Origin of the sequence: Zoogloea sp. (assembly GCF_041908905.1) — a bacterium.
In the GTDB taxonomy this organism is placed as follows: domain Bacteria; phylum Pseudomonadota; class Gammaproteobacteria; order Burkholderiales; family Rhodocyclaceae; genus Zoogloea.
The window spans coordinates 1-57,131 of sequence record NZ_JAYREK010000021.1; the positions used below are offsets into that span (position 1 = coordinate 1).

General features: G+C 66.9%; 49 protein-coding genes and 1 pseudogene (1 of these 50 running past the window's edge). 26 read left to right on the forward strand and 24 right to left on the reverse strand.

Annotation, left to right across the window (positions count from 1 at the left end; translation table 11 throughout):
• On the forward strand, positions 1–184 hold a 184-nt coding region (locus ACE3OU_RS12150), incomplete at its 5' end, for a hypothetical protein (RefSeq protein WP_374241819.1).
• Between the two features lie 178 nt (positions 185–362).
• On the opposite strand, the gene ACE3OU_RS12155 is transcribed toward ACE3OU_RS12150, so the two are convergent.
• Positions 363–2,186 (reverse strand): sigma 54-interacting transcriptional regulator, encoded by a 1,824-nt coding sequence (locus tag ACE3OU_RS12155; RefSeq protein WP_374241820.1) that lies wholly within the window; start codon positions 2,184–2,186, stop codon positions 363–365.
• A gap of 747 nt (positions 2,187–2,933) precedes the next feature.
• On the opposite strand from ACE3OU_RS12155, the gene benA reads away from it, so the two are divergent.
• The 16 genes from benA (at position 2,934) to ACE3OU_RS12235 (ending at position 22,259) form a co-directional block, all read left to right on the forward strand.
• Entirely contained in the window at positions 2,934–4,262 is a 1,329-nt protein-coding gene (gene benA / locus ACE3OU_RS12160) for a benzoate 1,2-dioxygenase large subunit (RefSeq protein WP_374241869.1), read from the forward strand.
• Positions 4,262–4,747: a benzoate 1,2-dioxygenase small subunit gene (gene benB, locus ACE3OU_RS12165; protein WP_374241821.1), complete on the forward strand. Its 486-nt coding sequence runs from the start codon at positions 4,262–4,264 to the stop codon at positions 4,745–4,747. The genes benA and benB overlap by 1 nt, the downstream gene beginning before the upstream one ends.
• A gap of 72 nt (positions 4,748–4,819) precedes the next feature.
• Positions 4,820–5,836 (forward strand): benzoate 1,2-dioxygenase electron transfer component BenC, encoded by a 1,017-nt coding sequence (gene benC / locus ACE3OU_RS12170; RefSeq protein ID WP_374241822.1) that lies wholly within the window; start codon positions 4,820–4,822, stop codon positions 5,834–5,836.
• Positions 5,833–6,624, forward strand: a complete 792-nt coding sequence (benD, locus tag ACE3OU_RS12175) for a benzoate diol dehydrogenase BenD (protein ID WP_374241823.1) — start codon at positions 5,833–5,835, stop codon at positions 6,622–6,624. Before benC ends, benD begins: the two co-directional genes overlap by 4 nt.
• Positions 6,625–6,707: 83 nt before the next feature.
• Positions 6,708–8,021: an MFS transporter gene (locus ACE3OU_RS12180; RefSeq protein WP_374241824.1), complete on the forward strand. Its 1,314-nt coding sequence runs from the start codon at positions 6,708–6,710 to the stop codon at positions 8,019–8,021.
• A gap of 262 nt (positions 8,022–8,283) precedes the next feature.
• Positions 8,284–8,655 carry a 2Fe-2S iron-sulfur cluster-binding protein gene (locus tag ACE3OU_RS12185; protein ID WP_374241825.1) on the forward strand — a complete coding sequence of 124 codons (372 nt, stop codon included), beginning with the start codon at positions 8,284–8,286 and terminating at the stop codon, positions 8,653–8,655.
• A complete protein-coding gene (locus tag ACE3OU_RS12190) occupies positions 8,656–9,603 on the forward strand; it encodes a catechol 2,3-dioxygenase (RefSeq protein WP_374241826.1) in 948 nt (315 codons plus the stop codon).
• 239 nt (positions 9,604–9,842) lie between these two features.
• Positions 9,843–11,303: a 2-hydroxymuconic semialdehyde dehydrogenase gene (locus ACE3OU_RS12195; RefSeq protein WP_374241827.1), complete on the forward strand. Its 1,461-nt coding sequence runs from the start codon at positions 9,843–9,845 to the stop codon at positions 11,301–11,303.
• Positions 11,304–11,314: 11 nt separating this feature from the next.
• Positions 11,315–12,157, forward strand: a complete 843-nt coding sequence (locus ACE3OU_RS12200) for an alpha/beta fold hydrolase (protein WP_374241828.1) — start codon at positions 11,315–11,317, stop codon at positions 12,155–12,157.
• Between the two features lie 20 nt (positions 12,158–12,177).
• Positions 12,178–12,960 carry a 2-oxopent-4-enoate hydratase gene (gene dmpE, locus ACE3OU_RS12205; protein ID WP_374241870.1) on the forward strand — a complete coding sequence of 261 codons (783 nt, stop codon included), beginning with the start codon at positions 12,178–12,180 and terminating at the stop codon, positions 12,958–12,960.
• A gap of 20 nt (positions 12,961–12,980) precedes the next feature.
• Positions 12,981–13,769, forward strand: coding sequence for a 2-oxo-3-hexenedioate decarboxylase (gene dmpH, locus ACE3OU_RS12210; protein ID WP_374241829.1), 789 nt, complete (start codon positions 12,981–12,983; stop codon positions 13,767–13,769).
• A 247-nt stretch (positions 13,770–14,016) separates the two neighbouring features.
• The gene (locus ACE3OU_RS12215) at positions 14,017–17,559 is read left to right on the forward strand and encodes an indolepyruvate ferredoxin oxidoreductase family protein (protein WP_374241830.1); all 3,543 of its coding nucleotides are present in this window, start codon (positions 14,017–14,019) and stop codon (positions 17,557–17,559) included.
• A 601-nt stretch (positions 17,560–18,160) separates the two neighbouring features.
• Positions 18,161–18,496: a hypothetical protein gene (locus tag ACE3OU_RS12220; RefSeq protein ID WP_374241831.1), complete on the forward strand. Its 336-nt coding sequence runs from the start codon at positions 18,161–18,163 to the stop codon at positions 18,494–18,496.
• A 16-nt stretch (positions 18,497–18,512) separates the two neighbouring features.
• Positions 18,513–19,613, forward strand: a complete 1,101-nt coding sequence (locus ACE3OU_RS12225; protein WP_374241832.1) for a hypothetical protein — start codon at positions 18,513–18,515, stop codon at positions 19,611–19,613.
• A 12-nt stretch (positions 19,614–19,625) separates the two neighbouring features.
• The gene (locus ACE3OU_RS12230; RefSeq protein WP_374241833.1) at positions 19,626–21,446 is read left to right on the forward strand and encodes a hypothetical protein; all 1,821 of its coding nucleotides are present in this window, start codon (positions 19,626–19,628) and stop codon (positions 21,444–21,446) included.
• Positions 21,447–21,524: 78 nt separating this feature from the next.
• The gene (locus tag ACE3OU_RS12235) at positions 21,525–22,259 is read left to right on the forward strand and encodes a PEP-CTERM sorting domain-containing protein (RefSeq protein WP_374241834.1); all 735 of its coding nucleotides are present in this window, start codon (positions 21,525–21,527) and stop codon (positions 22,257–22,259) included.
• 48 nt (positions 22,260–22,307) lie between these two features.
• Here ACE3OU_RS12235 and ACE3OU_RS12240 read toward each other — a convergent pair whose 3' ends face one another.
• The 8 genes from ACE3OU_RS12240 to ACE3OU_RS12275 form a co-directional block, all read right to left on the reverse strand.
• Positions 22,308–22,538 carry a DUF3079 domain-containing protein gene (locus tag ACE3OU_RS12240; RefSeq protein ID WP_374241835.1) on the reverse strand — a complete coding sequence of 77 codons (231 nt, stop codon included), beginning with the start codon at positions 22,536–22,538 and terminating at the stop codon, positions 22,308–22,310.
• A 90-nt stretch (positions 22,539–22,628) separates the two neighbouring features.
• Entirely contained in the window at positions 22,629–23,048 is a 420-nt protein-coding gene (locus ACE3OU_RS12245) for an acyl-CoA thioesterase (RefSeq protein WP_374241836.1), read from the reverse strand.
• Between the two features lie 88 nt (positions 23,049–23,136).
• Positions 23,137–24,699: an acyl CoA:acetate/3-ketoacid CoA transferase gene (locus tag ACE3OU_RS12250; protein ID WP_374241837.1), complete on the reverse strand. Its 1,563-nt coding sequence runs from the start codon at positions 24,697–24,699 to the stop codon at positions 23,137–23,139.
• Between the two features lie 17 nt (positions 24,700–24,716).
• Positions 24,717–25,484, reverse strand: coding sequence for an SDR family NAD(P)-dependent oxidoreductase (locus tag ACE3OU_RS12255; protein ID WP_374241838.1), 768 nt, complete (start codon positions 25,482–25,484; stop codon positions 24,717–24,719).
• Between the two features lie 72 nt (positions 25,485–25,556).
• Complete coding sequence (locus ACE3OU_RS12260; protein WP_374241839.1) at positions 25,557–26,807, reverse strand: thiolase family protein; 1,251 nt, start codon at positions 26,805–26,807, stop codon at positions 25,557–25,559.
• Positions 26,808–26,810: 3 nt separating this feature from the next.
• Positions 26,811–27,569 (reverse strand): crotonase/enoyl-CoA hydratase family protein, encoded by a 759-nt coding sequence (locus ACE3OU_RS12265; RefSeq protein ID WP_374241840.1) that lies wholly within the window; start codon positions 27,567–27,569, stop codon positions 26,811–26,813.
• A gap of 55 nt (positions 27,570–27,624) precedes the next feature.
• Positions 27,625–29,490, reverse strand: a complete 1,866-nt coding sequence (locus tag ACE3OU_RS12270) for a feruloyl-CoA synthase (RefSeq protein WP_374241841.1) — start codon at positions 29,488–29,490, stop codon at positions 27,625–27,627.
• 11 nt (positions 29,491–29,501) lie between these two features.
• Entirely contained in the window at positions 29,502–30,650 is a 1,149-nt protein-coding gene (locus ACE3OU_RS12275) for an ABC transporter substrate-binding protein (RefSeq protein ID WP_374241842.1), read from the reverse strand.
• A gap of 140 nt (positions 30,651–30,790) precedes the next feature.
• Here ACE3OU_RS12275 and ACE3OU_RS12280 point away from each other — a divergent pair, with 140 nt between their 5' ends.
• From ACE3OU_RS12280 to ACE3OU_RS12290, 3 genes are all read left to right on the forward strand, one after another.
• A complete protein-coding gene (locus tag ACE3OU_RS12280; protein WP_374241843.1) occupies positions 30,791–32,599 on the forward strand; it encodes an acyl-CoA dehydrogenase in 1,809 nt (602 codons plus the stop codon).
• A gap of 163 nt (positions 32,600–32,762) precedes the next feature.
• Entirely contained in the window at positions 32,763–33,155 is a 393-nt protein-coding gene (locus ACE3OU_RS12285; protein ID WP_374241844.1) for an antitoxin Xre/MbcA/ParS toxin-binding domain-containing protein, read from the forward strand.
• Positions 33,155–33,610, forward strand: a complete 456-nt coding sequence (locus tag ACE3OU_RS12290; protein WP_374241845.1) for an RES family NAD+ phosphorylase — start codon at positions 33,155–33,157, stop codon at positions 33,608–33,610. Before ACE3OU_RS12285 ends, ACE3OU_RS12290 begins: the two co-directional genes overlap by 1 nt.
• 101 nt (positions 33,611–33,711) lie before the next feature.
• Here the strand turns inward: ACE3OU_RS12290 and ACE3OU_RS12295 are convergent, their stop codons facing one another.
• From ACE3OU_RS12295 to ACE3OU_RS12315, 5 genes are all read right to left on the reverse strand, one after another.
• The gene (locus ACE3OU_RS12295; protein ID WP_374241846.1) at positions 33,712–33,942 is read right to left on the reverse strand and encodes a hypothetical protein; all 231 of its coding nucleotides are present in this window, start codon (positions 33,940–33,942) and stop codon (positions 33,712–33,714) included.
• Between the two features lie 194 nt (positions 33,943–34,136).
• On the reverse strand, positions 34,137–35,093 hold the full coding sequence (locus ACE3OU_RS12300) for a helix-turn-helix transcriptional regulator (protein WP_374241847.1): 957 nt from the start codon (positions 35,091–35,093) through the stop codon (positions 34,137–34,139).
• 83 nt (positions 35,094–35,176) lie between these two features.
• Positions 35,177–35,923: an ABC transporter ATP-binding protein gene (locus tag ACE3OU_RS12305; RefSeq protein WP_374241848.1), complete on the reverse strand. Its 747-nt coding sequence runs from the start codon at positions 35,921–35,923 to the stop codon at positions 35,177–35,179.
• Complete coding sequence (locus ACE3OU_RS12310; protein ID WP_374241849.1) at positions 35,920–37,710, reverse strand: ATP-binding cassette domain-containing protein; 1,791 nt, start codon at positions 37,708–37,710, stop codon at positions 35,920–35,922. Before ACE3OU_RS12310 ends, ACE3OU_RS12305 begins: the two co-directional genes overlap by 4 nt.
• The gene (locus ACE3OU_RS12315) at positions 37,707–38,744 is read right to left on the reverse strand and encodes a branched-chain amino acid ABC transporter permease (protein ID WP_374241850.1); all 1,038 of its coding nucleotides are present in this window, start codon (positions 38,742–38,744) and stop codon (positions 37,707–37,709) included. The genes ACE3OU_RS12310 and ACE3OU_RS12315 overlap by 4 nt, the downstream gene beginning before the upstream one ends.
• A gap of 346 nt (positions 38,745–39,090) precedes the next feature.
• Between ACE3OU_RS12315 and ACE3OU_RS12320 the strand changes: the two genes are divergently transcribed.
• A complete protein-coding gene (locus ACE3OU_RS12320) occupies positions 39,091–41,415 on the forward strand; it encodes an acetate/propionate family kinase (protein ID WP_374241851.1) in 2,325 nt (774 codons plus the stop codon).
• A gap of 94 nt (positions 41,416–41,509) precedes the next feature.
• Here ACE3OU_RS12320 and ACE3OU_RS12325 read toward each other — a convergent pair whose 3' ends face one another.
• The 4 genes from ACE3OU_RS12325 to ACE3OU_RS12340 are packed head-to-tail and all read right to left on the reverse strand — an operon-like array spanning position 41,510 to position 45,436.
• Positions 41,510–42,238 (reverse strand): fumarate reductase iron-sulfur subunit, encoded by a 729-nt coding sequence (locus tag ACE3OU_RS12325; protein WP_374241852.1) that lies wholly within the window; start codon positions 42,236–42,238, stop codon positions 41,510–41,512.
• Positions 42,238–42,567, reverse strand: a complete 330-nt coding sequence (locus tag ACE3OU_RS12330) for a 2Fe-2S iron-sulfur cluster-binding protein (protein WP_374241853.1) — start codon at positions 42,565–42,567, stop codon at positions 42,238–42,240. The genes ACE3OU_RS12325 and ACE3OU_RS12330 overlap by 1 nt, the downstream gene beginning before the upstream one ends.
• On the reverse strand, positions 42,564–44,543 hold the full coding sequence (locus ACE3OU_RS12335; RefSeq protein WP_374241854.1) for a fumarate reductase flavoprotein subunit: 1,980 nt from the start codon (positions 44,541–44,543) through the stop codon (positions 42,564–42,566). The genes ACE3OU_RS12330 and ACE3OU_RS12335 overlap by 4 nt, the downstream gene beginning before the upstream one ends.
• Positions 44,544–44,545: 2 nt before the next feature.
• On the reverse strand, positions 44,546–45,436 hold the full coding sequence (locus tag ACE3OU_RS12340) for a fumarate reductase cytochrome b subunit (RefSeq protein ID WP_374241855.1): 891 nt from the start codon (positions 45,434–45,436) through the stop codon (positions 44,546–44,548).
• Between the two features lie 260 nt (positions 45,437–45,696).
• On the opposite strand from ACE3OU_RS12340, the pseudogene ACE3OU_RS12345 reads away from it, so the two are divergent.
• A pseudogene (locus ACE3OU_RS12345) lies at positions 45,697–46,145 on the forward strand (YaiI/YqxD family protein).
• Here ACE3OU_RS12345 and ACE3OU_RS12350 read toward each other — a convergent pair.
• The 3 genes from ACE3OU_RS12350 to ACE3OU_RS12360 are packed head-to-tail and all read right to left on the reverse strand — an operon-like array spanning position 46,137 to position 49,071.
• A complete protein-coding gene (locus ACE3OU_RS12350; RefSeq protein WP_374241856.1) occupies positions 46,137–47,096 on the reverse strand; it encodes a cation diffusion facilitator family transporter in 960 nt (319 codons plus the stop codon). The pseudogene ACE3OU_RS12345 and the gene ACE3OU_RS12350 sit on opposite strands and share 9 nt — an antisense overlap.
• Entirely contained in the window at positions 47,093–48,172 is a 1,080-nt protein-coding gene (locus ACE3OU_RS12355) for a nitroreductase family protein (protein WP_374241857.1), read from the reverse strand. The genes ACE3OU_RS12350 and ACE3OU_RS12355 overlap by 4 nt, the downstream gene beginning before the upstream one ends.
• A gap of 20 nt (positions 48,173–48,192) precedes the next feature.
• Entirely contained in the window at positions 48,193–49,071 is an 879-nt protein-coding gene (locus ACE3OU_RS12360; protein WP_374241858.1) for a ThiF family adenylyltransferase, read from the reverse strand.
• Between the two features lie 157 nt (positions 49,072–49,228).
• Between ACE3OU_RS12360 and ACE3OU_RS12365 the strand changes: the two genes are divergently transcribed.
• The 3 genes from ACE3OU_RS12365 (at position 49,229) to ACE3OU_RS12375 (ending at position 52,208) form a co-directional block, all read left to right on the forward strand.
• On the forward strand, positions 49,229–50,512 hold the full coding sequence (locus ACE3OU_RS12365; protein WP_374241859.1) for an ABC transporter permease: 1,284 nt from the start codon (positions 49,229–49,231) through the stop codon (positions 50,510–50,512).
• Positions 50,513–50,538: 26 nt separating this feature from the next.
• A complete protein-coding gene (locus tag ACE3OU_RS12370; protein ID WP_374241860.1) occupies positions 50,539–51,312 on the forward strand; it encodes a PEP-CTERM/exosortase system-associated acyltransferase in 774 nt (257 codons plus the stop codon).
• Positions 51,313–51,386: 74 nt separating this feature from the next.
• On the forward strand, positions 51,387–52,208 hold the full coding sequence (locus ACE3OU_RS12375) for an NADPH-dependent oxidoreductase (RefSeq protein WP_374241861.1): 822 nt from the start codon (positions 51,387–51,389) through the stop codon (positions 52,206–52,208).
• Between the two features lie 369 nt (positions 52,209–52,577).
• Here the strand turns inward: ACE3OU_RS12375 and sucD are convergent, their stop codons facing one another.
• The 3 genes from sucD to ACE3OU_RS12390 all read right to left on the reverse strand — a co-directional run bounded on the left by sucD (position 52,578) and on the right by ACE3OU_RS12390 (position 55,489).
• Positions 52,578–53,471, reverse strand: coding sequence for a succinate--CoA ligase subunit alpha (sucD, locus tag ACE3OU_RS12380; protein WP_153162753.1), 894 nt, complete (start codon positions 53,469–53,471; stop codon positions 52,578–52,580).
• Between the two features lie 11 nt (positions 53,472–53,482).
• A complete protein-coding gene (sucC, locus tag ACE3OU_RS12385) occupies positions 53,483–54,643 on the reverse strand; it encodes an ADP-forming succinate--CoA ligase subunit beta (RefSeq protein WP_299907238.1) in 1,161 nt (386 codons plus the stop codon).
• Positions 54,644–54,937: 294 nt separating this feature from the next.
• A complete protein-coding gene (locus tag ACE3OU_RS12390) occupies positions 54,938–55,489 on the reverse strand; it encodes a DUF2889 domain-containing protein (protein ID WP_374241862.1) in 552 nt (183 codons plus the stop codon).
• Positions 55,490–55,880: 391 nt separating this feature from the next.
• Here ACE3OU_RS12390 and ACE3OU_RS12395 point away from each other — a divergent pair, with 391 nt between their 5' ends.
• A protein-coding gene (locus ACE3OU_RS12395; protein ID WP_374241863.1) for a FimV family protein crosses the window boundary here: on the forward strand, positions 55,881–57,131 show its 5' portion. Its footprint extends 315 nt past the window's final position; the window shows 1,251 of its 1,566 coding nt (coding positions 1–1,251); it begins with the start codon at positions 55,881–55,883; the stop codon falls past the right edge of the window.

Below are 57,131 nucleotides of genomic sequence, written 5' to 3' on the forward strand. Positions count from 1 at the left end.
ACTTCAATTTCTTTGTGGCAGCGACCGAAGCCACTACCCCTCGAAACCGAGTACCCACACCTATCGGTTGTTCATCTTTTTAAAGAACCGCCGCATCAGCAGCGAAGAGGTGCGCATTATACAGAGACCAAAAACCCTGTCAAGCATCGCGAGAAAATTTATTTCAGCATCTCGCAAAACCTGAGGCCAGAACGCTACAACCAACCGGCCCTGCTGCTACCTCCCCGCTACCGCGCCCCAGACATCAGTGCGCTGCAGCAAGAGAGCGCGCATTATAAAGAACTATCGGAACCCGTCAACACGTTTGGGAAAATAAATTTCAGGTGCGCTTTTGAAGCGCACCGCACCGCGCCCTTCGAGGCTCAGTCTCCGTCCTCGACGATCCCGCGGCTCTTGAGGCGATAAACCATCTGCGGCCTGGTGATGCCAAGCAGGCGCGCCGCGGCGGCGACGTTCCCGTTGGCGCGGGCGAGCGCACGCTTGAGCAGCAGGGTCTCTACCTCGTCGAGCGAGACGTTGTCACAGCCATCGCCTTCGCCGAGCAACAGGTTGCTCACGCTGCGACTGACCCGATCCAGTTCGCGATCAGGCTCGGCATCGGCAACCAGAGCCGCGGGATCGCTCGCGACAAGCTGGCCGCCACGCCCCACTTCGAAACGCTTCTCGTCGAACCGCTCGCCACTTGTAAACAGATGGGAGCTATCCACAGGACCGTTGTCGCTACCCAGGATCACGCCCCGCTCGATGACGTTTTCCATTTCGCGCACGTTGCCCGGCCACTCGTAAGACAGCATGGCATCGACGGCGCGCTGGGTGAAGCCCGTCAGGGAACGGCCGTGCATCTGGTTGTACTTGGAGAGGAAGTAGGACATCAACAAGGGGATGTCCTCGCGGCGCTCCCGCAGCGGCGCGATGAACACCGGAAAGACGTTGAGCCGGAAGAACAGATCCTCGCGAAAACGGCCGGCCCTGACCTCCTCCCGCAGATCGGCATTCGTCGCCGCGATGAGGCGGACATCCACCTTCCTGGTGTGCATGTCCCCCAGGCGCTCGAGCTCCCCCTCCTGCAGGACGCGGAGCAGCTTCCCCTGGGCGCTGGCGCTGAGCGTGCCGATCTCGTCGAGGAACAGGGTTCCGCCGTCCGCGCGCTCGAAGCGCCCCGGGCGGCTTTGCATCGCCCCGGTGAAGGCGCCGCGCTCGACGCCGAACAGCTCGGACTCGACGAGCTGCTCGGGAATCGCCGCGCAGTTCACCGCAACGAAGGTCTTGTTGCTGCGGGCGCTCATCCGGTGCAGCGTGCGCGCAAACACCTCCTTGCCGACGCCGCTCTCCCCCAGAAAGAGAACGGTAGCCTGGGTCGGGGCAACCTTGCGGACCATGTGCATGACCGCGTTGAAGCCGGAGGAGATCCCCACCGGCCCCTCGGTCGCCCCCCCCTGCGCGCCGGGCAGGCCCAGCGGGCTGATCAGCTGCTTGCTGGACGGCAGCCCCTGCGCGGCCAGGAAATCCGGCGTCATGTAACGGAGGTCGTGGGCTCCTTCCTCGCCCCATTCCTCGACCAGCTTGCCGATGATCCGGCACGACGGATGCCCCATCGACTGGCACTCGACCTCTCTATATAGAACCTGGCGCCCCATGAACTCCGTCGAGAAGCCCGACGCGTAACCAATCTGCATCCAGCAGGCAGGCTCGTCGCCGATGGAGAAGTGGCGGATGTGCTCCTCGTCTTCCACCGGGCTGGTCCACAGGAATTCCCCGTAGTGCCGGCCATGCTCGATGTCGAACTCGAGCCGGACGGCCTCGGAGACACCGATGCCCTCGAGGCAGTGCATCTGCGGGCCCACCACGAAAATATCCTTGAGCGACGTCTTGGAGCGAACCTTGCGGGCCATCTGCGCATCATGAACCCCCGCGCGGTAACCCATCCGCGTGAAGAACCCCCGGGCGACATCCATGCCGAGCACTTCGATCATCTCGCGACGCAACGCGCCGAGCGACTTGGCGTGGATCAGCAGCATCCGCTGATCATCGAGCCAGATCCGCCCATCGCTGGTGGAAAAACGAAGCCGCGCCAGCAGATCGGCCAGGTCGGGGAAGCGCACCTTGTCGTGCTCGACCTTGGCTGGATCGACGACCGGGACGCGATCGCGCGCCGCCGTCGACTGGGCACGAGCACCGCCTCTCATCGCACGCCTCCACGATTCACACCGGGCCCTCGCCCTACGCCGCAACTACCGATAGCTTTCATGGGTTTTCCAGTCTCCTCGCATCGAACAGATGCCTCACAACGCCTCGCGGCCACCCGCCGACGGATCAAAGATACGCTGCCCGCCAGCACAGGAAAAGCTTTTGGCTTGTTTGCTGCACTGCACATACATTTATTGATGCATGCTGCACTGCAATATTTATCGACACATTAAATCATTTGATTCACTTCACCACCCGGTGACGCCAACCCCTACCGCAGGGGCTCCCCCACCCACTCCCTTCAAAATTCAAAAATCGCTTTGTGGCACAAGGACTTCCTCACATTGCGAGGGAATCCGTCACAGAGCTGGCACGCCCCCTGCTAAAGAAGGGTGCTGAGGCTGTAAGTGTAACCAAATGCTCGAAGCTCCCAACGGTGCTTTCGAAGCCAAGACAAAGCCCACTAATGCCCGGCAGAGAGGCACGAGGAGGAAAGAGAGCATCAGGCAGGACAAAGCGCGACGCGGGCCGCCCAGCGGTCACTCCCGCCAGCCCCTTGCCCAGGCTCTTTTTCTGCAGACAGACCTGGACGGCGCAGCCAACCGTCGCATGCCTGCCGGAGGTCTGTCCCCCGGCGACACCGGACAGCTAGTCCTGAAGCAGTTCTCGATTGTGACCACGAATAGGAGACGAGCGTGACCCAAGTCAATCAAGACACCCAAGCAAAAATTGCCAAGCTGGAAGCGATGCTTGAAGAAGATACGGCCAAGAACATGTACCGTATCGATCGCGCGGCCTTCACCGACGAAGAGCTGTTCGAGCTCGAGATGAAGCACATCTTCGAGGGCAACTGGATCTTCCTGGCCCACGAAAGCCAGATCCCGAACCCCAACGACTACCTCAACATCTACGTCGGCCGCCAGCCGGTGCTGATCACCCGCGACAAGACCGGTCAGCTGCACGCGATGGCGAACACCTGTACCCACCGCGGTGCGACCCTTGCCCGTCACAAGAAGGGCAACAAGTCCAGCTTCACCTGCCCGTTCCACGGCTGGACCTTCAACAACAGCGGCAAGCTGCTGAAGGTCAAGGACCAGACCCCGGACGCCGGCTACCCCGAGTGCTTCAACAAGGACGGCAGCCACGACCTCGTCAAGCTGGGCGCCTTCGAGAACTACCGCGGCTTCCTGTTCGGCAGCATCAACCCGAACGTCAGCTCCCTCGCCGACTACCTGGGCGAAGCGGCCAAGATCATCGACATGATCGTCGACCAGGCTCCGGACGGCATTGAAGTGCTGCGCGGCACCGGCTCCTACACCTTCGACGCCAACTGGAAGCTCCAGGCCGAGAATGGCGCTGACGGCTACCACGTCACCGCGGTGCACTGGAACTACGCCGCCACCCAGGGCCGCCGTACCGCCGACGGCAAGGAAGACACCATCAAGGCCATGAGCGCCGGCGGCTGGGCTCGCCAGGGCGGTGGCTCCTACTCCTTCAAGAACGGCCACATGCTGCTGTGGACCAACTGGGCCAACCCGGAAGACCGTCCCCTGTGGCACAAGCGCGACGAGTGGATCGCCAAGTTCGGTGAAGCCAAGGCCGACTGGATGCTCAAGAAGTCCCGCAACCTGTGCATCTACCCGAACGTGTATCTGATGGACCAGTTCAGCTCGCAGATCCGCGTCCTGCGCCCGATCTCCGTCGACAAGACCGAGGCCACCATCTACTGCATCGCGCCGAAGGGTGAAGAGCCCGCCGCCCGTGCCCGCCGCCTGCGCCAGTACGAAGACTTCTTCAACGCCACCGGCATGGCCACCCCCGACGACCTGGAAGAGTTCCGCTCCTGCCAGCACGGCTTCAACGCCCGTGCCGTCAAGTGGAACGACATGACCCGTGGCGCCACCCACTGGGTCAAGGGCCCGGATGCCAACGCCGACCTGATCGGCCTGAAGCCCGAGCTCTCTGGCATCAAGACGGAAGACGAAGGCCTGTACGTCATGCAGCACGTGTACTGGCTCGAGACCATGAAAAAAGCCTATATCGCCGAACAAGCCGAACAAGACGGAGCCAAGTGATGCTGTCCTACGAAGCCATTCAATCTTTTGTTTTCCAAGAAGCACGTGCCCTTGACGAGCGCCGCTGGGCCGACTGGCTGGAGTTCTATGCCGAAGACGTCGAGTTCTGGATGCCGGCCTGGGATGAGGACGACACGCTGACCAACGATCCGCAGAACGAAGTCTCGCTGATCTACTACGCCAGCCGTTCGGGCCTGGAAGACCGCATCTTCCGTATCGAGACCGAGCGCTCCAGCGCGACGATCCCCGACACCCGCCACGGCAAGTCGATCTCGAACCTCGAGGTGCTGTCCCAGGACGAAAACAGCGTCAAGCTGCGCTTCAACTGGATCACCAACAGCTTCCGCTACGACATCCTGGACACCTACTTCGGCTACTCCGAATACACCCTGGACACGTCTGGCCCGAAGCCCGTGATCAAGAAGAAGTACGTGGTGCTGAAGAACGACTACATCCACCACGTTCTCGACATCTATCACATCTAAGCCGACGTGAAATGACCCGTCCGTGCCCGCACGGACGGGTTGCTGCATTCAATCGCCGATAAGGACAATCCTATGCCGTTCAACATTGCCCTGCAGTTCGAAGACGGGGTCACCCGCGTCATCCCGTGCGACGCCAACGAGCTTGTATCCGAGGCCGCCTACCGCGCCAAGATCAACATTCCCCTCGACTGTCGTGATGGCGCCTGCGGCACCTGCAAGTGCCATTGTGAAAGCGGCACCTACACGCAAGGTGTTTACATCGAGGATGCTCTGAGCGACGACGAAGCCGCGCAAGGTTTTGTCCTGACCTGCCAGATGAAGCCGACCTCCGACTGCGTGATCAAGATCCCCGCGTCGTCGGCTGCCTGCAAGACCGAGGTCGCCACCTACAGCGCCGCCCTCAGCGAGATCAACCGCGGCTCGCCGACCACCGTCTCCTTCAAGCTGAAGGCCGACAAGCCCGTCTCCTTCCTGCCCGGCCAGTACGTGAACCTCGAAGTGCCCGGCACCAAGGAAACCCGCGCCTACTCCTTCAGCACCGCACCGAACCAGACCGAACTGGGCTTCCTGATCCGTGACGTCCCGGGCGGCCTGATGAGCACCTACATGCGCCAGAACGCCGAAGTCGGTGGCGCGATGAACTTCACCGGCCCCTACGGCAGCTTCTACCTGCGCCCCGTCGAGCGCCCCGTGCTGATGCTCGCCGGCGGCACCGGTCTGGCCCCGTTCCTGTCGATGCTGCTGTGGCTCCAGAACAACCCGACCACCCAGCCGATCATGCTGGCCTATGGTGTCAACACCAATGACGACCTGGTCGAACTCGACACCCTGAACGCCCTCAAGGCCGCGATGCCGAACCTGGAGTTCTTCACCGTCGTCGTCGATCCCGCCAGCGGCCACCCGAAGTGCGGCTACGTCACCGACCACCTGAGCGCCAAGGAGCTCCACGACGGCAACGTCGACGTTTACGTCTGCGGCCCCCCGCCGATGGTCGAAGGTGTCCGCAAGTGGATGTCGGGCGTCGGTGTCACCCCGAACAGTTTCCATTTCGAGAAGTTCTCGTCTTCGACCGCAGGAGCCCACGAATGAGCAACGCCGCTCGCTTCAAGAAAAAAGTCGTCATCGTGACCGGCGCCGCCCAGGGCATCGGCCGGGGCGTCGCGATGCAGGTTGCGGCCGAAGGCGGCAAGGTGCTGGCCGTCGACCGTTCCGACCTGGTCAATGAAGTCGTCGAGGAGATCAAGGCCGCCAAGGGCAAGGCTGCAGCCTTCCAGGCCGACCTCGAAACCTTCGCCGGCGCCCAGGCCGTGGTTGCCGAGGCCCTGCGCAAGTTCAAGCGTGTCGACGTGCTGATCAACAACGTCGGCGGCACCATCTGGGCCAAGCCCTTCGAGTTCTACGAAGAAGCCCAGATCGAGGCCGAAGTGCGCCGCTCGCTGTTCCCCACCCTGTGGTGCTGCCGCGCCGTGCTGCCGACGATGATCGAGCAGAAGAGCGGCGTCATCGTTAACGTCTCCTCCGTCGCCACCCGTGGCGTGCACCGCGTCCCGTACTCCGCGGCGAAGGGCGGCGTCAACGCGCTGACCGCGTCCCTGGCCATGGAGAACACCAAGCACGGTATCCGCATCAACGCCACCGCTCCCGGCGGCACCGATGCCCCGCCGCGCCGCGTGCCGCGCAACCTGAACCCGGTCGAACCGAGCGCTCAGGAAAAGGAGTGGTACCAGGGCGTGATCGACCAGACGGTCGACTCCAGCCTGATGCACCGCTACGGCACCATCGATGAACAGGTCGCCCCGATCCTGTTCCTCGCCTCCGACGAGTCGTCCTACATCACCGGGTCGATCCTGCCCGTTGCTGGCGGCGACCTCGGCTAAAAACAAAAAAACTCCCGGGCAAATCCCTCCCCGTCACCCCACAACCATTATTACAAATAAATAAACTACTCAAGCGAGACAACATGGCCAAAATCGACGTTCACGAAATTGCCGACCACGCGAAGTTCAATGGCTTCCACGGTATGGTTCTGTTCTGGTGCGCAATCATCATCATCTTTGACGGCTACGATCTGGCAGTCGCCGGCATCGCCCTGCCGTCCATCATGAAGGAGATGGGCGTCACCCCCGCCACCGCCGGCTACATGGTCAGTTCGGCCTTGTTCGGCATGATGTTCGGAGCCATGTTCCTGGGGACCATCGCCGACAAGATCGGTCGCCGCTGGGCCATCGTGATCTGCATCGTCCTGTTCAGCGTGTTCACCGCGGCGGCGGGCATGACCCACGACCCGGTCACCTTCAGCATCACCCGCTTCCTTGCCGGCCTAGGCATCGGCGGCGTGATGCCCAACGTGGTCGCGCAGATGACCGAATACTCGCCGCGCAAGATGCGCAGCACGCTGGTGACGCTGATGTTCAGCGGCTACTCGGTGGGCGGCATGCTGGCGGCGGTGCTCGGCAAGGGTCTGATCGAAACCTACGGCTGGTCCTACGTGTTCTACGCGGCGGCCATCCCGGTGCTGATCGTGCCCTTCGTGCTGCTGTCCCTGCCCGAATCGATGGCCTTCCTCCTGAAGAAGGGCCGCATCGACGAGCTCAAGAAGATCATCCAGCGCCTGGAGCCCAGCTACACCCCCGCCGCCTCCGACAGCTTCGAGCTCCCCAGCACCCAGAAGGTCGAAGGCGCGCCGATCGGCAAGCTGTTCCTGGATGGCCGTGGCCTCAGCACCGTGATGTTCTGGATCGCCTTCTTCATGTGCCTGTTCATGGTGTATGCGCTGAGCTCCTGGCTGACCAAGCTGATGGCCCAGGCCGGTTACAGCCTCGGTTCCGCGCTGACCTTCGTGCTCGTGCTCAACTTCGGCGCCATGATCGGTGCCATCGGCGGCGGCTGGCTGGCCGACCGCTTCAGCATCAAGAAGGTCGTGATGTGCTTCTTCGCGCTGGCTGCGGTGTCCATCACCGCGCTCGGCTACAAGATGTCCACCGAAATGCTGTACCTGATGGTCGGCCTGGCCGGCGCCTCCACGATCGGCACCCAGATCCTGATCTACGCCTACGTCGGCCAGTACTACCCGATGGCGATCCGCTCCACCGGCATCGGCTTCGCCTCCGGCGTCGGCCGCAGTGGCGCGATCCTGGCACCGATCGTGATCGGCACCCTGGTCGGCATGGCCCTGCCGCTGGAGCAGAACTTCATGGCCATCTCCATCCCGGCCGTGATCGCGCTGATCGCCATCGGTCTGGTCAACCAGAAGCGTTCGGCTTCGGCCCTGTAATAACCCCGCCGGGTCCCGGCCCGGCCAGGTCATCCGCCGCCCCGGCCCCGGGGCGCGGTTACGGACCTGAAACCGTAGTGACTGCCGCAGCGCCGGCCTGCCGCCGACGCGAAGCGTCAAACCCGCAGTATCATGGCAAAAGCCTTCGCCCCCTCGCCCGCCGGCCCGGCGCGCAGGGGCCGGCGAAGCAACGAATTCCCAACCCTCTGCTTCTCCAACCTCCGCCCACAACCATCATCAAGGCAAAGAAGGCCAACGGAGCATGAAGCACACCATCACCATCGAGAACACCGGGGAAAGCTTCCTGTGCGACGAGGACACCAACGTGCTCCTCGGCATGGAGCAACTGTGCCGCAAGGGCATCCCGGTCGGCTGCCGCAACGGCGGCTGCGGCGTGTGCAAGGTTCAAGTCAATAAAGGTCAATACAGCAAGCGGAAAATGAGCCGCGGCGTGGTCAGCGCCGACGAAGAGGCCTCCGGCTGCGTGCTGGCCTGCAAGATCTTCCCCCAGAGCGATCTGGAGGTAGAGGTGGTCGGCAAGATGGCGCGTGCCATTGTCGCCCAACAGAGTAAGTCGTCCGATTTCGGGTTCACGACGACGCTACAAACCAATAAACCCGCAGAGGAGAATTGAATGGCACTGACTGGCGTTTTGCGCCCTGGGCACGTCGCACTGCGCGTGCTCGAGATGGAGCCGGCCCTGAAGCACTACAAGGACGTTCTCGGTCTCATCGAAGTCGCACGCGATGACAAGGGCCGGGTCTTCCTGAAGGCCTGGGACGAGCACGATCACCACAGCGTCGTGCTCCGCGAGGCCGACGAAGCGGGCATGGACTACATGGGCTGGAAGGTGGACTCCCCCGCCACCCTCAAGAAGCTGGCTGCCGACGTGGAGCAATCCGGCCTGGCAACCGACATGTCCTGGGTCCCGGCCGGCGAGCACCCGACCACCGGCGAGCGCTTCCGCTTCACCGTCCCGACCGGGCACGTGATGGAGCTCTTCGCCGAGAAGGGCATCGTTGGCAACAACTGCGGCACCGACGGTCCGGACATCAACCCCGACCCGTGGCCGGACGGCCTGAAGGGCATCGCGGCGACCCGCTTCGACCACTGCCTGCTCTACGGTGACGACCTCGACGGCACCGTCAAGCTGTTCACCGAGGTGCTGGGTTTCGGCATCGCCGAACGGGTGATGCTGGCCGGCGACAAGAACTTCATGATCGGCGCCTTCCTGTCCTGCTCGAACAAGGCCCACGACGTGGCCTTCATCCGCCAGCCGGTGAAGGGCAAGTTCCACCACGCCTCCTTCGAGCTGCGCAGCTGGGAGCAGGTCCTGCGTGCCGGCGACATCCTGTCCCGCACCAAGACCTCCATCGACATCGGCCCGACCCGTCACGGCATCACCCGCGGCGAGACGATCTACTTCTTCGATCCGTCCGGCAACCGTAACGAAGTCTTCTCCGGCGGCTACATCTACTACCCGGACAAGCCGGTGATCACCTGGTACGACGAAAGCCTCGGACCGGCGATCTTCTACCACGATCGCAAGCTCAACGAAGCCTTCCTGAGCGTGTTCACCTGATAGGTCGGTCCCGCGCACCGGCGTTTTCGGTGCGCGGGGTTTTGCACAGACGATTTGCAGCAAAAAATATCGAGATTTTTTTCAAATATCGGTATATTACGCCCTGTCGCAGGACGTGGATTCCGTCACGTGCTGCGGTGAGTAAAACGCCTTCCAGACGCAGTTTGTCTGTTCAAGACACCAGGCAAAGACCATCGGTGCACGGCAGGGGCCGCGCCACCACAAGGAGAGAGTACGACATGAAAGACATCCTGAATTTCATCAACGGCGAGTACGTATCCAACGCGAGCGGCAAGCGGTACGAGAAGCGCAACCCGGTCGACAATTCCCTGATCGGCATGGTCCACGAAGCTGGCAAGCCGGAAGTCGACGCCGCCGTCGCCGCCGCCAAGGCCGCCCTGAAGGGCCCCTGGGGCAAGCTGTCGGTGGTCGAGCGCTGCAACATGCTCGACGCCATCGTCGCCGAGATCAACAACCGCTTCGACGACTTCCTGCAGGCCGAGATCGCCGACACCGGCAAGCCGGTCTCCCTCGCCTCGCACATCGACATTCCCCGCGGCGCGGCTAACTTCAAGATCTTCACCGACACGATCAAGAACGTCTCGACCGAGTCCTTCGAGATGCGCACCCCCGACGGCAAGACCGCCCGCAGCTACGGCGTGCGTACCCCGCGTGGCGTGATCGCGATCATCTGCCCGTGGAACCTCCCGCTGCTGCTGATGACCTGGAAGTGCGGCCCGGCCCTGGCCTGCGGCAACACCGTGGTCGTCAAGCCCTCCGAGGCCACCCCGAGCACCGCCACCCTGCTGGGCGAAGTGATGAACAAGGTCGGCGTCCCGGAAGGCGTCTACAACGTCGTGAACGGCTTCGGCGTCGACTCCGCCGGTGCCTACCTGACCGCCCACCCGGACGTCAACGGCATCACCTTCACCGGTGAGACCAAGACCGGCACCGCCATCATGAAGGCCGGTGCCGACGGCATCCGCCCGGTGTCCCTCGAGCTCGGCGGCAAGAACGCCGCGCTGGTGTTCGCCGACTGCGAATTCGACAACGCCGTCGCCACCGTGACCCGCTCCTGCTTCGAGAACGCCGGCCAGGTGTGCCTGGGCACCGAGCGCGTCTACGTCGAGCGCCCGATCTTCGACAGGTTCGTCGCCGCCCTGAAGGAGCAGGCCGAGAAGATGAAGCCGGGCCGTCCGTTCGACCCCGACACCAAGATCGGCCCCCTGGTCAGCAAGGTTCACCAGAAGAAGGTCCTGGGCATGTACGCCAAGGCCAAGGAAGAAGGCGCCAACATCGTCTTCGGCGGCGGCATCCCCGACATGCCGGAAGAGCTGAAGGACGGCTGCTGGGTTCAGCCCACCATCTGGACCGGCCTGCCCGAGACCGCCACCGTCGTGACCGAAGAAATCTTCGGGCCGTGCTGCCACATCCAGCCCTTCGACACCGAAGAGGAAGTCGTGGCCATGACCAACAACAACCGTTACGGCCTCGCCACCTCCATCCACACCCAGGACATCAGCCGCGCGATGCGTCTGGCCGGTGAGATCGAAGTCGGCCTGTGCTGGATCAACAGCTGGTTCCTGCGCGACCTGCGCACCCCGTTCGGCGGTGCCAAGCAGTCCGGCATCGGCCGTGAAGGCGGCGTGCACTCGCTCGAGTTCTACACCGAGCTGCGCAACGTGATGGTCAAGTACTGAGAACAGGCGCGATGAGCCAGAACCCCGAGATCGCCAACAGCATCCGCACCGGCGAGTTCAACAGCAACGTCCACGACGTGGGCACCGGCGGCGGCCTGCCGGTGATGCTGATCCACGGTTCTGGCCCGGGCGTCAGCGCCTGGGCCAACTGGCGCCAGGCGATCCCGGCCCTCGCCCGGGACCGCCGGGTGATCGCGCCGGACATGGTGGGCTTCGGCTACACCGATCGTCCGGCCGGTATCCAGTACTCGATGGACACCTGGGTCCGCCAGGGGCTCGACCTCCTCGACGCCCTCGGGCTCGAGAAGGTGCACCTCGTCGGCAACTCCTTCGGCGGCGCCCTGGCCATGGCCCTGGCAATCCGCGCCCCCGAGCGGGTGCAGCGCCTGGTGCTGATGGGCTCCGTCGGCGTTCCCTTCCCGATCACCGAAGGGCTCGACGCCGTGTGGGGCTACGAAGCCTCGTTCGAGAACATGCGCCGCATCATGGACTACTTCGCGTGGAGCCGTGACCTCGTCAATGACGAGCTCGCCAAGCTGCGCTACGAAGCCAGCATCCGCCCCGGCTTCCAGGAGTCCTTCTCGGCCATGTTCCCCGCCCCGCGCCAGCGCTGGGTGGATGCGATGACCAGCGCCGAGGCCGACATCCGCGCCCTGCCCCACGAAACCCTGATCATCCACGGTCGCGAAGACAAGGTCATCCCCCTGTCCAACTCGCTGACCCTGGCCGACTGGATCCCCAACGCGCAGCTCCACGTGTTCGGCCACTGCGGCCACTGGACGCAGATCGAGCACAGCGCCCGCTTCAACCGGCTCGTCGGCGACTTCCTCGCCGAAGCCGACCCGCAATCCTGACCCTGAGGTTTTCCCCCATGATGGATAAATCCAAGATCGAAAAGTACGGTGACGAGCTGTACGAAGCCCTCGTCAACCGCAAGGCCGTCGCTCCCCTGACCGACCGGGAAGCCGACATCACCATCGAAGACGCCTACCAGATCCAGCAGCGCATGATCCAGCGCCGCCTCGACACCGGTGAGACCATCATCGGCAAGAAGATCGGCGTGACCAGCAAGGTCGTGATGGACATGCTCAAGGTCGACCAGCCCGACTTCGGCATGATGACCTCCGGCATGGTCTTCAACGAAGGCGAAGCCATCGACACCAGCACCATGATCGCCCCCCGCGCCGAAGCCGAAGTGGCCTTCGTGCTCAAGAGCGACCTGCAGGGCCCGGGCGTCACCGCCGCCGACGTGCTGCGCGCCACCGAGTGCGTGGTCCCGTGCTTCGAGATCGTCGACTCCCGCATCCAGGACTGGAAGATCAAGATCCAGGACACCGTCGCCGACAACGCCTCCTGCGGCGTGCTCGTGCTGGGCGGCCTGCGCAAGAGCCCCCGCGACATCGACCTGGCCCTCGCCGGCATGGTCCTCGAGAAGAACGGCGAAGTCATCAGCACCTCCACCGGCGCCGCCGTGCAAGGCTCCCCGGTGAACGCCGTGGCCTGGCTGGCCAACACCCTCGGCCGCCTCGGCATCCCGCTGAAGGCCGGCGAGGTCATCCTGTCCGGTTCCCAATCCCCGCTCGTCCCGGTCAAGGCCGGTGACAGCCTCGTCTGCTCCGTCGGCGGCCTCGGCAGCACCTCGGTCCGTTTCATCTGATCCCAGAAAGAGACCCTTCCATGAATCTCGATAACGCAACCATCCTCAAGCTCGCCGAGCACCTCGAAAACGCCGAACTGCAGGCCTTCGACGTCACCAAGATCACCAACGATCACCCCGACATGGATTGGGACGACGCCTACGCCATCCAGGACGAGATCCGTCGCCGCAAGGAAGCCCGTGGCAACAAGATCGCCGGCCTGAAGTGCGGCCTGACCTCCTTCGCCAAGATGAAGCAGATGGGCGTCGAGACCCCGGTGTTCGGCTTCGTCGCCGACTACATGTCCCGCCCGGACGGCGGCGAGATCAAGCACTCCGAGCTGATCCACCCGAAGGTCGAGGCCGAGATCTGCATCGTCACCAAGGCGCCGCTGAAGGGCCCCGGCTGCCACGTCGCCGCCGTGATGGCCGCCACCGACTTCGTCGTCCCGGCCGTCGAGATCATCGACTCCCGCTACCGCGACTTCAAGTTCGACCTGAAGAGCGTGATCGCCGACAACACCTCCTCCGCCCGCTTCGTGATCGGCGGCAACATGCGCAACCTCGACGAACTCGACCTGCGCACCCTGGGTGTCGTCCTCGAGATCAACGGCGAGATCCGCACCATGGCCGCCGGCGCCGCCGTGCTGGGCCACCCGCTGGCCGCCGTCGCCATGCTGGCCAACCACCTGGGCGCCCGCGGCCAGGAGATCCCGGCCGGTACCTTCATCATGACCGGCGGCGTCACCGAAGCCATCACCGTCAATCCGGGCGACAACGTCAATGTCCGCTTCCAGGATCTCGGCTCCGTCTCGATGCGTTTCGTCTGAGACAAGGCCGGGCACTGACGGAGTGCCGCCGCGCTACTTGCCCGGGCCGCAACCGCGGTCCGGTGCGCAGCGGCCGCTCCGCCAGCGCGGCTCGGGCGCCGAGGAGGGCCGGGCAAACCCGGCCGCCCCGGCGGCCCGCACCCGATTCTGATTCCGGTCGGCATCACCCTGGCGACGGCCCAGGCAGGCTCGCGAGGCCCCGCAAGACCAGGGAACCGGGGGCGGAGACAAACAAGAGGACACTTTCATGTCATCCAAGCAAGACCTCAGCAGCACCTTCACAAAAGAAACCGGCGACATCCATCTGGGTGGTATCGACGCGCTGGTTCGACTGACCCTCGATCAGGTGCGCACCGACGCGCGCCGCGGCCTCAAGACCGGCATGTTCGTCTCCGGCTACCGCGGCTCTCCGGTGGGCATGCTCGATGCGGCGCTGATCAAACAACAAAAGCTGCTGCTGGAACACCACATCAAGTTCGTTGACGGCCTCAACGAGGACCTCGCCGCCACCGCCGTGTGGGGCACCCAGATGATGCACACCGTCGGCAAGCAGAAGTTCGACGGCGTCACCGGCATGTGGTACGGCAAGGCCCCGGGCGTGGACCGCTCCGGCGACGCCCTCAAGCACGCCAACTACACCGGCATCGGCAAGAACGGCGGCGTCCTCGCCATCGTCGGCGACGACCCCAGCTGCAAGAGCTCCTCCCTGTGCAGCCAGTCCGAGCCCATGCTGTTCCACGTGGGCATCCCGTCGCTCTACCCGAGCAACGTCCAGGAAATCCTCGACTACGGCCTGCACGGCTACAACATGTCGCGCCTCGGCGGCCTGTGGGTCGGCATGAAGATCGTCACCAACGTGGCCGACGGCACCGGCACCGCCAGCGTCGACCCGTCCCGCCTCAACTTCGTCACCCCCGACCTGATGTTCGACGGCCAGAAGTTCACGCCGAACATGAACCTCGGCATGAACGTGCGCGTCGAGGCCCTCGAGATGGAGCAGTCGCTCTACACCCGCCGCCTCGAAGTCGCCAAGCGCTACGCCCGCGAGAACAAGCTCAACAACGTCGTCATCCCCAACCCCGACGCGTGGCTGGGCATCATCACCGCCGGCAAGACCTACAACGACCTCATGCAGGCCTTCCTCGAGATGGGCCTCGACGCCGACGCGCTGCGCCGCTACGGCATCCGCGTGCTCAAGATGGGCATGCTGTTCCCGATGGAACCGACCATCGTGCGCGAGTTCGCCGAAGGCCTCGAAGAGATCTTCGTGATCGAAGAGAAGCGCCCCTTCCTCGAGATGTTCGCCAAGCAGGTGCTGTACGGCCGCGCCAACGCGCCGCGCATCGTCGGCAAGTTCGACGAGGAAGAGAAGGAGCTCCTGCCCCACTACGGCGAGTTCGAGTCCGACATCATCGTCCGCGCGCTGCTCAAGCGCCTCGGCCGCAAGACCCGCATCGAGTCCGCCGAGAACTGGCTCAAGCGCCTCGACGAGATCCACGCCCGCGCCAAGCTGCCGACCGCCGGCCGTACCGCCTGGTTCTGCTCCGGCTGCCCGCACAACAGCTCCACCGTGGCGCCGGAAGGCAGCATCGTGTCGGCCGGCATCGGCTGCCACACCATGGCCATGTGGATGAACCGCAACGTCGTGATGGGCACCCACATGGGCGCCGAAGGTGCGCAGTGGATCGGCATGGCGCCGTTCACCGAGACCAAGCACATCTTCCAGAACATGGGCGACGGCACCTACGCCCACTCCGGCAGCCTGGCGATCCGCTACTGCGCGTCCACCGACGTCAACATCACCTTCAAGCTGCTGGTCAACTCGCACACCTCGATGACCGGCGGCCAGGCCATCCAGGGCGCCAACCCGGTGCCCAACATGGTCGCCGACCTGCTCGCCAACGGCGTGCGCAAGGTCATCGTCACCACCGACGACCTGTCACTGTACTCCGGCATCCAGCTGGCCGGCCACACCGAGGTCATGCACCGCGACCGCCTCGACGAGGCCCAGAAGGAACTCGCCGCCACCCCCGGCACCACCGTGCTGATCCACGACCAGGAGTGTGCCGCCGAACTGCGCCGCGCCCGCAGCCGTGGCAAGGCGGAAGAGCCGGCCGAGGTCACCATCATCAACGAGCGCGTCTGCGAAGGCTGCGGCGACTGCGGCGAGAAGTCCAACTGCATGAGCGTGGAGCCGGTCCAGACCGAATTCGGCCGCAAGACCCGCATCCACCAGTCGTCCTGCAACAAGGACTTCTCCTGCGTGAAGGGCTTCTGCCCGTCCTTCCTCACCATCACGCCCAACCCCGAACCCGCGGGTGACGGCGCGCCGAAGAAGAAGAAAAAGGGCCGCATCCCGGTCCTCGACCGCGAGCTGCCCCAGCCCGTCAACAAGATCGACGACACCATCGGCGTCGGCATCCACGTGATGGGTATCGGCGGCACCGGCTCGGTGACCGTCGTGGCGACCCTGGCCAACGCGGCCCGCCTCGAAGGCAAGCACGTCATCGGCCTCGACCAGACCGGCCTGGCCCAGAAGGGCGGCGCGGTGATCTCCGACATCAAGATCACCCACGTGCCGTTCCAGGGGTCCAACAAGATCTCCGACGGCCGTGCCGACCTGTACCTGGGCTTCGACATCCTCAACGCGACCGACCCGAAGAACCTGGACAAGTGCAGCCCCAACCGCACCATCGCGGTGGTCTCCACGACCCAGACCCCGACCGGCCAGATGGTTTCCAACCGCAAGGTGTTCTTCCCGAACACCAAGAACCTGACCGCCGGCATCGACCGCGTCACCCGCAAGGACGACAACGTCTTCCTCGACGGCCAGGCGATGGCCGAGGGCCTCTTCGGCGACGCGATGGCGACCAACAACTTCATGGTCGGTGTGGCCTACCAGGCCGGCACCATCCCGCTGAAGGCCGAGTCCATCGAGCAGGCCATCAAGAACTCCGGCGTCGGTGTCGAGCAGAGCCTCGCCGCCTTCCGCTGGGGCCGCATGGCCGTGGTCGATCGCGCCTTCGTCGAAGCCGAGATCGCCAAGCAGACCGGCGCCGATGTCATCAAGCTGAAGGCTGTTCCGCAGCTCTCGCCGGCCGCCCGCGCGATCGTCGACAGCGTCGGCGCCCAGGGCGAGGTCAAGCGCCTGCTGGAAATCCGCGTGCCCGACCTGATCGACTACCAGGACGAAGCCTACGCCAAACGCTACGCCGAGGTGATCAAGCGCGTCGTCGCCGCCGAACAGCGTGCCCTGCCGGGCAGCCAGCTGTCCGAGGCCGCCGCCCGCTACCTCCACAAGCTGATGGCCTACAAGGACGAGTTCGAAGTGGCCCGCCTGCACACCGACCCGGCCTTCCTGGCCCAGCTCGACGCGCAGTTCAAGAACGGCTACACGGTGAAGTACAACCTGGCGCCCCCGCTACTCTCCGAGCGTGACCCGGAAACCGGCCACCTCCAGAAGAAGCAGTACGGCGACTGGGTGTTCAAGGCCTTCCAGTTCCTCGCCAAGCGCAAATCCTGGCGTGGCGGCGCCCTCGACATCTTCGGCAAGACCGAAGAGCGTCGCCAGGAGCGCCAGTCCATCGAGGACTACATCAAGGTCCTGGACGAGATCATCTCCCGTCTGAGCGCCACCAACCACGCCGCTGCGGTGGCGCTGGCCAGCGTTCCCGACGAGATCCGCGGCTTCGGCCACGTGAAGGAGAAGAACCTGGCCACCGCCAAGAAGCTGTACGAAGAGCGCCTGCAGGCCTTCCGCAACGCCGAGAAGGCCCTTCAGACCGCCTGAGCGGCCCCCTGACGGCTGCCCCCCAGACCCCCGCGGCGGCAACGCCGCGGGGGTCTTTCATTGGCGCCCGCCGGCAAACCCGCCCCGGAGGTGACCCGACTCCGCCTCCGTGAAATTCCTGACGAATGGATGCACAGGCCATATTGCGTCGCACCATCCATGACGCTATTCTTACCCCGTCTCCTCCACCCTCCTCCTCCGGTGTGGATTTAACCCGAGCGACGTCCCCGTCCCTCGGGTTTTTCTTTTTGGGCCGGGGCTGCCGGGCGCCCCCGTCGCGGGCCGGCCTTCCCTCTCCATCACGCCCCCGGGTGTCCGGCCCCACCTCGGAAGCCGAAGCCCGGAGGCCTCTGCGCCGGGCTTGCCGAAACCCTCCATCCGACATGCCATCGTTCCGTGGGCCGCGCGGACTCGACGGGCACAGCACGGAATCTGGGCTGACTATTTGTCGAAAATTTTTACACTTTTTCAAAACCAGCGCCGGGAGAAAATAAAAAGTCAAATAAAATCATATTCCTACATAAACGGCATGAAAAATGCTGTGATCAACAGGAATCGTAGTCGGTATTTGCGTCTTGTTTTTTCAACATAGGGGAAAATCATGCGCACCACTCGTCGTTCCTGTGTCATCGCCTCCGCGTTCCTTCTCGTCCTGTCCGCCGGAGTGAATGCCGCCCCCCCCAGCCTGAGCGGCCCATCCAGCCTTACCCTGGGCAGCCGTGCCCAGTTCGGCGGCATCAACTACGCACCCTATGCCCCCATCACCGTGGTGGTCACCGATCCATCGGGCGGTCAGCACAGCCAGAGCCTGGTGGCCAGCGCGTCGGGCACCGTCAGGTATGAGCTCAATGCCAGCATTCCCGGGCAATACCAGATCCAGGTGATTGATCGTAACGGGGCCCTGCTGCAGAAGCTCACCCTGCCCGTGCGGCCCTGATCCGTGGCGGGGGAAAATGATGAAATCACCCACCTTGAAATGGCGGCGGGCGCTTCCGGGCGCGTGCCTGCTGCTGCTTTCGGCGATCACCCCAGCCATCTCCGACCCCGGGGTGCTCTTTGTCTCCAACCGCGATGGCGCGCTGCAGATTTACCGGATTGCCGCCGACGGCACGGGCGAAGCGCGCCTCACCGACAGCCAGGGCAACAACCAGCCCGCCTGGTCGCCCGATGGCCGGCGTTTCGCCTTTACCTCCGTGCGCGACGGCAACCCCGAGATCTACACGGCCAATGCCGATGGCAGCGCAGTGCGCCGGCTCACCGACCATCCCGCCGCGGACGTCCGCCCGGCTTGGTCGCCGGACGGCAAACAGATCGCGTTCGTTTCAGGCCGGCAGGGTCGTGACGACATCTGGCTGATGCAGGCGGACGGCAGCGGACAGCGCCTTCTGACCGCTGTGAACGGCGGACTGGGCGGCGGCGGGCTGATCTGGTCGCCCGACGGCAGCCGGCTGTATTTCCTGATGAGCGTCGGAACAAAGCATCAGGTCTTTTCGATCAACGCGGATGGCAGCAACCTCACGGATCTCACCTCAGCCTTCTCGAAGGGCGCGAAGGGCGAGCCCGACCTGTCCCCCGACGGACAGTGGCTGGTGTTCACCACCGCCGAAGACCGCAGCCCGGTCAATCTGGTGGTGATGCGTTCGGACGGCAGCGAAGGGCGCCAGATCACCCGTGCCCAGGGCGACAACTATTCGCCACGCTGGTCACCGGATGGGCGCCACATCGCGTTCGTGTCGAGTCGCGACGACCTCGTGCGCTCCGAGATCTATGTTTCCAGGCCCGACGGGAGCGACGCCCGCAATGTTTCGCTGAACCCGCGCGACGACTTCGAACCGCGCTGGCTCGACGCGCACACCGTGCTTTTCGTCAGCATGCGCGACCCGATCACCCAGCTGTATTCCGTCGACATCGCCTCTCCCCAGCCGCGGCGCATCACCCGCAGCCAGGCCCTCGAGCTCGAACCGACACCATTCGTCGGGGGACTTCTGCCAGCCGCCCCGACAGCACGGATGTATTCCGGGGTTTCGCCTGTCCTGAACCGCCAATTGCCCTAAGAGGAACTCATCATGACCCGCAAGCAGATACTCAGACTCAGCAAGGTCGGTTTTTTTGTTGCGGTGGCCACCTGTGCCATGCAGTTGCAGGCCGCAGGCAAGACCTACACGCTGAACGCCGACTTCGATCAGGGCACGTCACTCAACGTCAATCACCTCTCGCCTGATCAACTGCAGCTCAACGTCGTGACCTCCACCTTCCCCTTCCTGTGGGTTGCCAACGGGGGGGAAGACACCGTCAGCAAGATCGACACCAAGAACAACAAGGAAGTCGCCCGCTACCGCACCTGGTTCGGCCCGAGCGGCCAGCCGGGCTACTACAACCACCTCGGCGACCCCTGGTCCGGCCCGGCGCCATCGCGGACCGCGGTGGACAAGGACGGCAATGCCTATGTGCTCAACCGCCACTTTGAAGGCCGGCCGGCCGTGCTGCTCAAGATCCTTGCCTCGGGCGGGATCGACCGCAACGGCAACGGCGTGATCGACACATCCCTCGACGCCAACGACAACGGGACGATCGACACCGCCGAAATCATCCCCCTCGCCGACAGCAACAGCAACGGCGTGCTCGACCCCAACGAACTGGCGGACGAGCGCATCGCCTGGGCGGTTCGCGTCGGTCCCGCCGGCGGGCTGGGCCGGGGCCTGTGCATCGGCACCGACGGCAACCTGTGGGTCGGCCTCTTCAACAGCCAGGCCTATTACAAGGTCAGGGCCACGGACGGGGCCATCCTGGCCGGGCCGATCAGCACGACACCGACGCCGGGCATGCCGAGCGCCGGTGCCTGGACACCCTACGGCTGCCTCATCGACGGCCAGGGAACCCTGTGGTCGGCAGGTCTCAACTCGCCGATGGGCAAGATCACCAACACCCAGAGCAACACCGGCCCGTGGACCATATCGTCGTTTTACCCGGGCTACTCCAACTATGGCATCGCCCTCGGCTCCGAACTGGGCGTGACGATGGTCTACCTGGCCACGCCTTACAACAATCTGACCTTCGCCAAGTTCAATTCGGCCACCAACACCTTCACCAACCCGACGCCGCCCAGCAGCCGCTACAGCACGTCCGGCATCGTCGTGGATGGCGCCGGGGATGTGGTGACCGGGCCCTATGGCAGCGGCGGGCTGGTCAAGTACAAGCCCGACGGCACCGTCGTCTGGACCGCCCCCACCCAGTTTTCCGGTGAAACCCGCGGCGTGATCCCCGACCAGGACAACAACCTGTGGCAGATCAGCCGTACCGGCGCGCGCGTCATGAAATACCGCGGCACCGACGGCGCGCCGCTGGGCATGGTCTCGGTCGGAAACCAGCCCTACACCTACAGCGATGCCTCCGGCTCGACCGTGATCGGGCAAACCAGCCCGAGCGGCAGCTGGACCGTAACCTTCGACAGCGGTACGGCAGGCAGCCCCTGGGCGCCGGTGTGGTGGAACGACTCCGTCCCGGCCGGCGCATCCCTCAGCGTGAGGGTGCGCACCGCCGACACCCCGGCGGACCTGCCGCTGAAGGCCTGGACCAATGTGACCAAGGGCGGCCCGATCGCGCTGACCGGACGCTACATCGAAGCCCAGGCCAACTTTGCCACCACCACCGGCAGTCCGTCGCCCGTGCTGTACGACCTCACGCTGGCCACCCCGAACGTGGGCAAGTGCGACGCCGACCAGGATGGCGACATCGACCAGGCCGACCTGGCGCTGATCAGCAAGGCCCGCGGCCAGACACCAACGGCAAACGATCCGCGCGACGCGAACGGCGACGGGCGCATCGACCCCCTCGACGTCAAGACCTGCATCCCGCGGTGCACGCGGGCCAATTGTGCAATCCAGTAAGCGCGAATGGATGAGGCCCGGTGGAAGCACCGGGCCCGGCCACCACCTTTTCGAGTCACCGCCCATGGAGTTCTCATCATGAAGATTTCACGCATCGCGGGAGCCTTGCTGCTCTCCCTGACCGCGGCCGGCGCGCAAGCCGTGCCACTTTCCACGCTTCTCGGCGGTGGCAGCATCGTCGCCAACGACCGGCTCTTCGACAGCTGGTTCCTGACGAGCTACAGCACTTCCGACGCAACCCGCAGCTTCAATGCGGACAACATTGACGTGACGGCGCTCACCGATGGCGGTGACAAACCCGGCCCGGGCCTTAACTTCAGCGTGTCGAATGGCGAGCTGACGGTGACGGGGGATGGCATCTATGGCTTCATCGACCTGATGTTCGGTTTCCGTGTCTCGACCCTCGACCCGCTCAGCCGGATCGGCGACAACTCGCTGGCCTATGCCGGAGGCGCTGCTTACTGGGGTGTCCTGGTCGATGGCAGTTTTGACGTCGGCAGCTACATCCACGAAAGCATCGGCACGGCCCAGGGGGGTAGCGACCTGGGCACCAAGAACATCGAGTTCAGCACCCTCGACGCGGGTAACGGCCAGGTCGATACGCGCAAGCTCAGCGACTCGGCCGTGTTTCCCGCGCAGAACGAGATCTGGGTGACGAAGAACATCCTCGTGTGGGCCGTCGACAACACCGACAGTGCCGGCGTCTTCGGCTTCGAGCAGCGTTTCTCGAAAGCCGTGCCGGAACCGGCCAGCTTCGCCCTGATCGGCATCGGCCTGCTTGGCCTGGGCGCGATGCGCCGTCGCCAGGCCTGAATGCGCTACCCGGGCGGGAGTCCTCCGGCATGGAGGGCGCCCGCCGTTTCACGCCTTGTCTTGCGTCTCCGCCTGCGAATCGCAGCCCGGCGACGGCACGATATCGGGCTCGAAGCCCCAGTCGCCGTAGGTGTACCAGTCGTCCCCGAGCATCTCGGCCGGGTGCTGGGTGCGCCCGGAACCGTTGCCGCAGGCGAGGGAATCCGCCGGGCAATACTTGTCGCAGCCCCAGCAGATGCGCTCGGGGTGAGCCGGGTGGAGGGGGAACTTCTTGGCCATGGCGACAAGGCAGCAAGTCGGAAGATCCGCCGCAGCATACGCCGCGCCCGCCGCATCGCTTTGACTGCGGTCAAGCCGCCCGCCGGCCGGCTACTCGCACAGCGCCCGCCAGCCCGCGGGAATGGGCACCGCGCGGATGCGCGTCGGGTCGCCGGCGTCACGCACGGCAAACACACGCACCTCGCGCCCTTCGGCGATCACCGTGTCGCCGCGGCGGGCGACGTGGCGCATCACGAAGCTTTTGGAGTTCCACGTCTCGACCCAGCTCTCGATGTCCAGGTCTTCGCCGTAGGTGGCCGGGTTGCGGAAGCTGGCCTGGGCATCCACCAGCGGCGTGCCGATGATGCCGCAGTCCCGCTCGGTGTCGCGCCAGCTCGGCACGCCGCAGGCGCTGAAGAACTCCCGGCTGGCGGTGTCGAACCAGCGGAAGTAGTTGGAAAAATGCACGATCTGCGCCGGGTCGCAATCGACGAAGGCGACCCGGTAGCGGTGGATGTGGGTGCGGGGCACGTCCTCTCTCCCGGAAAAATGGCGGCGCCCACCTCGCCGCCCGCAATCACGGTCGGCAAGGGGGCGCCGGAATGCGCAGGCCCGCGGCTCAGCGGCCGCCCACCCGCTCGGCCAGCCGGCCCCAGTCGGCCTCGAACAGCCCGGCGTCCATCAGCTGCACGTCGCGCATGATGGGCGGGAAGTCCATGTGGGCCACGATGTCCCGCTCGATGTCGATGCCCGGCGCCACCTCCAGCAGCTCGACACCCTCCGGGGTGAGCCGGAACACCGCCCGCTCGGTGACATACAGCACCGTCTGCCCGGTGCCGGCCGCGTAATGGCCGCTGAAGGTGATCTGCTCCACGTGGTCGAGGAACTTGCGGCTCTTGCCCTCGCTGACGATCTTCAGCCGCCCCGCCTCGACGGCGATCTGCAGCCCGCCGGCGGTGAAGGTGCCGCAGAAGACCACCTTCTTGGCGTTCTGGGTGATGTTGATGAAGCCGCCACAGCCCACCGGCCGGCCGCTGAACTTGCTGACGTTCACGTTGCCGTGCCGGTCGGTCTGGGCCAGGCCGAGGAAGGCCACGTCGATGCCGCCGCCGTCGTAGAAGTCGAACTGGGCCGGCTGCTCCACCACCGCCTCGGCATTCGACGCGTGGCCGAAGTCGAAGCCCGCCGCCGGCACGCCACCGATGGGGCCGGTCTCCAGCGTCAGCGCCATCATGTGCTCGATCTTCTCTTCCGCGGCCACCGAGGCCACCCCCTCCGGCATGCCGATGCCGAGGTTCACCACCGCCCCCGACTTCAGCTCCATCGCCGCCCGCCGCGCGATGATCTTGCGCTCGTCCAGCGGCAGCGGCGCCATCGCCCGGGTCGGCACCTTGATGTCGCCGGCGTACACCGGGTTGAAGTAGGTGTTCATGGTCTGCAGGTGGTTCTCGGGCTTGCCGATCACGAGGTAGTCCACCAGGATGCCCGGGATCTTCACGTCCTTCGGGTGCAGGGTGCCGTTCTTGACGATGTGCTCCACCTGCACGATCACGATGCCGCCGCTGGTCCGCGCCGCCTGCGCGATCGACAGCGACTCCAGCAGCACGCCCTCGCGGGCCATCGACACGTTGCCGTTCTCGTCGGCGTAGGAGCCGCGCAGCAGCGCCACGTCAACCTTGGGATTGCGGAAGTACAGCCACTCCTCGCCGTCCAGGTGCACCACCTCGACCAGGTCTTCGGTGGCCGCCGCATTCACCTTGGCCCCCTCGATGCGCGGATCGACGAAGGTCTCCAGCCCCACCTTGGTCAAAAAGCCTGGCCGCCGCCCCGCCACCTGCTTGGGGATCTGCACCAGCACGCCCTGGGGCAGGTTGTAGGCCTCGACCTTGTTGTCCATGATGAGGCGCATCAGCTCCGGCCCGCCGACGCCAAAATGCCCGCCCACGATGCGCTTCAGCAGGCCCTCGGCGGCAAAGTGGTGCACGCCCCGGTCCTTGCCGTTGCCCACGCCGGTGGCGTGGTAGAGCGTCAGGTCGCGCGGGTGGCCAGTGGCGTTGAAGGACTCGCGGATTGCCTTGACCGCCTCCTCGGCGAAGCCCGCCAGGCCCATGCCCGTGCAGTACACGGTGGCACCGTTCTTGACCAGATGGCCGACGTCGCCGGCTGCGATGATTCTCGCCATGTCGCGTCCCCTCGCCCTTACTTGCCGGCCAGCCGGACGGCGCCGTCGAGGCGGATGAGTTCGGCGTTCACCATCACGTTCTCGACGATGGAGCGAGCCATCGCCGCAAACTCGGCCGGCCGGCCCAGCCGCGGCGGGAAGGGCGTCGCCTTGCCCAGTGAGTCCTGCACGTCCTGGGGCAGCGCCTCCATCATCGGCGTCAGGAAGAGCCCCGGCGCGATGGTGTTCACGCGGATGCCGTAGCGGGCCAGCTCGCGGGCGATGGGCAGCGCCATGCCGACCACGCCGGCCTTGGAAGCCGCGTAGGCGGCCTGGCCGACCTGACCCTCGAAGGCGGCGATCGAGGCGGTGTTGATGATCACCCCGCGCTCGCCCTCGGCGTTGGGCTCGCCCTTGGCCATCGCCGCGGCGGCGAGGCGGATCATGTTGAAGGCACCCACCAGATTGATGTTGACGGTGCGCGCGAAAGCCTCCAGCGAATGGGGGCCATCCTTGCCGAGCAGCTTCCAGGCCGGCCCGACGCCGGCGCAGTTGATCAGCCCGTGCAGCCCGCCGAAGCGGCTGACGGCCAGGTCCACCGCCGCCTGGGCCTCGGCCTCGCTGGTGATGTCGGTCTTGCAGAAGGCCGCGCCTTCGCCCAGCGCGGCGGCCAGCGCCTCCCCCTTTTCCACGCCCACGTCGGCGATCACGACCTTCGCGCCGGCTCCGTGGAACGCCCGCACGGTGGCCTCACCGAGGCCCGAGGCGCCGCCGGTGACGATGAATACCGAATCCTGAATCTGCATCTGCTGTCTCCTCCGTTGTGTGCTGGCCGGGCTTCGGCCCGGCTTCGCCTCATGCGTCGATCGCGGCGGGCCTCAGGCCCGCTCCACCAGGATCGCCATGCCCTGGCCGCCGCCGACGCAGGCCGAGGCGACGCCGAACTGCTGGTCGTCCAGGTGCAGCTGGCGCGACACCGTGTGGGTCAGGCGCATGCCCGAGGCCCCCAGCGGGTGGCCGATGGCGACTGCGCCGCCGCGGGTGTTGGCGCGCTCGCGGTCGAGGCCGAGCTCGCGCTCGCAGCCCAGGTATTGGGCGCTGAAGGCCTCGTTGATCTCCACCCGGCCGACGTCGGCCAGGCTGAGGCCGACCCTGGCCAGCACCGCGCGGATCGCCGGCGCCGGGCCCATGCCCATGATCTCCGGCGGCACCCCGGCCGAAGCACCGGCCAAGATGCGCGCCAGGGGCTTCAGACCATTGGCCCGCACAAAGTCGCCCGAGGCCACCAGAACCGCCGCTGCGCCATCGACGATGGCCGAGCTGTTGCCGCCGGTCTGCACGCCCTTGAAGGCGGGCTTGAGCTTCTGCAGCGTCTCGAGGCTGGTGGGCTTGACGTGCTCGTCGCGGGCAAACACGGTCTGCCGGTCGGCCAGCTTGAGGAAGCGGCTCTGGTAGCCCTCGAGGGCGAACTCGGCGTTCGTCACCGGCGCCACCTCGTCGTTGAAGTAGCCGGCATCCCAGGCCGCGTTGGCGCGGGCGAAGGTCTGGGCGGCGTAGGCGTCCACCTCCTCGCGGGTCAGGCCGTAACGCACCGCGACGTTCTCGGCGGTGTTGCCCATGCCCTGGCGGGTGGCCGGGTCGGTGAAGGCTTCCCACAGGAAGTCCTTGAACTCGACCTGCCCCATGCGGAAGCCGGCCCGGTGGGTGTAGGCCGCCACCGGGTTGCGCGACATGGATTCGGTGCCCACCGCCAGCACCACCTGGGCGCTGCCCAGGGCGATCTGGTTGGCCGCCTGCAGGATGGTCTCGAAGCCGGTGCCGCAGATGCGGGTGGCCAGCATCGCCGGCGCGGTGGCCGGCACGCCGGCGTACAGGCCGATGTGGCGCGGCAGGTAATAGGCGTCGAAGCCGGCCTGGGCCATGTTGCCGGCCACCACCGACTGCACCTGGGCGGCCGGGATGCCGCTGCGCTCGAACAGCGCGCGGGCGGCGAAGATGCCCAGGTCGATGGGGTTCACGTCGCGCAGCACGCCGTTGTAGTCGGCAAACGGGGTGCGGGCGCCGGCCACCAGGTAGATGTCGTCGTAGCGGGTGACGAGGGCGTTCTGTTGGAAATCTTCGTAAGCCATGGCTCAGCCTTTCTTGCGGTTGAGGAAGTCCTGCATGCGCTTGTTGGCCTCGTCGCTGCTCTGGGCGAGGGCTGCGGCCATGGACTCGGTGTACAGGCCGTTGGCCATCGACATGTCGCCGATGTTGGCCACGGCGTTGATCGACGCCCAGTTGGAGAGCGGCGCGTTGCTGGCGATCTGGCGCGCCAGGCGGAAGGCCTCGGGCAGCACCTCGGCGTCGTCCACCAGGTAGTGGGAGAGGCCCAGGCGGTAACCGTCCTCGGCGTCGTAGCGGCGGCCGGTGAGCATCATCTCGGTCATGCGGTCGGGGCCGATGATCTTGGAGACGCGCACCGAGGCGCCGCCGCCCACGAAGATGCCGCGCTGGCCCTCGGGCAGTTGGTAGAAGGTGCTGCGCCCGGCGACCCGCACGTGGGTGCTGGTGGCGAGCTCCAGCCCGCCGCCGACCACCGCGCCGTGGAGCGCCGCCACCACCGGCCGGCCGCCGAACTGCACCTTGTGGAATACCCGGTGCCACCACTGGGAATGCTGCAGCACCTCGAAGGGGGTGCGGACCTGATGCTCGGAGAGGTCCAGTCCCGCCGAAAAATGGGCGCCCTCGCCCGAGATCACCACCACCGTGGCGTCGGCGCCGAGGCCGTCGAGGCCCGCCTCGATGTCCTTGAGCAGGCCGTTGTTCACCGCGTTGCGCTTGGCCGGGCGGTTGAGCCGGAGGTGGGCGATGCCGTCTTCGATGCTGAGCAGGATGTTCTCGTAGTTCATTTTTTCCTCTGTGTTGGCGGGGCGGCAGTGCTGTTCTCCCTGCCCCGCGTGTTTCTCAGGCCGCCCCGGCGGGCACGATCACGTCGTGTTCCGGCTGGTCGGCATGCAGGCGCAGCACCAGGTCGGCGCGGCGGGTGAGCACCAGGCGCTGGTTGATGTAGCCCTTGTCGGTGATCTCGCCGGCGTCGATGGACGGCGGCTCGATCAGCAGCATCGCCCGCGCCGCGTAGCCGGACGAACCGCCGCCCTCCTTCTTCAGCCGGGCCAGGCCGCGGGCCACCATCGCCCGCACCGAGGGCTGGTGAAGCAGCTCCTCGACCGAAGCGTCCGGCGGCAGGTTGGACGACAGCTTTCGCAGCTCGGGGATGTTGGGAAAGATCAAAAAGCCGATCTCGTCCCGGTCGTGGCCGGTGACGACGATGTCCTGAGCCACCGGCACCAGGGCGTCGAGGCCCTTCATGCGCAGGCTGCCCACATGCACCCAGGTGCCGGTGACGAGCTTGAAGTCCTCGCCCACCCGGCCGTCGAAGAGCAGGCCCTTCTGGGGCTGCAGCCGGTCGAGGAACTCCACCGCGTCGCCGATCTTGTAGAAGCCCTCCTCGTCGAAGGCCGCCTCCGACAGCTCGGGCAGCTTCCAGTAGCCGGGCATCACGTTGGGGCCGCGGACGCGCACCTCCAGCTTGTCGGCCGACGGCACCAGCTTGAGCTCGGTGCCGGGGATGGGGATGCCGATCACGCCGGAGCGGTCGGGGGCGAAGTGGCTGTCGGTGCACAGCGGCGCGGTCTCGGTGGAACCCCAGCCGGACACCAGCGGCACCCGCACGCCGATGGTCTCCACCGACAGGCGGCCCAGCTCTTCGTAAAGGTGCTGGGGCAGCGCCGCGGCGGCGTAGAAGATCACCTGCAGGTTCCTGAAGAAGGCCTGGCGCAGGGCTTCGTCCTCGTGCAGCGCCGAGACCAGCATGTCGAAGCCCCGCGGCACGTTGAGATACACCGTCGGCGAGACGTCCTTGATGTTCTTCAGGCTGGTCTCGAAGGGGGCGCCCGGCACCGGCTTGCCGGCGTCCAGATACATCGTGCCGCCGTTGCGCAGCACCATGTTGAAGTTGTGGTTGCTGCCGAAGGTGTGGCTCCACGGCAGCCAATCCACGACGACCGGCGGGGTGCGCTCGAGGAAAGGCCAGATCTGCGCCTTGGCCTGCTGGTTGGAGCACATCATGCGCTGGGTGTTGATCACCGCCTTCGGCGCCCCCACCGAGCCGGAGGTGAACAGGAACTTGGCGATGGTGTCGCCATTCACCCGGGCGTAGGCGGCGTCCACCGCGGCGCCGTCGGTGCGGGCAAGCAGCTCGCCGAAGGGCACGCAGCCCTCGGCCGGGCCGCCCGCGCTGCCGGTGACCACCACCCCATCGTGCAGCGGCGCGATGGCCGCCAGCGCCGGCGCGAAACGGGCGTGGTGCTCGACGAAGATCACCCCCGGGGTGATGTGGCTGATGTTGCCCTTGAGCTTGGCGAAGTCCTTCGACACCAGCGAGTAGGCCTGGGAGATCGCCGACACCGGCACGCCGATGTGCATCGCCGCCAGCATCAGGATGGCGTGCTCGATGCTGTTGTCGGACAGCACCACCACCGGCCGCTCGGCCGACAGCCGCTGCCCGAGCAGCCAGGTGGCCACCGCGCGGACGCGGGCCAGGGCGTCAGCGTAGGTGAGCTTCACCCACTCGCCGCCGGCGCCCCGCTCGGCCAGAAAGGTGCGCTCCGGCGCGGCGGTGGCCCAGCGCTCAAGGTGCTGGCCGAGCTTGGCCGGCACCGCGCCGAGGGCCATCGGCGAGCGCATCACGCGGCTGCCGTCGGGCCGGTGGTCCACCTGCACGGTGGCCGGCGCGAAGAGCTGCAGAGGGTCGCGAATGATCGCAGTCATGGCGGCCTCCCTCACTTGCCGGACAGCACTTTCCAGTCGCCGCCCTGCACGCGCACCAGCACGCGGGCGCGCTCGTCGAGGCCGAAGTGGTCGCTGGCGCTCATGTTGAAGACCCCGTGGGCGCCGGCCACCTCGCGCTCGGCCTCGATGGCGTCGCGCAGGCCCTTGCGGAAGGCCGGGGTGCCCGGCTTGCCGGCCTTGAGGGCGGCGGGCACGGCCTTCTCGATCAGCTTGTAGGCGTCGAAGGCATAGGCGCCGAAGGACGACACGCTGCCCGGGCCGTACTTGGCCTCGTAGAGCTTGATGTATTCCAGCGCCGGCTTCTTGGAGGGGTGCGAATCGGGCAGTTGGGCCGCCACCGCCACCGGCCCGATCGGCAGGATGCCGCCCTCGACGGCCTTGCCGCCGACCTTCAGGAACTCTTTATTGGCCGCCGCGTGGGTCTGGTAGATCTGGCCCTTGTAGCCGCGCTCGGCGAGCGTGGTGTGGGGCAGCGCCGCCGGGGTGCCGGAGCCGGCGATCATCACCGCGTCGGGCTTGGCTGCCACCAGCTTCAGCACCTGGCCGCTCACCGAGGTGTCGGTGCGGTTGTAGCGCTCGACGGCGATCAGCTTGATGCCGGCCGCCTCGGCGGCGGCGGTGATCTGCTTCAGCCAGTCTTCGCCATAGGGGTCGGAGAAGCCGATGAAACCCAGCGTCTTCACGCCGGTTTCCTTCATGTGACCGACCAGGGCCTTGGCCATCAGCGAGTTGTGCTGGGGCGCACGGAAGACCCAGGTGTTCTTGGCGGCCGGCAGGTCCACCGGGCACATCGCCACCTGGGGCGTCTGGGTCTCGTTGGCCACCTCGGCGATCGCCGCGCAGGCCGGGGTGCTCGACGAGCCGACCAGCACATCCACCTTGTCTTCGGTGACGAGCTTGCGGGCGTTCTTGGTGGCCTGGCCGGGGTCGGTGGCGTCGTCGAGCACGATGTAGTTGATCTTCTCGCCGCCGATGCTGGTCGGCAGGATCGCGAAGGTGTTCTTTTCGGGGATGCCCAGGGACGCCGCCGGGCCGGTCGCCGACACGGACACACCAACGTTGATGTCGGCCCGGGCCGCGCCCGTCACGGCCAGCAGAACCAGGGTGGAAAGCACGCGTTGCTTGTTCAGCTTGTTCATTTTGTCTCCTCCGGTGGAATGTGGTCCCGGCTTTACGGCCCGGAGCTTGTATCAGATATGAGATTTATTGCCACGTTTAAAATATACTTTACAATAATCTCACAACGCAAGAACTCTTATTTGATACGAAGGAGGAGACAATGTCCCACTACCAAGCCCCGCTGCGCGACATGCGCTTCGTCATTCACGAGCTGGTCGGGAGCGGCCCCGTCTGCGCCCTGCCGGCCTACGCCGACTGCGACGCCGCGCTGATCGACGCGGTGCTCGAAGAGGCCGCCCGCTTCGCCGGCGACGTGCTGTCGCCCCTCAACCCGGTGGGCGACCGGAACGGTGCGCGCTGGCTGGCCGGCGCCGACGGCAAGGGCGAAGTCCGCACCGCCGCCGGCTTCGCCGACGCCTACCGGCAGTTCGCCGAGGGCGGCTGGATGGCCCTCCCCTGCCCGCCCGACCACGGCGGCCAGGGCCTGCCGCGCCTGCTGGCGGTGGCGGTGAGCGAGATGTGGAAGTCGGCCAACCTGTCCTTCTCCCACGTCATCACCCTCACCCACGGCGCCATCGAGGCGCTGCTGATCGCCGGCTCGGACGAGATGAAGGCCACCTGGCTGCCCCGGCTGGTATCGGGCGAATGGACCGGCACGATGAACATCACCGAGCCCCAGGCCGGCTCCGACCTGGCCGCCATCGCCTGCCGCGCCCTGCCCCAGGCCGACGGCAGCTACCGCCTCAGCGGCCAGAAGATCTTCATCACCTACGGCGACCACGACATGGCCGCCAACATCGTGCACCTGGTGCTGGCCCGCACGCCCGACGCGCCGGCCGGGGTCAAGGGCCTGTCGCTGTTCCTGGTGCCCAAGTATCTCCTCGACGCCGACGGCAACCCGGGCGAACACAACGACGTGTATTGCACCTCCATCGAGCACAAGCTCGGCGTGCACGGCAGCCCGACCACCACCCTGGTCCATGGCGACCACGGCGGCTCCACTGGCTACCTGATCGGCGAGCTCGGCCGCGGGCTGGAGATCATGTTCGTGATGATGAATTCGGCGCGCCTGTCGGTGGGCACCGAGGGCCTGGGCGTCGCCCAGCGCGCCTGGCAGCTCGCCTCGGCCTACGCCAGGGACCGCGTGCAGGGGACCGAAGTGGGCCAGAAGAGCGGCGAGCGCGTCGCCATCGTCCGCCACCCGGACGTGCGCCGCCTGCTGATGACCCAGCGCAGCCACACCGAGGCGATCCGCGCCCTGGCCTACACCATCGCCGCGCTGCAGGACGTCGCCCACCAGTCGGAGGACGCCGCCGCCCGCGACGCCGCCCACCGCCGCGTCGAGCTGCTGACCCCGGTGCTCAAGGGCTGGAGCACCGAGAGCGCCGTCGAGCTCACCTCGATGGCGATCCAGATCTTCGGCGGCATGGGCTTTGTCGAGGAGACCGGCATCGCGCAATACATGCGCGACGCCCGCATCACCCCGATCTACGAGGGCACCACCGCCATCCAGGCCGCCGACCTCGCCGGCCGCAAGATCGCCCGCGACGGCGGCCAGGTGCTCGCCGCGCTGGTGGAGGAGATGCGCGCCGACCGCGCCCGGCTCGCTGGCGCCTGCAACCCGCAGCTCCAGGCCATCGCCGCCCACCTGGGCGAAAGCCTCGACCACCTGCAGGCCGCCACCACCGCGCTGCTCGATAAGATGGGCCAGCAACCCGCCGCCGGCCTGCTGGTGGCCGAGCCCTACCTCAAGCTGCTCGCCACCGTGGTCGGCGGCTGGCTGATGGGCAAGGCCGCCCACCTCGCCAGCCAGGCCATCGCCGGCGGCAGCAGCGATCCCTTCTACCGCCACAAGCTCGCCTCGGCCAGGTTCTACGCCGACCACCTCCTGCCCCGCAGCGCCGGGCTGCTGGTGACGGTGCAGGCGGACAACGGGCTGGTGCTTGAGCTGGAGGACGAGGCGTTCTGAGGCGGACCGCCGCCCGCGAGCCCCACACGGCACAGGCGGCGGCCCCCTCGACCCGGCCATGCGGTTTGTATTTAAGTATCGACTGAACTAGAATAAAGGATCAAACGACACCCAAAGAACCCCCACCATGGTGCTTGTAAGTCCAGAAAAGATCGCTGCGGTAATGGCCCTGGCGCCCGTCCCCCACTCCTTCGCCGAACTCGACGAGATGGTCTCGAAGGGGCTGCCAAAAGGCGCCCTCAAAGCCAGCATCGACCATATCTGCGTGAGCGCAGAAGCTCGCCGGCAACTGCTGTATCGCATCGTTCCCGAGGCGACCTACAAGCGGCGGCGGGAGAAGCTTTCCGCAGATGAGTCGGAGCGGGCCGAGCGCCTGGCCCGCATCTTCGCCACGGCTGCTTATGTCTGGAACTCCGACGAGGACGCGCGGGCATTCCTGACGACGCCTCACGCGATGCTCCAGGGGCGCAGCCCCCTGGAAGTCTCCCTCACCGAGCTTGGCGCCCGCCGCGTCGAAGAACTGCTGTGGCGCCTCTTTCACGGAATCGCCGCCTGATGCGGCTGTACCGGATCGGCGACGAACGGCACCCGCTGTGGGACGGCTCCGGTGCGGCCCTCGTCGGCGGCCGCTGGAACAGCCCCGGGCGGCCGCTCATCTACGCATCGCTGAGCTACGGCGGCGCGATGCTCGAAATCCTGGCCCACGCCAACATCGGGCGGGTTCCGACAACCCACCGCTACGTGATTGCGGACGTGCCCACGGTCGTCCCGGTCGAGCAGCGCAACGCCTCCTCTCTGCCTGCCGGCTGGGATGCCGAAAGCACCGCCGCGGCACGGCGCTTCGGCGACCAATGGCTCAGCGAACTCCGCAGCGCCATCCTGCTCGTGCCCTCGGTGGTGGCCAGACTGGAATGGAACGCACTGGTGAACCCCGCCCATCCCCAGGCCACACGCATCACGCTATCAGAGGCCGAGCGCGTAGTGTGGGACAGGAGGCTGTTTTCAGGCTGAAAACGCCAGCAGGACGCGCCCGGTGACGCCATGGGGGCACAGCCTGCACGGCGCAACACCTTTGCGGTGCGGAGCGGCCCGGCTTGATGAGCCGGCTTCCATCAGACCCCGGCCAGTTCAAGTGCGCGCGAAACCGGTTCAGGCCCGAGCCCGGCAAGTTCATGTCCGCGCTGAAAAAGTTCATGTCCGAGCTGAACAAGTTCAGGTCTGAGGTGAACCTGTTCAAGTGCCGGCCCGGCAAGTCCATCTCCAGGCTGAAAAGGTTCATGTCCGGGCTGAAGAAGTCCATGTCCGAGATGAACCTGGCTCACCTCGAACTTGAAATAGTTCAAGTCCGAGCCTAACCGGTTCACCAAAAACCTGAACCCGCCGGCGCCTGGCCATCGGTGCTTGCCCCTTAGCGGGCCGCGCGGCGGCACGTGCCATACGGAAGCATCGAGGCCAGGCATCGGGCCGGAGATTCAGGCTCGCCGCCTGCGGCGCGAGATCAGACACCTCCCGGACACTTCGCGGCCCCATCGCCGGATCACGCCCCGCTGCCCTGACGGCCTCCCGTGCCCTCCACGATCTTCTCCACCACCTCATCCACCGTCAGCGGGGTGGTGTCGATGATGAGGGCGGCCATGCGGCCGAGGTGTTCGCGGGCGGCGAGGGTGTTGCGGATGTTCTCCATCGCCTCGCGGTAGTGGCTGGGGGTGGCGATGCGAGCGTCGTGCTGTTCCATCACGCGGCGGAAGTGCACCTCCGGGTCGGCGCGCAGCCACACGGTGTAGAAGGCGCCCAGCAGCAGCTGGTAGGTCTGCGGCTCGACGACGATGCCGCCGCCGGTGGCGAGCACCACCTCGGGCTGGGAGACGGCCAGCTCCTCAAGGCAGCGCTTCTCGAGCCTGCGGTAGCCGGCCTGGCCGTAGAGGGTGATGATCTCCTGCACGCTGAGGCCGGCTTCGCGCTCGATCTGCTCGTTGAGCTCGATGAAGGGGCGCCCGAGGCGGGCCGCCAGGGCCCTGCCGACGGTGCTCTTGCCAGCGCCGCGCAGGCCGATCAGCGCGATGCGCTTGTCCCGGGCCGGGGCCGCCGGCTGGAACTCGGAGAACAGCTTCTCGCGGATCTCGGTGAGCCGGTTGGCCGGCTGCTGGCGCAGGAATTCGACGATCAGCGCCAGATCGCCGGAGAGCTGCTCGCTCTCGGAGAACAGCTTGGCGAGGGGCTGGTTGAGGGCCCGCGCGACCTTGCCGAGCACCACCACCGACACGTTGCCCTGGGAGCTCTCGAGGCGCGCCAGGTGCGGTAGCGAGACGCCCGACTGCTCGGCCAGGTTCTTGCGCGTCATGCCGCGCTGGCTGCGGAAAAGGCGGATGTTGCTCGCCAGCGTGGCCAGCAGGCGGGCCGACTCCTCGTCGAGGCCCGCCGCCGCTGCTTCGTGTTGTTGCTCGTCCTGCGCCGCTGTCACGCTGCCGCCCGTCATGTCTGGAAAGTGCGGCATTTTAGCGCCCCGCGGGCCAGATCCCAATGCGGGGCACCGGCGCGGCTTGATCGGGGGCAAGCCGCGTGAGCACAATCAGCATTTCAGGTGGACAACATCGCCTGGTGCTTGCTGCCGAGGCCCAGGTAGGCTTCGACCACCCGCGGGTCGTCGGCGAGCTCCCGCGCCGGGCCCTGCATGGCCACCGCGCCCATCTCCAGCACATAGGCGTAGTCGGCCACCTGCAGCGCGGCGCGGGCGTTCTGCTCGACCAGCAGGATCGATACCCCCCGCTCGCGCAGCCCGGCGATGATGCGGAAGATCTCGCGCACGATCAGCGGGGCGAGGCCCAGGCTGGGCTCGTCGAGCATCAGCAGCTTGGGCTTGCCCATCAGGGCGCGGCCGATGGCGAGCATCTGGCGCTCGCCGCCCGACATGGTGGCCGCCGCCTGGCTGCGCCGCTCGGCGAGGCGCGGGAACAGCGCGAAGACCTCTTCCATCGTCTGCGCGTGGTCGCGGTGGCCCTTGCGGAAGCGCTGGAAGGCGCCCAGCAGCAGGTTGTCCTCGACACTCATCTCGCCAAACAGGTCGCGCTTCTCGGGCACCAGCGCGAGGCCCTGGATGACCCGCTTCTCCACGTTGGCCGCGCGCTGCACGTGGCCGTCGAAGTCGATGTGGCCACTGGACGGCAGCAGCCCCATGATCGCCGCCAGGCTGGTCGTCTTGCCGGCGCCGTTGGGGCCGATCACCGTGACGATCTGCCCGGCGCCCACCTCGAGGCTGATGTTGTGGATGGCCTCGACCTTGCCGTAGTTCACCCGCAGGTCCTGCACCTTCAGCAACGCGCTCATTCCACACCTCCCAGATAGGCCGCCAGCACCCGCTCGTCCTGCTGGATTTCCTCCGGCAGCCCTTCGGCGATCTTTTGTCCGAATTCCATCACCACGATGCGATCCACCAGGCCCATCACGAAGTCCATGTCGTGCTCGACCAGCAGGATCGCCACCCCCTCGGCCTTGAGCTTCCTGAGCAGCTCGGCGAGGGCCTCCTTCTCCTTGAAGCGCAGGCCGGCGGCCGGCTCGTCGAGGAGCAGCAGCGACGGATCGGCGGCCAGAGCGCGGGCGATCTCGATGATGCGCTGCTGCCCGAGGGCCAGCGAGCCAGCCTCGTCGTGCATATGGGCCTCCAGCCCGACCCGGCGGATCTGCCGCGCCGCCTCGGCGAGCAGGCGCTCCTCCTCCTTGCGCTCCAGGCGCCAGGCCGACGGAAACACGCCGCCGCTGCCGCGCAGGTGGGTGCCGATGGCCACGTTCTCGAGCACGCTCATCTTCGGCAGCAGGCGCACGTGCTGGAAGCTGCGGCTCATGCCCAGGCGGGCGATCTCGCGGGAGTCACGGCCGGTCACCACCTGGCCGGCAAACACGATCTCGCCGGCGGTGGGCGTATCGACGCCGGAGATCTGGTTGAACATGGTGCTCTTGCCGGCGCCGTTGGGGCCGATCAGGGCCAGGATCTCGCCGGCCTTCATGCTGAAGTTCATGTCCTTGTTGGCCACCAGGCCGCCGAAACGGCGGGTGACGTCCTTCACCTCGAGGATCACCTCGCCGCGTGCCGGCAGCGTACGCCGGGGCAGCGCGGCGGCGCCCTCGACGACCACCTTGGGCGCAGCCTTCACCCGGAACAGTTGCAGCAGCGCCGGCCACATGCCCTCGCGGGCGCGGTGCAGGATGAGCAGCAGGAGCAGCCCGAAGACGATGATCTCGAAATTGCCGGCATGGCCGAACAGCCGCGGCAGCCAGTCCTGCAGCCACTGGTTGAGCAGGGTCACCAGCCCCGCGCCGACCACCGCCCCCCACACGTGGCCGGCGCCACCGACCACCGCCATGAAGAGGTATTCGATGCCGTGGTGCAGCCCGAAGGGCGACGGGTTCACCAGCCGCTGCATGTGGGCGTACAGCCAGCCGGCGGCGCAGGCGTGCAGCGCGGCGATGATGAAGATCACGATGCGCGAGCGGGAGGTGTCCACGCCCATCGCCTCGGCCATCACCACGCCCCCCTTCAGCGCCCGGATCGCTCGCCCCTCGCGGGAGTCCAGCAGGTTGTGGGTGGTGATCACCGCCGCCAGCACGAAGGCCCAGATCAGGTAGTAGATCTCGCCGCCCTCGTCGAGGCGCCAGCTACCGATGCTGATCGGCGGCAGGCCCGAGATGCCGCTCTGGGCCCCCAGGAAATCCAGCGTGCCGAACAGGAAATACAGGCTGATGCCCCAGGCGATGGTGCCCAGCGGCAGGTAATGGCCCGACAGCTTGAGGGTCAGCGAACCGAGCAGGAGCGCAATCAGGCCGGTGATCACCAGGCCCGCCAGCAGCGCCAGCCACGGCGATGCGCCGGCCCAGGCGATCCAGCCCGGCAGACTCGCCGAGGTGGTAAGCACCGCGGTGGTGTAGGCCCCGACGCCGACAAAGGCGGCCTGACCGAAGGACGTGAGCCCGCCCACGCCGGTGAGCAGCACCAGGCCCACGGCGACCAGCGCCGAGATCCCGATGTAGTTGAGCAGGGTCACGTAATAGGGCGGCAGCAGCGCCGGCACCGCGGCCAGCACGACCACCAGCGCGAACAACTGGATGATGCGTTTCATTCTTCGTCCTCCACGTGATGACTGTTGAAGGAGCGCCACAGGAGCACCGGGATGATCAGGGTGAACACCAGCACCTCCTTGAAGGCGCTGGCCCAGAACGACGAGAACGACTCCAGCAGCCCCACCAGCACCGCACCGGCGGCCGCCAGCGGATAGCTGGCCAGCCCGCCGATGATCGCGGCAACGAAGCCCTTCAGGCCGATCAGGAAGCCCGTGTCGTAGTAGATGGTGGTGATCGGGCCGATCAGCACGCCGGAAAACACCCCGAGCAGCGCCGCCAGCAGGAAGGTGAGCTTGCCGGCGACCACCGGCGAGATGCCCATCAGCTTGGCGCCGGAGGGGTTCACCGCGGTGGCCCGCAGCGCCTTGCCATACAGGCTGCGCGTGAAGAAGGCCGCCAGCCCGATGATGAAGGCCAGCGAGCAGCCCACCACCCACAGGGTCTGCAGGTTGATCGACACCTCGCCGATGCTCAGGCTGCCCTCCGAGAACGGCGCCGTGCGCGCGCCCTCGGCACCGAAGAACACCAGCCCCAGACCGGTGAGGATCAGATGCACCGCCACCGAGGCGATCAGCAGGATCAGCACGCTGGTCTCGGCGATCGGCTGGTAGGCGATGCGGTAGATCATCGGCCCCAGCGGCACCAGGATCGCCAGGGTCAGCAGAATCTGCAGCGCCATCGGCAGGCCGCCCGGCTCGACCGCGTGCAGCAGCGCCGCCAGCGCCAGCGGATAGGCCAGGTTCCAGCCGAGCAGGCTGGCGAGGCCGTCGGTGTCGCGGTCGCGCAGCCGCGCCAGGCCGTCGATGGCGGCCACGATGGCCCCCATCGCCACCAGCAGCCACACCGTGGCCGGCACCTTGCCGGCCTGCAGCATCGCCAGCGTGAGCGCCCCGAAGGCGACGAACTCGCCCTGGGGAATGAAGATCACCCGCGTGACCGAGAAGATCAGCACCAGGGCCAGCGCCAGCAGGGCATAGATCGCCCCGCTGGTCACCCCGTCCTGACCGAGTATCAAGATGATTCCTGCGTCCAAAGCAGCCCCCTTTTATGTGTGTAAGCACCCTGCGCGGACGCCGCCGGCGGCGCTTGCGCCGCACCGCTCTTTTATGGGCGCCCCGTCTCCGAGAGATATTTTATACGATACTTTATGAGAGTAAATATCTTATTTGATATTTATCGTCCCGTAAGAAACATCCGCTACCTTCGGCTGTCAATTCCAGTGGCCGTCGCCGCCTGCGACATCGGTCACGCAGTGCACAAGCGGCGCCCTCCAGCCACGCCGCCAGTTGCCGTGATCAAGGGCAATCCACACTTTGATGCAACGCAGCAAGGTGCTAGGCTTCAACAACGGGCTACCCCGCTACTACACGAGTCAGACCATGAGTGAAGTTGACCTGAAAAAATTCTTCCTCGAAGAAGTTCGCCTCTTCGAGAACTTCTCTGCCGACAAGGTCGATCTGATCGTCGCCCAGTCGCAGCTGACGACCTTTGAAGGCAACGAGGCGATCCTCGAGACCGGCGACGAGAGCAAATACATGGGCGTCCTGGTGAGCGGCCACGCCGAGATCTCGGTGACCGACAAGACCGGCAGCCGCATCGTGATCAGCCAGCTCGACAAGGGCGACGTGTTCGGCGTGATGTCCACGCTGACCGGCGAGCGCCTCACCGCCGACGTGATCGCCGGCACCCGCTGCCTCGTGCTGCTGATGCCCTACGAGGTGTTCAGCACCCACGTGCTGACCAACCCGAAGGCGGTCACCTATCTGTCGCGCCTGCTCCTCGACCGCATGCGCCACCTCGCCACCGACGTGCTCAACGCCCAGACCGGCGGCCCGGCCAAGGCGGACGACCCCTACGCCCTGTCGCTGCACAGCGACACCCCGGGCAAGGTGCTGGCCCTCAACGTGGGCCTCAGCCAGATCCATTTCGGCATCTACGACACCCGCGACCTGGGCTCCGACGTGCACGGCATCATCGACACCTCCGATGCCGCCGCCGCCCACATCACGGTGAGCGTGGGCCCCCAGACCCGCAAGCTGGTGCGCGACGCCTTCCCGCTGTCCGAGCTGTTCAAGGTGATGCAGGAAGCCACCCAGCTCCTCGGCAGCGCCTTCGCCTTCCACCCCGAAGAGGTCACCGCGGTGGGCCACCGGGTCGTGCATGGCGGCAGCAAGTTCACCAGCTCGGTGGTGATCACCCCGCAGGTGATCAGCGAGATCGAAGCCCTGGCGGTGTTCGCCCCGCTGCACAACCCGGTCAACCTCGACGGCATCCGGATCGCCATGCAGCGCCTGCCCGGCGTGCCCCACGTGGCGGTCTTCGACACCGCCTTCCACCAGACCCTGCCGCCCTACGCCTACCTCTACGGCCTGCCCTACGAGCTGTACAAGAACGAAGGCATCCGCCGCTACGGCTTCCACGGCAGCTCCCACCGCTACGTCTCCCTGAAGGCCGCCGAGGTGCTCAAGCGGCCGCTCGGCGAGCTCGAGATCGTCTCCTGCCACCTGGGCATCGGCGCCTCCCTGTGCGCCATCGACCACGGCCGCTCCGTCGACACCACGATGGGCATGACGCCCACCGACGGCCTGATCATGCCCAGCCGCTCCGGCAGCATCGACCCGGCGGTGATGATCCACCTGATGGAACACCACGGGATGAGCCCCGAGGAGCTGTCCCGGCTCATCAACAGCGAGAGCGGCCTGAAGGGCATCTCGGGCATCTCCAGCGACATCCACGACATCGAGACCGCCGCCAGCGAAGGCCACCACCGCGCCCTGCTGGCCCACAAGGCCTTCTGCTACCAGGTGCGCAAGAACATCGGCGCCTACGTGGCGGCGATGGGCGGCATCGACGTGCTGGCCTTCACCGGCGACATCGGCGAGACCAGCGCCACCGTGCGCAGCCTGGCCTGCCAGGGCCTCGGCTACATGGGCATCAAGCTCGACGAGGAGAAGAACCGCAACCTCGGCAAGATGGGCGACTGGGCCATCATCTCGGCCGACGACTCGCCGGTGATCATCCTCGTGATCGCCAACGACGACGAACGCCTGGTGGCCTGGGAAACCCTGCGCGCCCTCGAGCGCAACGCCCTGATCATGGCGGTGCGCGAAGACCAGGCCGAGGCCCCGATCCCCATCGAGATCTCCGCCCACCACGTGCACCTCTCCCAGGGCGACGTGGAGAAGCTGTTCGGCCCCGGCTACCAGCTGACCCCCGAGCACGAGCTGTCCCAGCCGGGCCAGTTCGCCTGCGCCGAGAAGGTGCACCTGGTCGGCCCGAAGGGGCGCATCGCCAACGTCCGCGTGCTCGGCCCGACCCGCAAGGAGACCCAGGTCGAGATCGCCATGACCGAGCAGTTCAAGGTCGGCATCCAGCCGCCGATCCGCGAATCCGGCGACCTGGCCAACACCCCGGGCATCACCCTCGAAGGCCCCTATGGCAGCACCACCATCGAGCGCGGGGTGATCTGCGCCCAGCGCCACATCCACATGACGCCCGAGGACGCGCTGCGCTTCCGCGTACGCGACAAATACATCGTGCGCGTGCGGGTCGAGGGCGAGCGGGAGCTGATCTTCGGCGACGTGGTGGTGCGCGTGAACCCGGCCTACCGGCTGGCCATGCACATCGACACCGACGAGGGCAACGCCGCCAACATCCGCACCGGCATGCTGGGTTACATCGAAGAGATCCAGTCGCGCCACTGACCGAGGCGCGGCGGATGTCAAAAGGCCCGACCCCGCATGACGGGGCCGGGCCTTTTTCATGGTGCCGGCGTGGGCGGGCGGCCGGCGGGCCGGGCTACTTGAGCCCGACCACCGCCATCTTGCGGCGCAGGAAGGCGATCTGGGTCTGCAGGGGCAGGCCCTTGGGGCAGACGTCGTGGCAGCCGAGCAGGCTCATGCAGCCGAACACGCCGGTGTCGTCGCCGATCAGCTCATAGAAATCCTCGTCGCTGCGCGCGTCCCGGGGGTCGAGGCGGAAGCGGGCGATCTTGTTGAGGCCGATGGCGCCGACGAAATCCTCGCGCATCCGCAGGGTGCCGCAGCCGGCCACGCAGCAGCCGCACTCGATGCAGCGGTCTAGCTCGTAGATGGCTTCGGCGAGCACGGGCTCCATCGGCGCCTCGACCGCAGTGAGGTCCGGCTCCTGCTGGCTGTGGATCCAGGTCTCGAGGCGCTCGGCGGTGCCGCGCATCCACTTGCCGGTGTTCACCGACAGGTCGCCGATCAGCTCGAAAACTGGCAGCGGCGCCAGCGTGATGGTGGCGCCGAGGTCCTTGGTGAGGGTCCGGCAGGCCAGACCGGGGCGACCGTCGATGAGCATCCCGCAGCTACCGCAGATGCCGGCGCGACACACGAAATCGAACTGCAGCGAGGGGTCGAGGTTCTGGCGCACCTCGTTGAGGGCGATGAAGAGGGTCATGCCCTCGCCTTCTTCAATCGAGAAGTCCTGCCAGCGGGGTGCTTCACCCGGGGCGCTGCGCAGGATGCGCAGGGTGAGGCTGCGGGGCTTGGCGGCGGCGCTCATCAATGCCCTCCCCGCACGACGTTGCGCAGGCCATCCCAACCCTGGGCATGGTGGCCCGGGGCGACGCGGATGCGCCCGCCCAGGTCACGGACGAAGGTGGTGCACGGCACGCCGGGCCAGCCGTCGATCAGCACGCTGCATGTGTTGCAGGCGCCGGCGTGGCACACGAAGGCCTCGCCGAGGGTGGGCGGGAGGGCGTCGCCCAGTTGCCTGAGGGCGCACAGCACGGTCATGCCTTCGGTCTCGATGAGTTCGAATTCGTGCTGCCCATCGTCTTCAGCGGCGATCGACAGGGTGAGGGTGCGGACGTGGGACAGGGGGGCGTTCACGGTGTGTCTCCGAGCCTTTGATTGCGGCCCCGGAAGGGCTCCGGGAGCAGATGTTCGAAGGGCATCAGGGCGTGCTGCACGGTATGGCGGTCGGCGTCGCCGAGGGCTGCGCGGATCGCGGCGATCTCGGCGGCGCGGGCCTCGGTGGCCGGGTGGGCGATGGCGTCCTTGGCGCCGTAGCCGCGCCAGCCGGGGGGCAGCTCCATGCGCGAGACGTCGAGGGGCTCGTAGGCCAGGGTCGGCAGGGTCTGGCCGGCATCGGGCCAGCGAGCCAGGGTGCGCTTGAGCCAGTCGGCGTCGTTGCGCCGGGGGTGGTCTTCCCGGTAGTGGGCGCCGCGGCTCTCGGTGCGCTGGAGGGCGCCATGGGCCACGCAGAGGGCGAGTTTCAACATCTTCTGCACCCGGTAGGCGGTGACCAGCTCCGGGTTGGCGCCGGGCCGCCGGGTTGCGATACCGATGCTGCGGCTCCTGACGAGCAGGTGCTGCAGTTCCTCGACGGCGGATTCGAGCAGGTCGCCCCGGCGGAAGATGCCCACCTTGTCGGTCATGATCTCCTGCATGCGGGCCATCAGCGCCGCGGCGTTCTCGCTGCCGTCGCCGTGGAGGAGAGTGTCGATCCGGGCCTGTTCCCGTTCGAGGAACTCCCGCACGAGGGCGGTGGAAACCTGCAGGTCGCCCGCGGAAGATTCCACGAAGTCGGCCATCGTCTCGCCGACGATCATCCCCGCCACCACCGTCTCGGCCACCGAGTTGCCGCCCAGCCGGTTGAAGCCGTGCAGGTCCCAGCAGGCCGCCTCGCCACAGGCGAACAGCCCGGCGAGCCGGGTGGACTGGCCGGAGGCGTCGGTGCGGATGCCGCCCATCGAGTAATGCTGGGCCGGCCGCACCGGGATCAGGTCGCGGGACGGGTCGATGCCGAGGAAGTGCTGGCAGATCTCCTTCACCTCGCGCAGGCGGCCGTCGATGTGGGCCTTGCCGAGCAGGGTGATGTCCAGCCACAGGTGCTCGCCGAAGCGGCCCTTGACGCCGTGGCCGGCGCGGATGTGCTCCTCCATGCGGCGCGACACCACGTCGCGGGAGGCGAGCTCCTTCTTCTCGGGCTCGTAGTCGGGCATGAAGCGGTGGCCGGCGGCGTCGCGCAGCAGGCCGCCGTCACCCCGGCAGCCTTCGGTGACGAGGATGCCCGCCGGCACGATGGTGGTCGGGTGAAACTGCACCGCCTCCATGTTGCCCAGCTCGGCGATGCCGGTCTCGAGGGCGATCGCCGCGCCGATGCCTTCATTGATGACGGCGTTCGACGTCACCCGGTAGATCCGCCCGAAGCCGCCGGTGGCGATGCAGGTGGCGCGGGCGATGTAGGCCGACAGCTCGCCGGTGACCAGGTTGCGCACGATGGCGCCATGGCAGCGGCCCGCGTCGTGGATCAGCGCGATGGCCTCGCAGCGCTCATGGACGGGGATGGATTCGGCCACCGCCTGGTCGCTCACCGCGTAGAGCATGGCGTGGCCGGTGCCGTCGGAGACGAAGCAGGTGCGCCACTTCTTGGTGCCGCCAAAATCGCGGGCGGCGATCAGGCCGTGGGCCTCGGGCCGCTCCGCGAGGCTGACCCGCCGGCCATCCACCACCACCTCCCGCTCGCCGGCCTGGACGCGGTTCCAGGGCACACCCCAGGCGGCCAGCTCGCGCACGGCCTGGGGCGCAGTGTGGGCGAACAGCCGCGCCACCTCCTGGTCGCAGCCCCAGTCGGAGCCGCGCACGGTGTCTTCAAAGTGCACGTCCTCGTTGTCGCCGGCGCCCCGGGCGGTGTTGCCGAGGCTGGCCTGCATGCCGCCCTGGGCCGCCGCCGAGTGGGAGCGCTTGGGCGGCACCAGGCTGAGGATGATCACCTCGTGGCCGCGACGCCGGGCGCCCACCGCCGCCCGCAGCCCCGCCAGCCCGCCCCCGACGACGAGGACATCGGTGTAAACAATGCGCATGTTCAGCGCCCCCGCAGGCTGATCGCCGGCGCCGCATCGGCGCCACCCGCCAGCGCCGCGGGCACGGACTCCGGCACGTAGGGCTCGCCGGCCCGGTCGGCGTGGGCGATGCCGAGCTGGATGTAGGCCAGCAGCGTGACCAGCCCGAGCCCCAGGAAGAACAGGCTGAAGCCGGTCTTCACCACGCGCAGGCGTCGCCGCGTGGCGGCCGGGTCGCGCCCTTCCAGCCAGCCCCACTTGAGGGCCAGGCGGTAGAGGCCGATGCTGCCATGCACCTCGACCATGAACAGCAGGATCAGATACAAGGGCCACAGGGTGCCGGTCCAGATGCGGTCGGCGGACTCGTAGGGGCCGATCGCCGCCGGCTGGGTGAGCATGCCATACAGGTGCACGGTGCCAAGAAAGAACAGCGCGAAGCCCGTCCACAGCTGGATCCACCACAGGCCGGTGTCGGCGTGGCGCAGCTGCGCCTTGTGGGCGGAGAAGGCCTTGTACTGGCGGAAGCTGGCCGGAAACTTGCGCATCGCCAGCCAGGCGTGCAGCACGAACACCGCCAGCACCCCCCCCACCACGCAGGAGACGACCCACGGCTGTGGCGTGCCGAACAGCCAGCCGGCCTCGAAGAAGCGGGCGACGCTGTAGAAGGCGTCCTGGCTGATCAGGATGCTCGACACGAAGAACATATGGGCGACGAGGAACAGCGCGAGGAACAGGCCCGACGCGCTCTGCAGCAGGTCCAGCCGGGCCGGCCAGCGGCTCCGGCGAGCCATGCGGGGGCGGGAGGCCTGAACCGCGGCGGCCGGTGCAGCGGCAGCCCCACCGCGGGATGACGCCGCGGCCGGCGTCAGGGGCGCGGCGTCGGCCAGCGCCCGGTGTTGGAGAGAACGATTCATGATGAGAAGACCACAACTGTTGCCCCGGGGCGGCGCGCCCGCGGGCCGATCCGGAGCGGCCCGGCGCCTGCTGCGCCCTTCCCGCCGTCCGCCGATACGCCTTGTCTCCTCGCATGCCGGTACGTGCCGGCTTGTCATGGCGTGAATGTAGCACGAATTTATTGCAGTGCAGCAATGCACGCCGACACGGCGGCCGGGCTGCAATGCCGCCAGCCCGCGCGGGTTACACTGCGCCCCTCCCACCACCATCCGTAAAGCTCATGCAGATCTGGATCGACGCCGACGCCTGCCCGACGGTCATCAAGGACATCGTCTTCCGCGCCGCCGAACGCCTCGGCATCGCCACCATCCTGGTGGCCAACCGCATGCTGCGCACGCCACCGTCGCGTTTCATCCGGGCGATCCAGGTGCCCGCGGGCTTCGACGTGGCCGACCGCCACATCGCCGAGCGGGTCGCGCGGGCGACCTGGTGATCACCGCCGACATCCCGCTCGCCGCCGCGGTGCTGGGGCGCCAGGCCCATGCCCTCAACCCGCGGGGCGAGATGTACTCGTCCGCCAACATCGCCGAACACCTGGCGATGCGAAACTTTATGGAGGGGCTGCGGGAGAGCGGCGTGCAGACGGGCGGCCCGGCGGCCCTGGGTAACGGCGACCGGCAGGCCTTCGGCGCCGCGCTCGACCGCTTCCTGGCCCGCCGCTCAGGCTGAGGCGCCGCCGGGCGGCGGCAGCCGGGTCGGCCGGACACAGCCGTCGTCGATGCCGTCCAGCTCGATCTGGATGGTGGGATGGTTGATGTGGAAACGGTGGGCGAGGCCCTCGGCCAGCGCCACCACGAAGGCATCGCCCGGATGGCCGGCGGGCATCACCAGGTGGGCGGTGAGGGCCACGTCGGAGGTGCCGAGCGCCCACACGTGGAGGTCGTGTACGTCGACGACCCCGGGCTTGGCGAGCAGCCAGGCGTGCACCTCGACGAGATCGATGCCCTCCGGCACGCCGTCGAAGGCGAGGTGCAGCGACTGGCGGAACAGGCTCCAGGTGCCGAGCACGATCACCACCGCGATGGCCAGGCTCACCAGCGGGTCAAGCCAGCCCCAGCCGAACTGCAGGTACAGCAGGCCCGCCGCGACCACCCCCAGCGACACCAGCGCGTCCCCCGCCATGTGCAGGAAGGCGCCGCGGATGTTGAGATCGGTCTGGCTGCCCGCCATGAACAGCCAGGCGGTGAGGCCATTGACCAGCACTCCGACCGCCGCCACGACGATCACCGTCCCGCCCGCCACCGGCTCGGGCGCCTGCAGGCGCTGCACCGCCTCGAAGGCCAGCGCGCCCATCGCGAAGATCAGCAACAGCGCGTTGGCCAGGGCCGCCAGGATCGAGGCGCGCATCCAGCCGTAGGTGCGCCGGTGGGTCGGGCGCAGGCCGCCGGCGAGGGACGCCCCCCAGGCCAGCACCAGCCCGGCCACGTCGGAGAGGTTGTGCCCCGCATCGGCGAGCAGCGCCAGGGAGCCCGACAGCCAGCCATATACCCCCTCGACGACAACGAAGCCCAGGTTGAGGGCGATGCCCAGCGCGAAGGCCCGGTTCCAGCCAGCGGGCGCGGCCTGGTGCTGGTGGTGACCATGCCCGTGGTGGGCATGATCGTGATGGGCGTGGCTCACGGGGCAGGCTGCATCAGCTCATCGAGCCCCTTGCGCAGCGACCGCGAACGGGGCGGATCGGACACCCCGACACGGCAGAAGAAGGTGAGCCCCTGCTCCGGCCCGAAGCCGCCCAGGCGCTCGAACTCCTCGGCCAGCGCGAGGGCCCCCTGGGCGATCTCGGGCAATGCCGAGAACGACTTGCCCTGGCGGGCATACCAGCGAAAGATCAGCGGCGTCATCTGGGGCTGCAGGTGCAGGCCGACCGCGGCCGCCGTCAGCCACACCCGCTGCAGCGCGACACCGCCGCGGACGTGGTCCTCGATGCTCCGGGCGGGCACGTCGGCGCGGATCAGCACGTGGGCGGCACAGGCCCGCGCCGGAATGTAGTCGAGCTGGACCCGCGGCGCGATGGTGCCGAACAGGTAGGTATTGAAGAACTTGACCCGCCCCCAGCTGGCCATCACCCACTCCATCAGGCGGGCCGTGGCGGGATCGACGCCCACCGCCTGCTCGGGGATGCGATCCTTGCTGAAGCGGGTGCGCCACTCGATGATCTCCTTGTGCACCGGGTAAGCCTCGGGGCAGATCAGGCGCAGGTAGGCGCTGCGCCACAGGAAACCCGCCACCGCCTTGCGCTCCGCGGAGGACTCGAAGAACTGGGCGGAGTAGCCCGGGCCGGGCGCCGCCGCCAGCGCGGCCCGCTGGGCCGGGCTGAGGGGCGTGGTGCGCATCGCGCGGCGCTGCACGACGCGGGACTCGATGTAAGGCAGCAGCGGGTCGGGGGCGATGCCCGGCCGGGCCTCGAGACGGACATCGAACACCGGCGCCCGCTCAGGCGAGCCGACCCGCAACGCCCAGCTGGCCGCCAGCCCCTCGCCGGTGGCGGCGATGCGCAGGGTTTCGAGCAGCGCGCCATGGGCCATGTGGCTGGCGTGGCCGTTGAAATCGTAGAGACACCAATCACGGGTGTCGCTGCCATGCACGACGAGATGGTCGTCGCCCGCGATCTCGAAGCGCCAGGGCTGGGTGTTGTCGCCACTGGGGGCCCAGCGGGCCAGGTCGAGGATCTTGAGGAGGGTTTCGCGACTGGCCATGGAGAAGTCTCCGGAGGGCTTCAGCGGCGCATCGCGCGCAACTGGCGGCGCGCGATGAACAGGCCGATCTGCTGAAGCGGGTTGCGGTTGCCGCCCGGCCGCCAGGTTTTCACGTAGCGGTTGCGGTAGGCGTCGAACTGGAAGCCCCAGGGGGCGCACAGCACCTTGCCGCGGCCGAGGAGGATCTTGAGCACCTCGACGGCAGCCACCCCGGCACACAGCTGGCAGGCGGCCCCCGTGCTGGGACCACGCCGCTCGGAGAAGTTCACCCGCGACGGGTCGGCCAGGTAGCCGCGGTTGAGCATCGCCGGCGACAGCCCGAGCACGAAGCGGACCGCCATTTCGTCCTCGTCGCAGCCCTCGAAGCGGAAGTACTCCTCGAAGCTCATGTGGCCGGGCAGGAAGGACAGCACCGCCGTCCCCATACCCAGCGGGGCCGCGGTGACGGCCGGGATGCCGCGCTCGTGGCAGGCCTTGAAGGTGTCCCGGCGGGCCTTGAAGGCGAAGAAGTCGAGGCCGTCCACGTAGACGTCGACGCCGTCCAGGAAATCGCCCAGGTTGGCCTCATTGACGCCGCCTGGAAAGATGCGGATGTCGAGCTCGGGGTTGATGTCCCGAGCCATCTCGGCCATCACCTCGACCTTGGGACGGTCGAGGGTGGACATCATCGCGCCGGCCTGGCGGTTGAAGTTGACGAGGTCGAAGCGGTCCATGTCGGCGATCGTGAACGCACCGACCCCCAGCCGCGCGAGGGTCAGCAGATGGACGCCGCCGACGCCGCCGGCTCCGGCAATCGCGATCCGCTTACCGCGCAGGGCCGCCTGCTCGGCTTCGGTCACCCACCCGATGTTGCGGGAGAAGGCTTCTTCATAGCGAAAGGGTTTTTTGGCTGGAGACATGCAACCTGTATCCGTCACACGGGGAAGCAGTATCATACGATAGTTCGGCCAGCCAGCCGCATGGAGCATGCCGGCCGAGAGCGGCTCAGGCCAACGGGCCCGTCCGCCCCTGCCCCGGCATGGTCCGGCAACCCACTCACGCAGCCCCTCGATTGCCATGCACGTCGACAACGCCCCGCAAAGCAGCCCGCGTCCGCAGCGCCACGCCGCGACCCCGGTCTATGCCGCCACCGTGAAGCTCGCGGTGCGCAACATCCTCCGCCAGAAGTTCCGCACCGGCATGACCCTCGCCGCGATCATGTTCGGGGTGGTGAGCCTGGTGCTGGCGGGGGGCTTCGTCGCCGACATCTTCATCCAGCTCGGCGAAACCATCATCCATTCCCAGACCGGACACCTGCAGCTGTTCAAGCCGGACTTCCTCGAGAAGGGAAGCCGCTACCCGGAACGCTTCCTGATCGACAAGCCCGAGGAGATCGCAAAGAAGATCTCCGCCCACCCCGAGGTCGATGCGGTGATGGGCCGCGTGTATTTTGCCGGCCTGCTCAACAACGGCCGGCGCGACCTGCCCATCATCGGCGAGGGCGTCGAGCCCGACAAGGAGGCGAAGCTCGGCAGCCTGCTCAAGATCGTCGAAGGCCAGCAGCTCCGCGACCAGGACACCGACGGCGTGCTCGTCGGCCAGGGCGTGGCCCACTCCCTCGGCCTCAAGCCCGGCGACTCCGTAACCCTGGTCATGAACGCCGCCGAAGGCGCGATGAACACCCTCGACTTCCGGGTGGTGGGCATCTTCCAGAGCTTCTCCAAGGAGTTCGACGCCCGCGCGGTGCGCATTCCGCTGGCGGCCACCCAGGAGCTGCTGCAGGTGAAGGGCGTCAACCAGATCGTGGTGGCGCTCCACCGCACCGAAGACACCGACCAGATGCTCGCCAGGCTGAACGCCGAATTCAGCGGCACCTCCTTCGACCTGCGCAGCTGGCGCACCCTGTCCGACTTCTACGACAAATCCGTGCAGCTCTACGATGCCCAGTTCGGGGTGCTGCGCCTGATCATCCTGCTGATGGTGCTGCTGTCGGTGACCAACAGCGTCAACATGAGCGTCTTCGAGCGCCAGGGCGAGTTCGGCACCATGCAGGCGCTGGGCAACCGCCACCGGGACATCATCCGGCTGATCCTCGTCGAATGCACGATCCTCGGCCTGGTCGGCGCCGTGGCAGGCGCCCTGCTGGGCATGCTGCTGGCGCTGGTCATCTCGGCCATCGGCATCTCGATGCCGCCCCCGCCCAATGCGAACATCGGCTACATGGCCTTCATCCGGATCGTCCCCGCGACGGTGATCGGTGCGTTCTTCGTCGGTTTCATCGCCACGGTGCTGGCCTCGGTCTACCCTGCATTCAAGGTCTCGCGCATTCCGGTCGTAGATGCCTTGAGGCAGAACGTTTGAACTGACACATAAAGGGCCTTCTAGCCATGTCCTTACTCGATAGGTTCAGCCTGGGCGAAGGCTTCCGCAAATACTTCCAGGTCGAAGCCGCGTTCAGCGACACGCTGCGCGATGCCGTCTACGGAATCCGCCACGAGGTGTACTGCGAGGAGCTCGCCTTCGAGCCCGTACGCCCCGACCGCCGCGAAACCGACGAATACGACCGGCACAGCCTGCACTGCCTGCTGCGCAGCTCGAACGATCCGTCCACCCTGGTCGGTTGCAACCGTCTGGTGCTCGCCCGCCCGGAAGACCCGGATTTTCCGCTGCCCTTCGAGCACACCTGCCGGGCCACCCTCGACCGCTCGATCATCGACCCGGCCCGCCTGCCGCGGCACACGATCGCCGAGGTTTCGCGCCTCGCGGTCCGCGCCCAGTACCGGCGCCGGAAGGGTGAGACCAAGACGGCGCTGGCCCTCAGCGACGACGACTTCGGCACCAAGGATCAGCCCCGCTTCCCCTACATCCCGATCGGCCTCTACCTGGCGGTGATCGCCCTCGCGAAGCGCGAGGGCGTGGAAACCCTGTTCATGCTAACCGAGCCGAGGCTGGCCGACCACTTCGCCAAGCTCGGCGTGCGGATCACCCAGATCGGCGGCCCGGTCGAGCACCGCGGCATCCGCGTACCCTCGATGATGAACGCCACCGATGTCATCAACCGGCTGCGCTTCTTCGTCAAACCCATCTGGCGGGTCGTCGTCGAGGAGATCGACGCCGGCTATGCCGCGCTGGGCCGGCCGGCCTTCCTGCCGCCACGCTGAGGGGCGCTCCGGGCGTAGAATTCCGGTTGCCCGCCGGCCCTGCCGGCCTCACCGGAATCACCCCAGGAACCCTGATGAACACCCGCGTCTCCCTCTACCAGGCCCGTTACGGGTCGCCCGAGGTCACGGTGCCGAGCGCCGGCTCGGCCCTGATCGATCAGCTCCTCGCCCACCGTTCGGTGCGCGCCTACCTGCCCGACCCGGTCAGCGACGACACCCTCTCCGCCATCATCGCGGCCGCCCAGTCGGCAGCAAGCTCCTCCAACCTGCAGGCCTGGAGCGTCGTCGCGGTGCGGGACACAGAGCGCAAGAGCCGGCTCGCCAGCCTGGCCGGCGAGCAGGAACATATCCGCCAGGCCCCGCTGCTCCTCGTCTGGCTGGCCGACCTGGCCCGCCTGGAGCGGGTCGCCGGCAAGGTCGGCGAAGCCTGCGCCGGGCTGGATTACCTCGAAATGCTCGAAGTCGGCGTGATCGACGCCGCCCTGGCCGCCCAGAACGCGGTGGCCGCCGCCGAGTCCCTCGGGCTGGGCACCGTTTACATTGGCGGCATGCGCAACCAGCCCGAGGCCGTCGCCGCCGAACTGGCCCTGCCACCGCGAGTGATCGCCGTGTTCGGCCTCTGCGTCGGCACGCCGGACCCGCAGGCGCAGGCCAGCGTCAAGCCGCGCCCGCCGCAATCCGTGGTGCTGCACCAGGAGCGCTATTCCCTGCCCGCCCAGGATGACGGGCTCGCCCAATACGACGGAGCCATGAGCGCGTTCTACGCCAGCCAGGGGATGAAGGTCCGCGGCACCTGGTCGAATCACTCCGCCAAACGCATCCGCGACGCCGGCGCGCTGAGCGGGCGCGACCGACTGGTGGAGGCCCTCCACCGCCTGGGCTTCCCGCTCAAGTAAGCGCCAGCGGCGACGCTCGAAAAAGCGGGCGTCGCATCACCGATGAGATCGCTCATCGGAAATGGACGCCCTCCAAGTCGGATCGCCTGATCAGGCCGGCCCGCAACCAGGCCGGCCAACCAATACCTAGCAATAACCGGGCCACAAGAGCCGGGCGTCTGCCATACGGCACGCCAGGCGGACCCGCCAGGCTCCGGCCGCCAACCCAGCCCCCCAAAAAAGAGACTCGCCTCCCCGTGACCGCACCGGCATAGTGCTTCACGCCCCAAACCGGAGCCTGACGCGAGCCATCGCCCATCCCGGTCCACAAAGAAAAACCGCGCCGGAGGCGGCTGCCTCGGGCGCGGTCGGGAGCAGGCGTGAAGCCGCTTACAGCATGGCCTTCAGCAGCTTGCCCATTTCGGACGGGTTGCGGGTGACCTTGAAGCCGCACTCTTCCATGATGGCGAGCTTGGCGTCGGCGGTGTCGGCACCGCCGGAGATCAGCGCGCCAGCGTGGCCCATGCGCTTGCCGGCCGGCGCGGTGACGCCAGCGATGAAGCCGACGATCGGCTTCTTCATGTTGGCCTTGCACCACATGGCCGCTTCGGCTTCGTCCGGGCCGCCGATTTCGCCAATCATGATGACGGCATCGGTGTCGGGGTCGTCGTTGAACATGCGCATCACGTCGATGTGCTTCAGACCGTTGATCGGGTCACCACCGATGCCGACGGCGGAAGACTGGCCCAGACCGATTTCGGTCAGCTGGGCGACGGCTTCGTAGGTCAGGGTGCCGGAGCGGGAAACCACGCCGATGCGACCCTTGCGGTGGATGTGGCCCGGCATGATGCCGATCTTGATTTCATCGGGGGTGATGAGGCCGGGGCAGTTCGGGCCGAGCAGCAGGGTCTTCTTGCCACCGGCGGCTTCCTTGGCCTTCATCTTGTTGCGCACTTCCAGCATGTCGCGGACCGGAATGCCTTCGGTGATGCAGATCGCCAGATCCAGGTCGGCCTCGACGGCTTCCCAGATCGCGGCAGCGGCGCCAGCGGGCGGCACGTAGATCACGGAGACGGTGGCACCGGTTTCGGCAGCGGCTTCCTTGACGGAACCGTAGATGGGCACGTCGAGGATCTTCTCGCCGGCCTTCTTCGGGTTGACGCCGGCGACGAAGCAGTTCTTGCCGTTGGCGTACTCGATGCACTTTTCGGTGTGGAACTGACCGGTCTTGCCGGTGATGCCCTGGGTGATGACCTTGGTGTCTTTGTTGATCAGGATGGACATTCGGTAACTCCTTACTTGACCGCGTCGACGATCTTCTGGGCCGCTTCGGCCATGGTGTCGGCAGCAATGATCGGGAGGCCCGAATCACGCAGGATCTGCTTGCCGATGTCTTCGTTGGTGCCCTTCATGCGGACGACCAGCGGAACCGACAGATGCACTTCACGGGCCGCGGTGACCACGCCGGTGGCGATGGTGTCGCAGCGCATGATGCCGCCGAAGATGTTGACGAGAATGCCCTTGACCTTGGGGTTCTTGAGCATGATCTTGAAGGCTTCGGTCACCTTCTCGGTGGTGGCGCCGCCGCCCACGTCGAGGAAGTTGGCCGGCTCGGCACCGAACAGCTTGATGGTGTCCATGGTGGCCATGGCCAGACCGGCACCGTTCACGAGGCAGCCGATGTTGCCGTCGAGGGAGATGTAGGCCAGATCGAACTTGGAGGCTTCGATCTCGTCGGCGTCTTCTTCATCGAGGTCGCGCATGTCGACGATCTCGGGGTGACGGTAGAGGGCGTTGGAGTCGAAGTTGAACTTGGCGTCCAGAGCCTTGATGGTGCCGTTGCCTTCCAGGATCAGCGGGTTGATTTCCGCCAGGGAAGCATCGGTTTCCATGTAGCAGGTGTAGAGCTTCTTCAGGGTGTCGACGGCGAAGGCGACGGAGGCCTCCGGAACGCCGATACCGCGAGCCAGGATCTCGGCCTGGGCGTCGGTCAGACCGACCAGCGGATCCACGAATTCCTTCAGGATCTTCTCGGGCGTGCTGTGGGCGACTTCCTCGATGTCCATACCGCCTTCGGAGGAAGCCATCACGGCAACCTTCTGGGTGGCACGATCGGTGAGCACGGCGACGTAGTATTCTTTTTTGATGTCGGCGCCTTCCTCGATCAGCAGGTTGCGCACCTTCTGGCCTTCCGGGCCGGTCTGGTGGGTCACCAGCTGCATGCCGAGGATGGCTTCGGCGTTGGTCCGCACTTCGTCGAGCGAACGGGCCAGCTTGACACCGCCGCCCTTGCCGCGGCCGCCCGCGTGGATCTGGGCCTTCACGACCCAGACCTTGCCGCCGAGATCTTCGGCAGCCTTGACCGCCGCATCGACGGAAATGCAGTGGAAGCCCCGCGGCGTGACGACGCCATACTTCCTCAGTAGTTCTTTTGCCTGATACTCATGAATTTTCATGGTTGCCCTTCGATCGAAGTCTTAGCCTGTACGGCCGCTTACGCTTGGTTGATGGGACTCTTCGGAGCCCTTGAGGCTCCGCGACGTCTGCGCCGTTCTCCCTCGTCCAACGCAGACACCGCCCTGCACCCTGGAAGCCTGCCGGCGTCGGCATCCGCTCCCGGGAGACAAGCCTACACGACCGTGCCCGGAACATCCGGGCAAGACCGTACTCAGCGCCTGTAATTATAAATTATACACAAAACATCGCGTTCAACCTCTTTCGCGCTGGCCTGCCGGGCGCGGGTACGCCCATCACGCATCGGTCGGCTCGCGGTACCAGCGCGGGTAGTACTGCAGAACGGTTGGCGAACTCGTCTCGAGGGCGTGGCAGCGGTCGAGCTGGAACGGCTTATCGCCGCTGTCGTCGTTCTCGCGGCGAAAGGTGGCGAAGGTCTGGATCGCCGCGGTCGGCAAGGAAAACAGCAGCTCGGTGAGGTGGGAGCACCCCCGCACATCGGCGAACATCTCGCTCACCGTGCGCCGGAATCCGCGCAGCAGGTTGAGCCCGACCAGCCGCCGATAGGCCGGCCCGATGGTGTCGCAGGCGCCGGGATAGGGAACCCAGTCGGAGCAGGCCTCCACGTCGATGATCGAGAAGTTCTTGTCGAGCGTCACCCGAACCATCAGATCATGCAGTGGATCTCCGTGCTTGCGCAGGCCGGAGGCCAGCTGCATGTCCCTGTCCTTCAGGTCGGTGAGACGGGCATCCAGTTCGAGCAAACCGTCCTCGCGGAGAAACCCCTCCACCTCGATCCGACGGAGGTGGGCACGCGAGCGGGCAACTTTAGGCAGGGAGAGTGGCATGGCAAATCGAAAGAAGACAAAATTCGTAAAAAGGCGCGTCAGAGGTCTCGCGCGCAACACAAGGGCGCAATTCACAGCCGACAAGATCCGGCGACAGTGCCCAAACTTCTTTAGAATACTGTAGCTTTGCCGTTTACACGCATGCTTGATTGATCCTGCCCCGGCCAACCCAGTCAACACCGGCACTTCGCGCCGGAGCGACCACTCACTCTTGATGAACAGTCCGCGCAAGCCGCTTTCCCTGCTCATTGCCCTGCCAATCTCCCTGGGGAGCCTCTCCGCCGGGGCAGTGGGGTTGGGCGACCTGACCGCCGGGTCGAGACTGGGTGAGCCGCTCCGGGCCGAAATCAGACTGCTCAATATGGGCGGTGCGGAGTTCGATCCGGCTTGCGTGCGCCGTGCCAGCACGCCGGACGACGACCTCCCCTGGGTCCGCTCCGCCCGCTTCCGGGTAGCCGGCAACAAGCTGATCGTCACCACCCGCGAGCCACTGAACCATCCGATCGCGATGCTCGGTGTCCAGCTCGGGTGTGAGAACCCGGTCCGGCGTGACTATCCGATCCTGCTCCAGCCCCCGGTGGGGCGAAACGCCGACGTCTCCCCTCCCGAAGCCGCCCCGGCCCAGCCTGTGGGCACCCCGGCAGCGGCGTCGCCGCGGCAGGCACGCCCCCGCGCCACCACCGCCCCGGAGATCCACGCTTCGTTGGCAGTGCCGGCGCCCCCCCGGCAGCCGCGACCGCGCCGGTCGGACCACCCGCAGGCGCAGCGTCCGGTGCCCTCGGGCTCAGACCGCCTGATCCTCGGCAGCGGCGCAGAAGCAGGGCTCGCACCGCTCCGCATGAGCCTGCTGCTCTCGAGCCCGCCCAGCGGCGACGAGGCGGACGGCACCCGGCAGGCCTTGCGCCAGGAACAGCGGACCCTCGCCGAGATCGATGACCGGATCTCCGCCCAGCTGGAAGTCGACGAAAAGATCCGGCGCCTCGAGGAGTATCAGAAGATGCTCAAGGAGCGCGTCGCCCAGCTCGACCAGCACAAGCCCGTCTCGCCGGCGAGCGCTCCGCCCAGCCCCCCGACCGCCGCCGCACAGCCCCCCGCCCTGGACACCCTCCTCGGCACCCTCAAGGAGTGGGGCCCGGCAGCGGGAGGCGTGGCGGCGGTCGTCGCAGGCCTCGGCGCACTGGCCTGGATGCGTCGCCGCCGGAAGGCCGAGGAAGCCGAGATGACGACGGAGCCGGCCTTCGAGACCGACATCGGCGCCAGCGCGCCGCCCCACACCACCGTCAACCGACCGAAACGCGAGGAACCGGCCGAGATGCGGGCGATGCCGCCCGTCCAGCACTCCGTCGCTCCGATGCCGCCGGCCGACACCTCGGCCGAATGGGTCGACCCGACCTTCGCGCCCCCCCACCCGATCCCCTTCGACGAGACGGTGGACGAACAGGACTCCGCCCTCGAACTGGCCGAGATCATGATGTCCTTCGGCCGGACCCAGGGCGCTGCGGAAACCCTCGCCGACTACATCCGGAACAACCCCCGGCAAGCGGTCAAACCCTGGCTCAAGCTGCTCGACGTCTATCACGTCGCCGGCATGCGCGCCGAGTTCGAGGCTCTGACGCGGCAGCTCAACAAGACGTTCAACGTC

Bases quoted from the DNA above. Each gene is read 5' to 3' on its own strand.
- benA (WP_374241869.1), top strand. From the start codon at position 2,934: ATGCTTGAAGAAGATACGGCCAAGAACATGTACCGTATCGATCGCGCG.
- ACE3OU_RS12305 (WP_374241848.1), bottom strand. From the start codon at position 35,923: ATGAGCGCGTTGCTGAAGGTGCAGGACCTGCGGGTGAACTACGGCAAG.
- benD (WP_374241823.1), top strand. From the start codon at position 5,833: ATGAGCAACGCCGCTCGCTTCAAGAAAAAAGTCGTCATCGTGACCGGC.
- benC (WP_374241822.1), top strand. From the start codon at position 4,820: ATGCCGTTCAACATTGCCCTGCAGTTCGAAGACGGGGTCACCCGCGTC.
- ACE3OU_RS12370 (WP_374241860.1), top strand. From the start codon at position 50,539: ATGTCCTTACTCGATAGGTTCAGCCTGGGCGAAGGCTTCCGCAAATAC.
- ACE3OU_RS12260 (WP_374241839.1), bottom strand. From the start codon at position 26,807: ATGGCTTACGAAGATTTCCAACAGAACGCCCTCGTCACCCGCTACGAC.
- ACE3OU_RS12155 (WP_374241820.1), bottom strand. From the start codon at position 2,186: ATGAGAGGCGGTGCTCGTGCCCAGTCGACGGCGGCGCGCGATCGCGTC.
- ACE3OU_RS12320 (WP_374241851.1), top strand. From the start codon at position 39,091: ATGAGTGAAGTTGACCTGAAAAAATTCTTCCTCGAAGAAGTTCGCCTC.
- ACE3OU_RS12265 (WP_374241840.1), bottom strand. From the start codon at position 27,569: ATGAACTACGAGAACATCCTGCTCAGCATCGAAGACGGCATCGCCCAC.
- dmpH (WP_374241829.1), top strand. From the start codon at position 12,981: ATGAATCTCGATAACGCAACCATCCTCAAGCTCGCCGAGCACCTCGAA.
- ACE3OU_RS12225 (WP_374241832.1), top strand. From the start codon at position 18,513: ATGATGAAATCACCCACCTTGAAATGGCGGCGGGCGCTTCCGGGCGCG.
- ACE3OU_RS12325 (WP_374241852.1), bottom strand. From the start codon at position 42,238: ATGAGCGCCGCCGCCAAGCCCCGCAGCCTCACCCTGCGCATCCTGCGC.
- dmpE (WP_374241870.1), top strand. From the start codon at position 12,178: ATGGATAAATCCAAGATCGAAAAGTACGGTGACGAGCTGTACGAAGCC.
- ACE3OU_RS12375 (WP_374241861.1), top strand. From the start codon at position 51,387: ATGAACACCCGCGTCTCCCTCTACCAGGCCCGTTACGGGTCGCCCGAG.
- ACE3OU_RS12180 (WP_374241824.1), top strand. From the start codon at position 6,708: ATGGCCAAAATCGACGTTCACGAAATTGCCGACCACGCGAAGTTCAAT.
- ACE3OU_RS12340 (WP_374241855.1), bottom strand. From the start codon at position 45,436: ATGAATCGTTCTCTCCAACACCGGGCGCTGGCCGACGCCGCGCCCCTG.
- ACE3OU_RS12255 (WP_374241838.1), bottom strand. From the start codon at position 25,484: ATGCAGATTCAGGATTCGGTATTCATCGTCACCGGCGGCGCCTCGGGC.
- ACE3OU_RS12270 (WP_374241841.1), bottom strand. From the start codon at position 29,490: ATGACTGCGATCATTCGCGACCCTCTGCAGCTCTTCGCGCCGGCCACC.
- ACE3OU_RS12300 (WP_374241847.1), bottom strand. From the start codon at position 35,093: ATGCCGCACTTTCCAGACATGACGGGCGGCAGCGTGACAGCGGCGCAG.
- ACE3OU_RS12240 (WP_374241835.1), bottom strand. From the start codon at position 22,538: ATGGCCAAGAAGTTCCCCCTCCACCCGGCTCACCCCGAGCGCATCTGC.
- ACE3OU_RS12365 (WP_374241859.1), top strand. From the start codon at position 49,229: ATGCACGTCGACAACGCCCCGCAAAGCAGCCCGCGTCCGCAGCGCCAC.
- ACE3OU_RS12290 (WP_374241845.1), top strand. From the start codon at position 33,155: ATGCGGCTGTACCGGATCGGCGACGAACGGCACCCGCTGTGGGACGGC.
- ACE3OU_RS12280 (WP_374241843.1), top strand. From the start codon at position 30,791: ATGTCCCACTACCAAGCCCCGCTGCGCGACATGCGCTTCGTCATTCAC.
- ACE3OU_RS12190 (WP_374241826.1), top strand. From the start codon at position 8,656: ATGGCACTGACTGGCGTTTTGCGCCCTGGGCACGTCGCACTGCGCGTG.
- ACE3OU_RS12235 (WP_374241834.1), top strand. From the start codon at position 21,525: ATGAAGATTTCACGCATCGCGGGAGCCTTGCTGCTCTCCCTGACCGCG.
- ACE3OU_RS12230 (WP_374241833.1), top strand. From the start codon at position 19,626: ATGACCCGCAAGCAGATACTCAGACTCAGCAAGGTCGGTTTTTTTGTT.
- ACE3OU_RS12285 (WP_374241844.1), top strand. From the start codon at position 32,763: ATGGCCCTGGCGCCCGTCCCCCACTCCTTCGCCGAACTCGACGAGATG.
- ACE3OU_RS12250 (WP_374241837.1), bottom strand. From the start codon at position 24,699: ATGGCGAGAATCATCGCAGCCGGCGACGTCGGCCATCTGGTCAAGAAC.
- ACE3OU_RS12185 (WP_374241825.1), top strand. From the start codon at position 8,284: ATGAAGCACACCATCACCATCGAGAACACCGGGGAAAGCTTCCTGTGC.
- ACE3OU_RS12355 (WP_374241857.1), bottom strand. From the start codon at position 48,172: ATGGCCAGTCGCGAAACCCTCCTCAAGATCCTCGACCTGGCCCGCTGG.
- ACE3OU_RS12200 (WP_374241828.1), top strand. From the start codon at position 11,315: ATGAGCCAGAACCCCGAGATCGCCAACAGCATCCGCACCGGCGAGTTC.
- ACE3OU_RS12220 (WP_374241831.1), top strand. From the start codon at position 18,161: ATGCGCACCACTCGTCGTTCCTGTGTCATCGCCTCCGCGTTCCTTCTC.
- sucD (WP_153162753.1), bottom strand. From the start codon at position 53,471: ATGTCCATCCTGATCAACAAAGACACCAAGGTCATCACCCAGGGCATC.
- ACE3OU_RS12215 (WP_374241830.1), top strand. From the start codon at position 14,017: ATGTCATCCAAGCAAGACCTCAGCAGCACCTTCACAAAAGAAACCGGC.
- ACE3OU_RS12195 (WP_374241827.1), top strand. From the start codon at position 9,843: ATGAAAGACATCCTGAATTTCATCAACGGCGAGTACGTATCCAACGCG.
- ACE3OU_RS12275 (WP_374241842.1), bottom strand. From the start codon at position 30,650: ATGAACAAGCTGAACAAGCAACGCGTGCTTTCCACCCTGGTTCTGCTG.
- sucC (WP_299907238.1), bottom strand. From the start codon at position 54,643: ATGAAAATTCATGAGTATCAGGCAAAAGAACTACTGAGGAAGTATGGC.
- benB (WP_374241821.1), top strand. From the start codon at position 4,262: ATGCTGTCCTACGAAGCCATTCAATCTTTTGTTTTCCAAGAAGCACGT.
- ACE3OU_RS12335 (WP_374241854.1), bottom strand. From the start codon at position 44,543: ATGCGCATTGTTTACACCGATGTCCTCGTCGTCGGGGGCGGGCTGGCG.
- ACE3OU_RS12310 (WP_374241849.1), bottom strand. From the start codon at position 37,710: ATGAAACGCATCATCCAGTTGTTCGCGCTGGTGGTCGTGCTGGCCGCG.
- ACE3OU_RS12360 (WP_374241858.1), bottom strand. From the start codon at position 49,071: ATGTCTCCAGCCAAAAAACCCTTTCGCTATGAAGAAGCCTTCTCCCGC.
- ACE3OU_RS12390 (WP_374241862.1), bottom strand. From the start codon at position 55,489: ATGCCACTCTCCCTGCCTAAAGTTGCCCGCTCGCGTGCCCACCTCCGT.